The 57,671-nt window shown below is 51.4% G+C and carries 50 protein-coding genes and 1 pseudogene (2 of these 51 cut by a window edge); 24 read left to right on the forward strand and 27 right to left on the reverse strand.

The features are described 5' to 3' along the window. The 3 genes from DP091_RS07975 to DP091_RS07985 form a co-directional block, all read right to left on the reverse strand. Positions 1 to 739: the 5' portion of an endo-1,4-beta-xylanase gene (locus tag DP091_RS07975; protein ID WP_113057828.1), read on the reverse strand. Its footprint begins 278 nt before the window's first position; the window shows 739 of its 1,017 coding nt (coding positions 1–739); it begins with the start codon at positions 737 to 739; its stop codon lies beyond the left edge, outside the window. Positions 740 to 901: 162 nt separating this feature from the next. After that, on the reverse strand, positions 902 to 1,837 hold the full coding sequence (locus DP091_RS07980) for a carbohydrate ABC transporter permease (protein WP_113057829.1): 936 nt from the start codon (positions 1,835 to 1,837) through the stop codon (positions 902 to 904). Between the two features lie 52 nt (positions 1,838 to 1,889). After that, positions 1,890 to 2,930 carry an ABC transporter permease gene (locus tag DP091_RS07985; RefSeq protein ID WP_113057830.1) on the reverse strand — a complete coding sequence of 347 codons (1,041 nt, stop codon included), beginning with the start codon at positions 2,928 to 2,930 and terminating at the stop codon, positions 1,890 to 1,892. Between the two features lie 300 nt (positions 2,931 to 3,230). Here DP091_RS07985 and DP091_RS07990 point away from each other — a divergent pair. Continuing rightward, positions 3,231 to 4,342: pseudogene (locus DP091_RS07990) on the forward strand (RNA-guided endonuclease TnpB family protein). A 129-nt stretch (positions 4,343 to 4,471) separates the two neighbouring features. Here the strand turns inward: DP091_RS07990 and DP091_RS07995 are convergent. The 4 genes from DP091_RS07995 to uxaC form a co-directional block, all read right to left on the reverse strand. Then, a complete protein-coding gene (locus DP091_RS07995; RefSeq protein WP_071218717.1) occupies positions 4,472 to 6,157 on the reverse strand; it encodes an ABC transporter substrate-binding protein in 1,686 nt (561 codons plus the stop codon). Positions 6,158 to 6,390: 233 nt separating this feature from the next. After that, entirely contained in the window at positions 6,391 to 8,133 is a 1,743-nt protein-coding gene (locus DP091_RS08000) for a sensor histidine kinase (RefSeq protein WP_113057831.1), read from the reverse strand. After that, positions 8,130 to 9,740, reverse strand: a complete 1,611-nt coding sequence (locus DP091_RS08005; RefSeq protein ID WP_113057832.1) for a response regulator transcription factor — start codon at positions 9,738 to 9,740, stop codon at positions 8,130 to 8,132. The genes DP091_RS08000 and DP091_RS08005 overlap by 4 nt, the downstream gene beginning before the upstream one ends. Before the next feature lie 110 nt (positions 9,741 to 9,850). Continuing rightward, positions 9,851 to 11,254: a glucuronate isomerase gene (gene uxaC / locus DP091_RS08010; protein WP_113057833.1), complete on the reverse strand. Its 1,404-nt coding sequence runs from the start codon at positions 11,252 to 11,254 to the stop codon at positions 9,851 to 9,853. A gap of 87 nt (positions 11,255 to 11,341) precedes the next feature. Between uxaC and DP091_RS08015 the strand changes: the two genes are divergently transcribed. The 3 genes from DP091_RS08015 (at position 11,342) to DP091_RS08025 (ending at position 14,175) form a co-directional block, all read left to right on the forward strand. Beyond that, complete coding sequence (locus DP091_RS08015; protein WP_113057834.1) at positions 11,342 to 12,019, forward strand: GntR family transcriptional regulator; 678 nt, start codon at positions 11,342 to 11,344, stop codon at positions 12,017 to 12,019. Positions 12,020 to 12,139: 120 nt separating this feature from the next. Next, on the forward strand, positions 12,140 to 13,237 hold the full coding sequence (gene uxuA, locus DP091_RS08020; RefSeq protein ID WP_113057835.1) for a mannonate dehydratase: 1,098 nt from the start codon (positions 12,140 to 12,142) through the stop codon (positions 13,235 to 13,237). Next, entirely contained in the window at positions 13,234 to 14,175 is a 942-nt protein-coding gene (locus DP091_RS08025; protein ID WP_113057836.1) for an SDR family oxidoreductase, read from the forward strand. Before uxuA ends, DP091_RS08025 begins: the two co-directional genes overlap by 4 nt. 71 nt (positions 14,176 to 14,246) lie before the next feature. Here DP091_RS08025 and DP091_RS08030 read toward each other — a convergent pair whose 3' ends face one another. The 6 genes from DP091_RS08030 to DP091_RS08055 form a co-directional block, all read right to left on the reverse strand. Beyond that, positions 14,247 to 15,119 carry an RNA polymerase sigma-70 factor gene (locus DP091_RS08030; RefSeq protein WP_181469750.1) on the reverse strand — a complete coding sequence of 291 codons (873 nt, stop codon included), beginning with the start codon at positions 15,117 to 15,119 and terminating at the stop codon, positions 14,247 to 14,249. Then, positions 15,097 to 16,395, reverse strand: coding sequence for a phytoene desaturase family protein (locus DP091_RS08035; RefSeq protein WP_113057838.1), 1,299 nt, complete (start codon positions 16,393 to 16,395; stop codon positions 15,097 to 15,099). Before DP091_RS08035 ends, DP091_RS08030 begins: the two co-directional genes overlap by 23 nt. A gap of 192 nt (positions 16,396 to 16,587) precedes the next feature. Next, complete coding sequence (locus DP091_RS08040; protein WP_113057839.1) at positions 16,588 to 17,904, reverse strand: 6-phospho-beta-glucosidase; 1,317 nt, start codon at positions 17,902 to 17,904, stop codon at positions 16,588 to 16,590. A 65-nt stretch (positions 17,905 to 17,969) separates the two neighbouring features. Continuing rightward, positions 17,970 to 18,953, reverse strand: coding sequence for an N-acetylglucosamine kinase (locus tag DP091_RS08045; protein WP_113057840.1), 984 nt, complete (start codon positions 18,951 to 18,953; stop codon positions 17,970 to 17,972). Between the two features lie 109 nt (positions 18,954 to 19,062). Beyond that, a complete protein-coding gene (locus DP091_RS08050; RefSeq protein ID WP_113057841.1) occupies positions 19,063 to 19,959 on the reverse strand; it encodes an AraC family transcriptional regulator in 897 nt (298 codons plus the stop codon). A 161-nt stretch (positions 19,960 to 20,120) separates the two neighbouring features. Beyond that, positions 20,121 to 21,197 carry a branched-chain amino acid aminotransferase gene (locus DP091_RS08055; RefSeq protein ID WP_113057842.1) on the reverse strand — a complete coding sequence of 359 codons (1,077 nt, stop codon included), beginning with the start codon at positions 21,195 to 21,197 and terminating at the stop codon, positions 20,121 to 20,123. A 121-nt stretch (positions 21,198 to 21,318) separates the two neighbouring features. On the opposite strand from DP091_RS08055, the gene DP091_RS08060 reads away from it, so the two are divergent. Beyond that, positions 21,319 to 22,209 (forward strand): LysR family transcriptional regulator, encoded by an 891-nt coding sequence (locus tag DP091_RS08060; RefSeq protein WP_113057843.1) that lies wholly within the window; start codon positions 21,319 to 21,321, stop codon positions 22,207 to 22,209. Positions 22,210 to 22,277: 68 nt separating this feature from the next. Here the strand turns inward: DP091_RS08060 and DP091_RS08065 are convergent, their stop codons facing one another. From DP091_RS08065 to rlmN, 6 genes are all read right to left on the reverse strand, one after another. Then, the gene (locus DP091_RS08065) at positions 22,278 to 23,096 is read right to left on the reverse strand and encodes a GNAT family N-acetyltransferase (RefSeq protein ID WP_113057844.1); all 819 of its coding nucleotides are present in this window, start codon (positions 23,094 to 23,096) and stop codon (positions 22,278 to 22,280) included. Between the two features lie 395 nt (positions 23,097 to 23,491). Then, complete coding sequence (locus DP091_RS08070; protein ID WP_071218703.1) at positions 23,492 to 24,028, reverse strand: GNAT family N-acetyltransferase; 537 nt, start codon at positions 24,026 to 24,028, stop codon at positions 23,492 to 23,494. A 322-nt stretch (positions 24,029 to 24,350) separates the two neighbouring features. After that, entirely contained in the window at positions 24,351 to 25,277 is a 927-nt protein-coding gene (gene mphI / locus DP091_RS08075; RefSeq protein WP_113057845.1) for a macrolide 2'-phosphotransferase MphI, read from the reverse strand. Between the two features lie 503 nt (positions 25,278 to 25,780). Then, positions 25,781 to 26,071, reverse strand: a complete 291-nt coding sequence (locus tag DP091_RS08080) for a DUF6509 family protein (protein ID WP_113057846.1) — start codon at positions 26,069 to 26,071, stop codon at positions 25,781 to 25,783. 54 nt (positions 26,072 to 26,125) lie between these two features. Next, positions 26,126 to 26,596 carry a DUF3052 domain-containing protein gene (locus DP091_RS08085; RefSeq protein ID WP_113057847.1) on the reverse strand — a complete coding sequence of 157 codons (471 nt, stop codon included), beginning with the start codon at positions 26,594 to 26,596 and terminating at the stop codon, positions 26,126 to 26,128. A gap of 145 nt (positions 26,597 to 26,741) precedes the next feature. Next, positions 26,742 to 27,803, reverse strand: a complete 1,062-nt coding sequence (rlmN, locus tag DP091_RS08090) for a dual-specificity RNA methyltransferase RlmN (RefSeq protein WP_113057848.1) — start codon at positions 27,801 to 27,803, stop codon at positions 26,742 to 26,744. A 308-nt stretch (positions 27,804 to 28,111) separates the two neighbouring features. Here rlmN and DP091_RS08095 point away from each other — a divergent pair, with 308 nt between their 5' ends. Both DP091_RS08095 and DP091_RS08100 read left to right on the forward strand, forming a co-directional pair. Next, positions 28,112 to 29,593: an FAD-dependent oxidoreductase gene (locus DP091_RS08095; RefSeq protein WP_113057849.1), complete on the forward strand. Its 1,482-nt coding sequence runs from the start codon at positions 28,112 to 28,114 to the stop codon at positions 29,591 to 29,593. A gap of 57 nt (positions 29,594 to 29,650) precedes the next feature. Beyond that, complete coding sequence (locus DP091_RS08100) at positions 29,651 to 30,247, forward strand: TetR/AcrR family transcriptional regulator (protein WP_113057850.1); 597 nt, start codon at positions 29,651 to 29,653, stop codon at positions 30,245 to 30,247. Positions 30,248 to 30,374: 127 nt separating this feature from the next. Here the strand turns inward: DP091_RS08100 and DP091_RS08105 are convergent, their stop codons facing one another. Then, positions 30,375 to 31,340: a metallophosphoesterase family protein gene (locus DP091_RS08105; RefSeq protein WP_113057997.1), complete on the reverse strand. Its 966-nt coding sequence runs from the start codon at positions 31,338 to 31,340 to the stop codon at positions 30,375 to 30,377. Between the two features lie 191 nt (positions 31,341 to 31,531). Here DP091_RS08105 and DP091_RS08110 point away from each other — a divergent pair, with 191 nt between their 5' ends. From DP091_RS08110 to DP091_RS08120, 3 genes are all read left to right on the forward strand, one after another. Further along, on the forward strand, positions 31,532 to 32,305 hold the full coding sequence (locus DP091_RS08110) for a DeoR/GlpR family DNA-binding transcription regulator (RefSeq protein ID WP_113057851.1): 774 nt from the start codon (positions 31,532 to 31,534) through the stop codon (positions 32,303 to 32,305). Then, positions 32,305 to 33,156, forward strand: coding sequence for a DMT family transporter (locus DP091_RS08115; RefSeq protein ID WP_113057852.1), 852 nt, complete (start codon positions 32,305 to 32,307; stop codon positions 33,154 to 33,156). Before DP091_RS08110 ends, DP091_RS08115 begins: the two co-directional genes overlap by 1 nt. Positions 33,157 to 33,258: 102 nt before the next feature. Continuing rightward, positions 33,259 to 34,062: an alkaline phosphatase family protein gene (locus DP091_RS08120; RefSeq protein WP_113057853.1), complete on the forward strand. Its 804-nt coding sequence runs from the start codon at positions 33,259 to 33,261 to the stop codon at positions 34,060 to 34,062. A gap of 73 nt (positions 34,063 to 34,135) precedes the next feature. Here the strand turns inward: DP091_RS08120 and DP091_RS08125 are convergent, their stop codons facing one another. Together DP091_RS08125 and DP091_RS08130 are read right to left on the reverse strand one after the other, a co-directional pair. After that, positions 34,136 to 34,666 (reverse strand): cysteine hydrolase family protein, encoded by a 531-nt coding sequence (locus DP091_RS08125; RefSeq protein WP_113057854.1) that lies wholly within the window; start codon positions 34,664 to 34,666, stop codon positions 34,136 to 34,138. A 100-nt stretch (positions 34,667 to 34,766) separates the two neighbouring features. Next, positions 34,767 to 35,246 carry a MarR family winged helix-turn-helix transcriptional regulator gene (locus DP091_RS08130; RefSeq protein WP_113057855.1) on the reverse strand — a complete coding sequence of 160 codons (480 nt, stop codon included), beginning with the start codon at positions 35,244 to 35,246 and terminating at the stop codon, positions 34,767 to 34,769. 369 nt (positions 35,247 to 35,615) lie between these two features. Here DP091_RS08130 and DP091_RS08135 point away from each other — a divergent pair, with 369 nt between their 5' ends. The 5 genes from DP091_RS08135 (at position 35,616) to DP091_RS08155 (ending at position 43,163) form a co-directional block, all read left to right on the forward strand. Then, on the forward strand, positions 35,616 to 36,710 hold the full coding sequence (locus DP091_RS08135; RefSeq protein WP_113057856.1) for a GntR family transcriptional regulator: 1,095 nt from the start codon (positions 35,616 to 35,618) through the stop codon (positions 36,708 to 36,710). Between the two features lie 35 nt (positions 36,711 to 36,745). Beyond that, positions 36,746 to 38,938, forward strand: coding sequence for a GH92 family glycosyl hydrolase (locus DP091_RS08140; RefSeq protein ID WP_113057857.1), 2,193 nt, complete (start codon positions 36,746 to 36,748; stop codon positions 38,936 to 38,938). Positions 38,939 to 39,163: 225 nt separating this feature from the next. Beyond that, complete coding sequence (locus DP091_RS08145; protein WP_113057998.1) at positions 39,164 to 40,831, forward strand: spore germination protein; 1,668 nt, start codon at positions 39,164 to 39,166, stop codon at positions 40,829 to 40,831. A 29-nt stretch (positions 40,832 to 40,860) separates the two neighbouring features. Then, complete coding sequence (locus DP091_RS08150; RefSeq protein ID WP_113057858.1) at positions 40,861 to 41,967, forward strand: spore germination protein; 1,107 nt, start codon at positions 40,861 to 40,863, stop codon at positions 41,965 to 41,967. Then, complete coding sequence (locus DP091_RS08155) at positions 41,964 to 43,163, forward strand: Ger(x)C family spore germination protein (RefSeq protein ID WP_113057859.1); 1,200 nt, start codon at positions 41,964 to 41,966, stop codon at positions 43,161 to 43,163. Before DP091_RS08150 ends, DP091_RS08155 begins: the two co-directional genes overlap by 4 nt. A 48-nt stretch (positions 43,164 to 43,211) precedes the next feature. Here the strand turns inward: DP091_RS08155 and DP091_RS08160 are convergent, their stop codons facing one another. Further along, positions 43,212 to 44,627 (reverse strand): hypothetical protein, encoded by a 1,416-nt coding sequence (locus DP091_RS08160; RefSeq protein ID WP_113057860.1) that lies wholly within the window; start codon positions 44,625 to 44,627, stop codon positions 43,212 to 43,214. Between the two features lie 196 nt (positions 44,628 to 44,823). Here DP091_RS08160 and DP091_RS08165 point away from each other — a divergent pair, with 196 nt between their 5' ends. The 5 genes from DP091_RS08165 (at position 44,824) to DP091_RS08185 (ending at position 50,494) form a co-directional block, all read left to right on the forward strand. After that, positions 44,824 to 45,525 carry a response regulator transcription factor gene (locus DP091_RS08165; protein ID WP_113057861.1) on the forward strand — a complete coding sequence of 234 codons (702 nt, stop codon included), beginning with the start codon at positions 44,824 to 44,826 and terminating at the stop codon, positions 45,523 to 45,525. Next, a complete protein-coding gene (locus tag DP091_RS08170) occupies positions 45,525 to 46,535 on the forward strand; it encodes a sensor histidine kinase (RefSeq protein ID WP_113057862.1) in 1,011 nt (336 codons plus the stop codon). Before DP091_RS08165 ends, DP091_RS08170 begins: the two co-directional genes overlap by 1 nt. Positions 46,536 to 46,726: 191 nt before the next feature. Beyond that, the gene (locus DP091_RS08175; protein ID WP_113057863.1) at positions 46,727 to 47,497 is read left to right on the forward strand and encodes an ABC transporter ATP-binding protein; all 771 of its coding nucleotides are present in this window, start codon (positions 46,727 to 46,729) and stop codon (positions 47,495 to 47,497) included. Then, entirely contained in the window at positions 47,472 to 49,403 is a 1,932-nt protein-coding gene (locus tag DP091_RS08180; RefSeq protein WP_113057864.1) for an FtsX-like permease family protein, read from the forward strand. The genes DP091_RS08175 and DP091_RS08180 overlap by 26 nt, the downstream gene beginning before the upstream one ends. 2 nt (positions 49,404 to 49,405) lie before the next feature. Then, positions 49,406 to 50,494 carry a DUF418 domain-containing protein gene (locus DP091_RS08185; protein WP_113057865.1) on the forward strand — a complete coding sequence of 363 codons (1,089 nt, stop codon included), beginning with the start codon at positions 49,406 to 49,408 and terminating at the stop codon, positions 50,492 to 50,494. On the opposite strand, the gene DP091_RS08190 is transcribed toward DP091_RS08185, so the two are convergent. Both DP091_RS08190 and DP091_RS08195 read right to left on the reverse strand, forming a co-directional pair. Continuing rightward, positions 50,489 to 51,175 (reverse strand): hypothetical protein, encoded by a 687-nt coding sequence (locus DP091_RS08190; RefSeq protein WP_113057866.1) that lies wholly within the window; start codon positions 51,173 to 51,175, stop codon positions 50,489 to 50,491. The two genes, DP091_RS08185 and DP091_RS08190, sit on opposite strands and share 6 nt — an antisense overlap. Before the next feature lie 108 nt (positions 51,176 to 51,283). Next, positions 51,284 to 52,636 carry an aminotransferase-like domain-containing protein gene (locus tag DP091_RS08195; protein WP_113057867.1) on the reverse strand — a complete coding sequence of 451 codons (1,353 nt, stop codon included), beginning with the start codon at positions 52,634 to 52,636 and terminating at the stop codon, positions 51,284 to 51,286. Positions 52,637 to 52,766: 130 nt separating this feature from the next. Here DP091_RS08195 and DP091_RS08200 point away from each other — a divergent pair, with 130 nt between their 5' ends. Both DP091_RS08200 and DP091_RS08205 read left to right on the forward strand, forming a co-directional pair. Further along, complete coding sequence (locus tag DP091_RS08200) at positions 52,767 to 54,008, forward strand: MFS transporter (protein WP_113057868.1); 1,242 nt, start codon at positions 52,767 to 52,769, stop codon at positions 54,006 to 54,008. 27 nt (positions 54,009 to 54,035) lie between these two features. Beyond that, positions 54,036 to 54,641: a DJ-1/PfpI family protein gene (locus DP091_RS08205; protein WP_113057869.1), complete on the forward strand. Its 606-nt coding sequence runs from the start codon at positions 54,036 to 54,038 to the stop codon at positions 54,639 to 54,641. A 76-nt stretch (positions 54,642 to 54,717) separates the two neighbouring features. Here DP091_RS08205 and DP091_RS08210 read toward each other — a convergent pair whose 3' ends face one another. Both DP091_RS08210 and DP091_RS31755 read right to left on the reverse strand, forming a co-directional pair. Next, a complete protein-coding gene (locus tag DP091_RS08210) occupies positions 54,718 to 55,524 on the reverse strand; it encodes a phosphotransferase family protein (RefSeq protein WP_113057870.1) in 807 nt (268 codons plus the stop codon). Positions 55,525 to 55,573: 49 nt separating this feature from the next. Then, positions 55,574 to 55,708, reverse strand: a complete 135-nt coding sequence (locus DP091_RS31755) for a hypothetical protein (protein WP_258394435.1) — start codon at positions 55,706 to 55,708, stop codon at positions 55,574 to 55,576. 223 nt (positions 55,709 to 55,931) lie between these two features. On the opposite strand from DP091_RS31755, the gene DP091_RS08220 reads away from it, so the two are divergent. Together DP091_RS08220 and DP091_RS08225 are read left to right on the forward strand one after the other, a co-directional pair. Next, positions 55,932 to 56,753 (forward strand): MerR family transcriptional regulator, encoded by an 822-nt coding sequence (locus DP091_RS08220; protein WP_258394436.1) that lies wholly within the window; start codon positions 55,932 to 55,934, stop codon positions 56,751 to 56,753. 202 nt (positions 56,754 to 56,955) lie between these two features. Beyond that, positions 56,956 to 57,671, forward strand: partial view of an SDR family oxidoreductase gene (locus tag DP091_RS08225; RefSeq protein WP_113057872.1) — the 5' portion only. Its footprint extends 49 nt past the window's final position; 716 of the gene's 765 nt are visible here — the first part of the coding sequence; the start codon lies at positions 56,956 to 56,958; its stop codon lies beyond the right edge, outside the window.

Genomic DNA, 57,671 nt, shown 5'->3' on the forward strand with positions numbered 1-57,671 from the left:
CATCGAGCTCGGTGAGCTGAAGCTGCAGGCCGAGCGATGCATACTTCTCGATCGCGGAACGGATATCATCAAGTGCCGGATCGTACAGATTCCAGTGCGCCTGCAATCCTATGCCATGGATCGGCGTTCCTTGATCCAGCAGCGACTTGACCAGCTTATGGATTTTGTCCCGCTTATTCGGATGGGACTCATTGTAATCGTTATAGAACAACAACGCCGACGGGTCGGCTTCATGAGCGTACTCGAATGCCTTAGAGATAAACTCGGGGCCCGCAATGTCCAGCCACTTGGATGGACGAAGCAGCTCGGCGCCTTCATCGGCGATTACCTCGTTCACGACGTCCCAGGCGTAAATATCGCCCTTGTACCGCTTTACGACCGTATCGGTATGCGACTTTAGCCGTTCATACAGCGTGGCTTTATCCACCAGGTTCCCGTTCTTGTCTTCGAACAGCCAATCGGTTGTTTGGTTATGCCATACCAGCGTATGGCCGCGCATCTTCATTCCATGCTTGCGGGCGAAAGCGGCAAGCCGGTCCGCATCCTCGAACGTATACGTATCCTCCGCCGGATGCACGCTGACAAACTTCATTTCATTTTCCGCCGTAATGCTGTTGAAATGATAGGATAGCAATTCCTCCTGCGTTTCGATCGTCCGCGGGTTCACGGCCGCTCCGATAAGAAAGTCATCCGCGAACATTTCCTTCAGCCTGGGCTCACTTCGTTGCGTGTTGGACATACGCAATTCCTCCTTGAAATAAAGATCATAGCAAGATTGATGGTTCATGATCATGAAACCAATGACATCGGTTCGTCGACAGCCATCGAAGCATGCTCCGGACCACGCCGTGCGTACAGGGAGCAGTGCACACGATGTATTTTATTTAGCGGCTCCCGCAGCTTACCCTTTTACCCCGCCAAGGGTCATCCCTTGCACGAAGTATTTTTGCAGGAACGGATACACCAGAATGATCGGCACGCTGGCCACAATGGTCATCGTTGCCCGAATGGAGGTCGGGGTGACCTGATTCGCCCCGCTTTCCGAGCTTGCAAACTGGCTTGCATAGTCGTTGCCCGAATTCAGCGAGGAGTTCGAATTCTGGAGTATTTTCATCAACTCATACTGCAGGGTGCTAAGCTCACTGTATGAAGAGTTATATAAGAATACGTCAAACCAGGAGTTCCACTGGGATACCGCCGTAAACAGCGATACCGTAGCAAGTACGGGCACGCATAGCGGAAGCACGATTTTCATGAAAGTCGTGAATTCACCGGCGCCGTCGATCCGGGCCGATTCCAGAATCCCCTCCGGCAGCCCTTCAATGAAGGAACGGATGACAATGACGTTAAACACGCCGATCAAACCCGGAATGATGTATACCGAGAAGGTGCCCAGCATGCCCAATTCGCGAATCAGCAGGAAGTTCGGAATCAAACCGCCGCTGAAATACATCGTCAAGATGAAGGCAATCGATACGAATTTGCGCAGCACATATTCCGGACGGCTGATGGTATAGGCCACCATAGCACAGCAGAATACGGAAGTGATCGTACCGATCAACGTACGCAAAACCGAGATGAAGGTAGCGTGGAATATCGTGGCTTCGTTAAATACATATTTATAATTCTCCCACGTGAAATCCCGCGGCCATAAATAAATGCCGCCTTTTACCGAATCCGTCGCATGGTTGAAGGAAACCGCGAGCGTATTGATGAACGGGTACAACGTGACAATCATGAGACAGATCATGAACACAATGTTAAAGGTATCGAATAACCGGTCCGCTGGAGACTTGAACCGGGCGTGGGCCCGTGGTGAATCTGAAATCTTCGCCATATGAATCCTCCTGTACGTTTTCTGATAGAGAACGGTCCTCGCAAGCTTTCGCTTAGAACAATCGATCTTCGCCCAATCTCTTCGCGATATGGTTGGCCGTGAACAAGAGTATGAAGCTGACGACCGTCTTGAACATGCCGGCTGCAATCGAGAGCGAGAAGTTGCCCATCTGAATACCGTATTTCAGCACGAAAATATCCAGGTTCTCGGAATAATCCACGTTCATGCCGTTGCCAAGCAAATATTGCGGTTCAAAGCCGGATTCGAGCAGGTTGCCGATATTCATGATCAGCAGGATGATGAATACTGGCTTTAGACCCGGCAAGGTGATGTTCCAGATCCGTTGAAAGCGTCCGGCGCCATCGATTTCCGCCGCCTCGTACTGCGAGGGATCGATCATCGTCATGGCTGCCAAATATATGATGGTGTTCCAGCCGACATTCTTCCATACTTCCGAAACACCGAGTATTCCCCAGAAATATTCCCCTTCCCCAAGCCATAAGATCGGTTCCTTAATAATCCCGAACCACATGAGGAGTTCATTGACAATCCCGCCGTCTGCGGACAGAGCCGTCGAAATAATGCTGGCTGCCACAACCCAAGAGATGAAATGGGGCAAATAACTGATCGTCTGCACGACCCGTTTGAACATCAAATTACGCAGCTCATTGAGCAGGATCGCTAACACAATCGCCGTAACAAAACCTAAGACAAGATTGATAAAACTCATAGCGAGCGTGTTGCGCATGACCCGGAGGAAGTGTTCGTCCTGAAACAGAAAGGTAAAATGCTGCAAGCCTACCCATTCCTGATCGAATATCTTCTTGGCCGGTTTAAAATCCTGAAACGCGATGGTCCAGCCCCATAGCGGCAGGTACTTAAAGACAAACAACCATACCAAAAAAGGGATCGACATGAAGACCAGCGCCTTCTGCTGCAGCAGCTTCTGGAAGAAGCTTTTTTCGCCTGATGGCGGTTTATTGTTCAAACTAGTATTGTTTTTCCGTTGTTTATTGAAGAAACCTTTCGATGCCGCCGGCGTTTCACGTAGCGCCGTCGTCTCTGCAGGTCCAATCGGGTTCGCCTTATCCACGGTTTCTTCTCCTTCCTATCCAGCCCATACAATGGTTATAGAGAGGAGGGACGAATACAAATTTATCGAGTGGTCCGCCCCTGTTCTCCTCTTCTTCATTCTTTGCGTAAGGACACTCGTGACTTCAGTCATGAGAGGAATTACGTTTCCTTGTCCTCCTTAGAATCATCGCGGATACCTTTTTCTCTAAAATACAAACGCTCACTTAAAACAGGAACAAATGTTTGGTATAATGGTAAATATAAACGCTACGTTCCTGTTCCTACTTCGATCCTCACGGAAAGGATGGGTGAGACTTTGTTGAAGCTAACGGTTACCGCCAAAATCAAAATTTTACCTTCGCCAGAGCAGAAAGAGTTGTTGTTCCAGACGCTCCATGCCTATCGGCTGGCAAGCCAATTTGTATCGAAGCTCGTCTTTGATGAGAAGGTGCTCCACCAACAGAAGCTGCATCTCTTGACGTATCGTAAGCTTCGTGCCGATTTTGGGCTTCGCTCTCAAATGGCGCAATCGGTGATGAAGACGGTCATTCCCCGCTATAAGTCCATTCAAGGAAACGGGCATCCCTGGACTCTTGTACAATTCAAGAGGCCCGAACTCGATTTGGTCCGGAACCGCGATTACTCCATGCGAAACCAAATGTTTTCGGTCAATACCTTATCCGGGAGGATCAAGGTCCCCTTCGAAAGCAAAGGCATGGAACATTATTTGGATGGAACATGGACATTTGGCACAGCCAAACTGGTCCATAAGCGCGGGAGGTCTTCTTGCATATCCCCGTGACCCAAGCTATGAACGAACCGGCTGCGCATAACATCGAAAGAATCGTCGGCGTGGATATGGGGATCAACTTTATCGCCGTCAGCTATGATTCGCAAGGAACAACCGCATTCTTCCACGGCAGAAGGGTCAAGAACCAGCGTTCAAACTACAAGCGACTTCGCAAACGGCTGCAACAGGTTGGAACAGTTTCCGCCCGCAGAGCGATCCAGCGAATTGGACAACGAGAAAACCGTTATATGACCGATGTCAACCATCGGATATCGAAGGCACTCGTTGACCGGTACGGAGCGAATACCTTATTCGTTGTGGAAGATTTAACGGGCATTCGCCAAGTGACAGAGCGTGTTCGTATCCGGGATCGATACGAAACCGTGTCATGGTCGTTTTACCAACTTCGTCAGATGATCGAGTACAAAGCCATTCGTTCAGGCGCCAAGGTGATCGCAGTGAACCCAGAATACACGTCTCAGAAGTGCCCGAAGTGCCTGCATACGAACAAAGCGAACCGCGACAGGAAAAAACACCATTTCTGTTGCAGCGAGTGCGGCTACAGCTCTAACGATGATCGAATTGGAGCCATGAATCTTCAGCGCATTGGAATGAAGTACATCGCTGAAGTGGCTGTGTAGGTATACCTGTACGGCCGGGCAGCAGTCAACCTGCCTATCGTAACGCCATATTAAGGAAGGAGGCCTAATCGCCGCTCTCACTTCCGGGCAGTTACAAGCTCGCGACTTCAGTCATGAGTTGTTGACCTATTATTGTCCTTGGGCATTTGCGATTTTCTTGGCTACTTCCTCAGTAATCAGATCCTCATATCCCTTCACGTCCAGCTTGCTGAACTCGCCCACGTATTCGTTCCATATGCCGTCAAATTCCGCAGGGTTGGCAAGAACCAGCTTCGGGAAGTATTTACGCTGCAAATCGCTTTTCTTCTGCGTGAAGATTTGGGCCGGTGACCCCTGATCGATCGGAATGCTCCAAGCCGGATACCATGGACGGTCGTCCGGTGCCGCAAACAGCTGTGAGAAGGAATCGATGTCGTATGCTTCAAGCAATTTCTTGTCCGGTTCGGAATAAGACATTTTCGCAACCTCAGGCTGGCGTCCCGCGCCCACGGAATTACCGTCAGAAAGCGTAGAACCGTTGCCGTAACGAGGCCAGTTGTATTCAAAGTACTTGAAGCCGAACGACTCGCGGAAGGCTTCCGTATTGGTCTGTGCAATCTGCTCTTCCGTACGGTAGAAGCGGCCGTTCTCGTCAACGGAATACGTCTCGTCCTTGATGCCCCAGTTCGACAGAATTTGGTTCTCGTCCGTCAGCAGGTTGTTGAAATACTTCACGATGCGTTCCGGATCCTTCGCGCTGACGGAGATCCCTACGCCGCGGTTGTTCACAAAGGATGGCGGATCCAGGTATTGATCCTTGGTATTCTCGTCGTATACGATCGGCAGCGCCATATATTCGAGATCGTCGTTACCCGATTTATTGGCTGTTTCGCGCAAGTTGTTCATCGCTTGGCCTACCTGCCATCTATAGTCGAAGAAGCCGAGCACCTTACCGGAAGTCAGTTTGGCAAGGTATTGATCATAGTTGTCCACGAAAGAGGATTTATCGAATAAGCCTTCCGCATTCAGCTTGTTCAGCTCCTGCAGGTAACGCTTCGTAATGTCATCGTCAGCGTAATCATTCGCTACGTGGGTTTCCATGTCGATGATGATGCCGCCATCGTTCGGATAACCGGCCAAGTGCATCGGGGCATTGGTCAGGGCAAAAAATTTATCCTGCGTAGTTAGCGCCAGATATCCGGTTAAGCCTTCCTCCGGGTGCTTCTTCACGTAATCGCGAATCAGGTTCAGGTACTCGTCGAAGGTCTTGATTTTCGGGTAACCCGCTTCCTTCAGGACGCGGCGTTGAATCCAGAATGCTCCTTGCTCGATATTGGGAGCCGACGTGTACTCTCCCACAACCGCACTTAACGGGAGGAAGTAAATGTTGCCGTCATCGGCCTTCATCAGATTGTAATACGGCTCGTACACACGCTTGATGTTAGGGCCGTACTTATCGATCAGGTCATTGAGCGGAATGAAGGCGCCCGCCCCGACCAGCTTATCGATCGAGCTCCCCGGCACAATCACATCGGGATAATCGTTACTGGCAATGAATGTTCCCACCTTGGTGTTCTCGTCTCCTACCAAATGCTCCATTTTAAAATTCACGCCGGTTTGGTCTTCGAAGATTTTACCGATGGTGGTTTCGTTCGTATTCTTGTCTTTACCTGCTGCGGAGTTGAAATAGGTGAAGGTGACCTTCTCTTCTTTCTTCTCGCCTTCGCCGCCGGCAGCCGGTGCGTTATCCGCTGCCTCTTTACCGCCGCCGCAAGCCGCCAGAAGCGATACCATCATAACCACGGTCAGACAGCTTACCCAAAATTTCTTATTCATGCTCTTGACCTACCCCTTTCGGTCTCGTTAATTTGTAAGCACTTTCATTATAAGAGAGCTCAGGAGCAATTTTCACCCGTCAATCTTTAGGTGATACTTTGAAAACTATAGAACCGTATCCATGTTCGTGAAAAATGGCACCTCTGCGGCCTTCGCCGCACCTCTTCTCCTGATTAACGAACAAATCCTGCTGTAGTCACTCCGAAACGGAGTGCCAAGCAGGATTTGCCCTGTTAAGATTCGATGGGGATGGATAGTCTTACCCGGGTGCCTTGTCCAGGCGAGCTGTCGATTCCAAACTGGAACCGGCTTCCGTAGTACAGCTTCAGCCGGTAGATCACGTTCTGAATGCCGATCCGCTCGCCCATCTCGTCCTCGGTCTCCAGGTAGCGGTGGATGCGTTCTACCTGATCCACGGACATGCCCGCCCCGTTATCCTGAATGCTGCAGATCAGGGCTTGTCCCTCGCGTGCAACACGAACCTCAATGCGCCCCCCGTGCTTAAGAGGCTCGATGCCATGAATGCTGGCATTCTCCACAAAAGTAACGATGGCCATCTTCGGTATTTGCATATGTCCCTCTTCAGCGTGGGCGTGAACCGAGTAATCAATTTTGTCGCCAAACCGATACTTCTGGATTTCAAGGAAACAGTGAATAAACTCCACCTCTTCCTTGAGCGTCACCATGTCTTTTTTCCAAACCAGGGAATTGCGGAAGATCTTGGCCATATTATGAATGATTTTTGCCGTCTCATCCTCATCCTTCATCAGGCTGCGCATGCGAATGGTCTCCAGGGCGTTAAAGAGAAAGTGCGGATTAATCTGGCTCTGCAGAGCGTTCAATTGCGCATGCCGCCGCTGAAGCTCCAAATTCTTCTTCTGGATATCGGCCATGTACACGTCATGGATCAAGCTCTTAAGCTGCAGGGTCATCCGGTTGAATTCACCCGTCAGCTGACCGATCTCGTCATGTGCCTCGGCCTCTTGGATCGTGTCGTAATTCTGGTTCTTGACCTTCTTCATATGCTTGAGTATCCGTACCAGACGTACGTTCAGGGAACGGCTGATCCAGACAATCACCAAGGTCGGAAGCAGAAAGTTCAGGCAGGTCAGCACAATGACAAACCGCAAGGATTGATGGACATCGCGCAGCACCACGTCCTCCGGCGTCACCGCCATGATCGTCCAGGTGTTCAGATTGTTGGTCGTGAACGTATCGGTGTGAAACTCCAGGAACCTGTCGCCATGCACGATGCTGCTGTACGGCACGGAATCCTGCATAATATCAACCTTCGGATCCGTGGTGTATTCGATATTTCCGGCACCGCTCAGCAGGTACACTTTGCCCTGCACATTCAGATTGCTCATGATCTGCCGAATCGAGGGCATGCGCATATCAATTTTGAGATACTTGGTATGATCATCCTGGGAACTGAAATAATTCATGCTTCGGATGATGCTGAAGCTGTCCAATTGGCCATTCTTGCCCGTACGCATCACAATCGGCTGGGTTACGTTTTTGCCCGCAATTGCCTTGTACCAGGCCTCTTCCTTCACCTGGTCGCTGATATAATTAATGCCGCCGGAATACAGCAGGGTCGGATTGTCCACATACACCGTAATCTCGCTGACCGAATTGTACACGGCACTGCCCGAATTCAATATGCGGCGGAGATAGGTATCATAAGCCTCGATATAATCGGCCGGATGATCGTACTCCGTCTCCATAATCTCGTTCAATTGAATGTCCGTGTAGAAGACGGAGGAGATCTCCAGCGCATCCTCGACTTCACGCCGGAACTCATTCTTCATCTGCTCAAGCGCCACCGTTATATCCTGGATCCGCTGCTCCCTCACGCTGCCGGATGTCACGTTGTAGAAGATGAGATTGGTGACCAGGATTGGCAAAAATACGGCCAGAAAATACATCAGCAGCATCTTGTCCCGCAGACGGACATTATTCAAGCTTGGCTTCATCGATTCGCCCCTTGGGACACATCCTCCTTCATCAAGCGGCTCCGGTACTCGCTTGGCGTCATTCGCTCCAGCTTCTCGAATTGCGTGACGAAATAGTCCGGGTTGCCGAAGCCGACCCGTTCCGCCACCTCATAGATGCGCAGATCCGTCTGGCGCAGCAATCGCTTCGCTTCGTTCACGCGCAGCTGCAGCAGGAAGTCATTAAAGTACACACCATACGCTTTTTTGAAGAGCTGTCCCAAATAAACCGGGTTCATATAGAACTTCCCTGCGATGCCCTTCAGGCTGATATTCTCATGATAATGGGCCTCGATATAGGCCCGGATCTTCTGGATTCCGCCCTTGTGCTGCTCCTTGCGAAGCTGCGCGATATAGTTCGCGCTCTCAATCGCGAATTCCGTGAACAACCGCTTCAGCCCCTGAAGCGACAAGTTGCGGTCATGCCATTCGGTCATCGGCTCCAAGCTGGATAGCCGGCTCTGATCCCCGTCCATGCTGCCGAGCACCCGGACCACGTCCAGCACGCATTGGTTGATTGCCGTCTTCACCGCTTCGGGAGCATACAACTTCTCCCGAAAGGATTCGAACAGCAGACGAATCGTCACTTCCAACTTCTCGAAATGCAGCTCCTCGATCTGCTCCAGAAACTGCTCGTAAAGCCCCTCTTCCAGCCCGATGTAGTGAAGGCCGTGCTGGGAGGCCTCCTCATGGATTACAATGCCGCTCTCATCGTAGATATATTTGTAAAGGAGTGATTCTTTGGCCGTTTCGTATGCCTCCTGAATGCGGGACAGCTGCAACACCGGTTGACCAAAATAAACAAAGATTCGTTCTCGGCTCGAATCGGCAAGCGATTGCTGAATGCGCCTGGCAAATCCCCGCTGACACCCCTGAAAAGAGTGCAGGATGCTGCCCGGAACGATAATGCCGATTCGATTGCGATGCTCATGCAGGTAGAAGGGCTGTTCTCCATTCGAGATCGCAAGGAGAGCCGCCTCCACCCTGTCCTTGAATTCTGTTCTGCCATCGTCATTGCCGTTCGCCGCCGAAGCCTGCTGGTAGTCATTCCGTTCGACGAAGACGTAGAACAGACGACTTCCCGGCTGAAGCTCGAGGCGTTGCTCCCATTCGTGCAGCAGCTCCTCATCGGCTTCCCCTATAATGAGCGATTCCATCAAGGCCCCGGACAAGAGCCTCTCTTCTCTCAAGCGAGCCTCGCGGTCTGACTTTAGCCGCTCGCTGAGCCGAACCAGCGCATGGCTGAATTCCGTCTCGTCAATCGGTTTCAGAATGAAATCATGCACGCCATAGCGGACGGCCTGTTGGGCATAATTAAAATCATCGTATCCGCTTACAATAATGAAATACGGCTTGACGATGTCCTTCGTGACGACATGCCTGATCAGCTCGAGTCCATCCAGCACCGGCATGCGGATATCGGTGATGACCACATCCGGTTGAAGCCGTTCAATCAGTTCCAGCGCATCTTCCCCGTTGTCCGCCTCATCTACAATTTGAAAACCGCAGGCCTCCCAATCAATCAGCTTCAGGAGCCCTTTGCGCGTAAACACTTCGTCATCCACCAATATCGCCCGGTTCCATTGCATGGTATGTCCCCCTCCCTGTTCAAACACATCTGCTGTCACATAGCTTCTATCTGACCATCAGCAAACGCTTTCATATAGTAAATCTATTGTTCATGTTCGGCCTGCAATTGTCAATGGATTTGAAAATAGCGCTCGGCATTGCGGTAGCAAATATCCTGGATAATGGCACCGATATATTCATAATCGGCGGGCAATTCCCCTTCCTTGATCCAGTCCCCGAACAGGCGGCACAGCACTCTGCGGAAATATTCATGCCTCGGAAACGACATAAAACTCCTGGAATCGGTCAGCATACCGACAAAGGTGCTAATCAGCCCCATGGAAGACAACGCGGTGAGCTGCTTCAGCATCCCTTCCTTCTGATCGTGAAACCACCAAGCGGAACCAAGCTGAAGCTTACCCTCAACACCGGCTGACTGGAAGTTCCCGATCGTCGTAGCCATCATTTCGTAATGAGAAGAATATAGGCTGTACACAATGGTTTTCGGCAGCTGATCGTTCCTGTCGAGCCTGCTTAGAAATCCGTTCAGGCTTTCCGCCAGATGGAAATCGAGAATTGAATCATACCCGCTGTCCTTGCCGATCTTCGCGAACATGCGCGCATTATTGTTCCGGATCGCCCCAATGTGCAGCTGCATGGTCCAGCCCTTGGCGTGATACATTTCTCCGAGCTTGAGCAGGGTATAGGTGCGGTATTTCCGATCCTCAAGCGGTGTGAGGCTGCCCCCGCCGATCGCTTTGCCGTAAATGTCCGCAACCTCTTGTACATCGGCTTGTTCGCAAGGAAACGCGCCAAAGCCGTGATCCGACAGGCGACAGCCATGATCATGGAAATATTGAATCCGCTCCTGCAGGGCTTCCAGCAATCCCTGATAGGTATCCACCGCTATACCGGCCGTTGTTCCCAGGTTCTGTGCGTAGGTGGTGAAATCCGGGTTCGTGACATCCAGCACCCGATCCGGCCGGAATGCAGGGGCAACGATGGTCGACAATTCCCCATGATCCCGAATGGCCCGATGATACTCCAGCGAATCAACAGGATCATCTGTCGTGCAGGCCACTTTAACCTTAAACTTCTCCAGAATTCCGCCTGCCCGCAAGGCAGGAGCCTTCAGCTGCTCATTGCAAGCTTCCCAGATCTCCTTAGCATTATCGGCGGTCAACCGCTCTTGAATCCCGAAATAACGGGTCAACTCCAGATGGGTCCAGTGATAGAGCGGATTGCCAACCAAGCGCGGAACGCATTCCGCCCAGGCCATGAACTTGGCTTCGGCGCTGGCACTGCCTGTAATCAGCTCTTCGTCGACGCCAAGCCAGCGCATCGCCCTCCATTTATAATGGTCAGCCTCCAGCCATAGCTCCGTCAGGTTATCGAACTGCCGGTTGGTGGCGATATCCTTCGGGTTTAAATGATTGTGGTAATCGAATATCGGCATCCCTTCCGCATAATCATAAAAGAGTTTCTTCGCGCTGTTGCTGTTTAGGAGCAGGTTTTCCGTGTCCAAACGGCTCATGTGATCGCCCTCCGATTCTTATTTCGATTTTCAGTTCCATACTACCATACAAGTATGGTAGTATGGAATACATTAGGAGGTGATGCAGTGGTAGAATCTTTGCGATTACAGCCGGGATCGGCCGGAAATATCGTGTACTCCCGGCTTAAACAGCAAATTGTCAGTCTGGAGCTGCCGCCGGGAACAGCTCTATCCGAGAAGGAGGTTTCCCTATCCTTCGAGGTCAGCCGGACGCCGGTACGGGAAAGCTTTGTCCGTTTGGCCCAGGAGGACCTTGTTGTGGTGCTTCCCCAGCGCGGCACGCGCGTCTCGCTCATCGATTCGGAGCTGGTCGAGGAAGCGCGCTTCATGCGTGAACAGCTGGAGAAAGCCGTAGTCCGGCTTGCCTGCGAAAGCTTTCCCGAGGATAAATTCGCCGAGCTGGAGCACAATCTGTCCGAGCAGCGCGAGAGCATCGAGAAGCATGACGGCAAGCACATGTTTGAGCTGGATGAGGCCTTTCATCGTATTTTGTTCGAAGGCTGCCGGAAGGTCGGCACATGGAACGTGCTGCAGCAGATGAACGCTCATCTGAACCGGAGCCGGATGTTATGGTTGTCCGCCGATCCGAATTGGACCAACCTGTACGAGCAGCATCGGGAGATCGTCGACGCGATTTCACGTCATGACGCTGATCATGCCGAACGGGAAATGCAGGCCCATCTCAGCCTGATCATCTCCAATCTGGCCGTGCTGAAAGAGAAGCATCCCGATTATTTTAAATAAAGTAATGCCGGCGGATAGACTTATCCGTTCGCAGGCTTCCATCTTGGCGGTGCACTCGTAACTTGCAAAATTCCCAGCAGCTTTGCGTTAACTCCTTAAACTTGTAAAGGCGGTGAAGAAATGCGCATGGTATTCAGGTGGTTTGGCGAGGGCAACGATACGGTCTCGCTGGATCAGATTAGACAAATCCCAGGTGTGGAGGGCATCGTATGGGCACTTCACGATATTCCTGTCGGCGAGGAATGGCCGATGGAGCGAATTGAAGAAATCGCAGACCAGGCAAAAGCGTACGGCCTTCATATTGACGTTGTAGAAAGCGTGAATGTGCATGAGGATATCAAGCTTGGGCTGCCCTCGCGGGATCAGTACATAGCCAACTACATCCGGACGATTGAGAAATTGGGCCAGGTCGGCGTCAAGGTCATCTGCTACAATTTTATGCCGGTGTTTGACTGGGCTAGAACCGATCTCCATAAGCAGGCTGCCGATGGATCGACGGCTCTCTTCTTTGAGAAGGCCAAGATCCACGGCATTGATCCGATGGAGCTGGTCCAGACGATCAACCGAAACAGCAAGCTTACGATGCCAGGCTGGGAACCGGAGCGTTTGGCGCATCTGACCTCCCTGTTCGAAGCATACCGCGGCGTTACCGAGGATGATCTGTGGCGCAACCTCGAATATTTCTTAAGCGCCGTCATCCCGGCTGCCGAGAAGAACGGCATCCGAATGGCCATTCACCCGGACGATCCGCCTTGGCCGATTTTCGGTCTGCCGCGGGTCATTACCAGCCAGGAGAACCTGCGAAGATTCCTCAAGCTATATGATAGCCCGGCAAACAGCTTGACCCTGTGCAGCGGTTCGCTTGGCGCCAATCCGGACAATGACATCGTCTCCATGATCCATGAGTTCCATGACCGGATTCCATTTGCGCACATCCGGAATGTACGCGTCTACGAGAACGGCGATTTCATCGAAACGTCCCACCGTACCGAGGACGGTACCGTTGATATTTCCGGCATTGTGCAAGCCTATCATGACAACGGTTTCACCGGATACGTAAGGCCCGATCACGGGCGGCATATCTGGGGCGAGCAGTGCCGTCCGGGTTACGGTCTGTATGACCGCGCCCTCGGCATTATGTATCTCTGGGGGCTGTGGGACGCTTACAGCCGGGAGCGTGCGGGACGCGCAGCCGAGCTGAAGGAGGCCGTTCAATGAGTGAGGTGAATATCCATGCAGCGGGTACATCCGAATCCGAATCCGGACCAAGCCAAGCTTCTCATGAATCCACGCCGCAAGTGACGTCATCCCTTCCCATTCATCCGTCATTAAACGGGAAGACGGTTGTCATCACGGGCGGCTCCGGGGTGCTGTGCCGGGCAATGGCTTTGGAGCTGGGCCGGCAAGGCGCCAAAGTCGCCGTCTTGAATCGTACGGCCGAGAAAGGGCAGCAGGTGGCGGATGAAATTACGGCCGCCGGCGGTACAGCGATTGCCGTTTCCTGCGATGTAACGGACGTGGAAAGCGTCCGGCAAGCGGAGAAGGCTGTGCGCGAGTCTTTCGGATCCTGCGATATCCTCATTAACGGAGCCGGCGGTAACCGGAAAGACGCGAATACAACCAACGAAATTTTCCGTCCGGAGGATGTAGGGCAGCCGGATCTGACAACCTTTTTCGGGTTAAGCGTACCTGGCTTCCGCAGCGTATTCGATTTGAACTTCATTGGCACGCTTATACCGACGCAAGTCTTTGCGGAAGGGATGCTAGGACGTCCCGGGGCCGTCGTGCTGAATATCTCGTCCATGAGCGCACCCAGCCCGATGACCAAGGTCCCGGCTTACAGTGCAGCCAAAGCGGCCATCAACAACTTCACGCAGTGGCTGTCCGTGCATCTCGCGGAATCCGGCATCCGCGTGAACGCGATCGCGCCAGGCTTCTTCCTGACCGAGCAGAACCGCAATCTGCTGACCCATAGCGACGGTTCGTTAACCGAGCGCTCTCATAAAATCATCTCCCATACCCCCATGAGACGGTTCGGCGTGCCGGAGGATCTGCTCGGCACTCTGCTCTGGCTTGTGGATGATCAGACCTCCGGGTTCGTCACCGGAACGGTGATTCCCGTAGACGGCGGATTCATGGCTTATTCCGGCGTATAATATCCCAGCTTGATACAGCAGCAGGGCCGACTTAAGATCCTATGATCTTAAACCGGCCCTGTTTTTTGGCATCACGGCAACTGTATATGTCTGAGTTTATCCGGATTTGCCACGGTATAAATCGTTTCGATCCGATGGTTCTTAAAAGCAAAAGAATAAATGAATTGGACACCGTTATCCAACCGGATCCGCATTCCCGGCAGACCATTGACGGTAAGATAAGAGTACGCATATTGTCCTTCATACATTTTAAGCAGGTTCAGATGCAATTGGATCACTTTATGAACTCCAACCACAGGAATTTGCGCCGCTCTGACTTTACCGCCGCCGTCCGAGTAGAGAACGACATTTTCGCTTAGCAACTCCAGCAGCTTATTCGTGTTCCCCTGTAAGAGGGAGTCCACAAAATCCTTGATCTGCGCCTCCGCCACTGAGATCGAGGGTCTCTGATCAGGATCAAAATGAATGCTGCTCTTAGCGCGGCGAAAGATTTGACGGCAATTGGCACTGCTTTTCCCCAGAATTTCAGCAATTTCGTCATAGGAATAATGAAAAATCTCGCGGAGGAGAAAAACAGCTCTTTCCACCGCGTTCAGCTGCTGAAGTAGCAGCAGGTATGCTGTAGAAATGGACTCTTGCTGCTCTACGATAAGCGAAGGGTCCGTCTCTGACGCCATATTCTCGATCAAGGGTTCCGGCAGCCAGGGACCGACGTACAGCTCGCGCTTTTTGGCAGAAGAGCGCAGCAAATCCAAGCAGCGATTCGTTACGATTTTGTACAGAAACGCTCTCTCATTGCGAATGTCCTGCGGATGGGGCAATTGGTTATAGCTGATGAAGGCCTCCTGTACGATATCTTCCGCATCCATTACACTTCCCAGCATCCGGTAAGCTAACGAGAAAAGAGCGGATCGATAGCTTTTATACAATAACTCTGTGCTCATTCGGGGTTCTTTCCTCACTTTCAAGCGAGAGTATATGCTGTACAGCCCGCTTGGCGCTTGCAGTTGCAGCATCAACCAAGAGTTCGCCATGCGCTGCCCATTCTCCCGCTACATACAACCCGCCGATTTCAGGGACGGCTGGACCCGGGTTCTCCTGACGTTTCACATGCATAAAATCGTGGCAGACCGTGATGTTAGGAAGGTATTGTTTCTCCACGAGCTCGTTGCGCCAACCCGGCTGCACCAAATCTAAGGTTTCTTCTAATTCCTGCAGATCCTTTCTTGCATCCTTCTCCTTGCCCTGATACTTAAGCAAGGTTATGACTTGTGCGCCATCATCACTCAGGTAAGCCGCACGGGATTGATTCGAGAGAAAGACGGTTTGATCGAGGCCGTATACAAACTGCTGCTTCGGTTCCGGAAGACGACGCAGGGCTACATCCAAGCAAGCCGCTGTCACTTCGATCGCCTGCTCCTTCCAAGTATGAAGGGCGGTTTCTTCTGCATGGGGCACCAGTTCGTAAGCCACAGCTGGCGGTGTGGTAAGAATAATATGGTTTGCTTCTATTTTCATGCCATCGCCGCAAAAGACGTGCCGTACCTTTCCCTCGTGATGCTCAACCGAAATGACTTTATTCTTCGTTACGATTTGAACTCCCTGCTCCAGAGCCTTTTGTTTTAATTCATAGGCCATGGCCCCCCAGCCCCGATCCAGATATAACACCCCCTTCAGCGCATGCTTAAGCTGCTGCAGTACGGGACCGGCAGCCTGCAGGTCAGGGGCTACCACATAACTCGCTGTACGTAATAGCGAATAGAATAAATTTCGTACCATCGGATCCTGTACGTTACCTTCAATCCATTCGCGCAGACTCATGTTGTCGTACAGCTGTGTATCCAGTTTACCTAATTTCGCAAGCCAAGCGCCTAGCTCCATCTTGCCCTTCCAGGATAATAGAGGGGTGGTGAATAGGGATTTCACGCCCATGGGTAACGGGCTTAGTTTCCCTTTCCATATCCCATACCCGTCAATCGAAGGTTGGCCTCCCGGCAATTGGAGCCCTAATTCTCGAAAGGTTGAAAGGGCATCTCCATGATATAAGGCATGCCCGCCCAGATTGAAATAGGCTCCCTTCTTCTTATGGGTCATGGCCCGACCACCTAAACGCTCCTGCTTTTCAACGAGTATCGTTTGCTTCCCGGCTCTTGCCGCATAGATTGCAGCTGTTAAACCGGCTACGCCTCCACCTACAATGGCTACGTCATATTTTAGCATCCGTCATCATCCCTTCGGTTTTATACGGGTATGACGTGCGAGGGCATCGAGATGTGACAGGAATGAAGGTCCGAACCGAAATTTCATCTCATTCATGATTCCGGTAGTACAATCGACAAAACCCCTCTTCAATTTCGAAGAGGGGTTTTGCATGGCTCTATATCATTTCCGCACGTTTGATTTCATTCCGGTTTACTGCACGGTCTCCGGCTTGAAAAAAGCCGGCAAGTACTTTTTGTTCGCCTCCAGCATTTCACCCAGCAGTTGCTTCGCTACGGTCACGGACGGCACCAGCGGATGGTGAACCAGCGCCTGCAGCGCAATGCCGCGATCACCGGTAATGGCCGCTTCGATCGTCAATTGTTCGTATACTTTCACCGCATGCATCAGCCCTTTCACATGGGAAGGCACGTTCTGCGGTGCAAGCGGGATGGGACCCTGGCCTGTTACCACGCAATTGATCTCGATGCTGGCATCGGCAGGCAGGAAATCATAGATATTGCCGTTTGCGACATTCAATGTCTGGATATCATGGCGGTCATTGTAGATGGACGTCATCAGATTGACTGCCGCTTCAGAGTAATAAGCGCCGCCCCGCTGCTCCAGCTGCTTCGGTTTCACGGCCAAATTCTCATCCTTGTAGAGCTCAAACAGCTCCTGCTCAACGCGGCTGACTACGTCCGCTCGAGTTCCGTCCTTCTCCAGCGATGCCTTCATGTCCGCAAACATCGTATCGGTCATGTAGAAATATTTAAGATAATACGTCGGGATCGCTCCAAGCGAGCGGATAAAATCCGCATCCCAGCCGAAGGTCGGTACGTTCTTCGCCGTATACGATTTGCCGCCGTCCAGCAGCTCCGGCATCTTCTCTTCCCCGTTAACGATAGCGGACGTCACCCAGTGCAGGTGGTTGATCCCGACAAACTCGGCCAGAACGTCCTTCTCCGACACGCCGTACTCTGCCGCCAGGAATTTCTGAAAGTTAATCGGCGAGTTGCACAGACCGACGGATTTCACCTTGCTGTGCTTAGCAACCGCCTCCGTGACGATGCCCGCCGGATTCGTGAAATTCAGCATCCATGCATTCGGTGCCAGCTCCTCGATATCACGGCAAATGTCCAGAATCACCGGAACCGTGCGCAGCGCCTTCAGCATGCCGCCCGGGCCCGTCGTCTCCTGTCCGATGACGCCGTGTTTAATCGGAATATGCTCATCCTGTTTACGTGCCGCGAGCAAGCCGACACGCATCTGGGTCGTCACAAAATCAGCGCCCGCAATCGCTTGTCTGCGATCCAGCGTCAGGTGAACCTCGATCGGCAGGCCCGACTCTTTCACCATGCGTTTAGCCAGATTGCCTACAATCTCCAGCTTAGGCTTGCCTTCTTCAATATCAACGAACCATAGTTCGCGAATCGGCATATGCTCATAATTGCGAATGAAACCTTCAACAATTTCCGGGGTATAGGAGGAACCTCCTCCGATGACCGCTATCTTTAATCCTGCTGCCACGTTAATCGCCTCCAAGGTATGATATCAATCCGTATTTATCAGGTTCTTATCCAACGATAAACTGATCAGGCAGTGGTTGCCTGTTCAAATGTAAATGCTTTCAGTTTGGCCTCCGCCTGTGCATCAATGGCATGACCGTCAGCGTCCATCGCGCAAAGAAGCGCGCCGGAAACCGGATCGGATGTCAGTCTTACACAGGTTGCATGCGGTGCCCGGACCGCCACGATCCGTTCGATCGCATCCGTCAGAATCGAGCTGTTCGGCCTGTTCAGCACGCTGCCGATATAGACAATGTCAAAGGCTTCCTCCGTCATGTCGAGCCGCCGGATCAGCGTACATACCGCATTGGCCAGCTCTTCGCCTTCATTCTCAAGAATTCGGGTGGCTACCTCGTCACCTGCTTCCGCCGCCTGGAACAGGGTCTTCACGAGGCTTGGCGGAACCTTCGTCTTGCCGTAGAGGACATCCTCATACATCGGTTCTACAGACGTGTATCCCATTTGCTCCAGTACGAGCGACGTCAATAAGGTTGCCGGTCCCCGCTCATCCCAGGCCCGAATGACTGCCCGGAAAGCCAGCGTGGCAAATCCGGAACCGCCCGCGTAGCCGTCTCCATACAAGAAGCCAAAGCCTCCATACTGCAGCTCTTCTCCCGCACGATTTCGGGCCGCGCTGTTGAAGCCCGTACCGCAGATCAATGCAGCGCCATACGGACGGCTCGTTCCAGCCCTCATCCCAATAATGGTATCGCATGCGATATCATGCTTAGGATAACCGAGAGCCCCGATCATCGGACGCAGGATCTCATAATCGGCTTCCCGATCTGCTCCGGCCAAGCCGAAATAAGCATAACTGATATCTTCTTTGGCAGCGCCAGCCTCTTGAAGAGCCGCATTGCAAGCCTCCTCAATATTACGGGCCGCATGTTCACGGTGAATCTGATGATTGCCGTTCCCAGACGCTCCCTTGCCAAGAATGTTCCCTTGTTCATCGCAGATCACGGCGTGTGTCTTACTACCGCCGGCATCTACACCCAGATACAAACTCATGCATTTCACTCCTACCCGCCAAACAGCGGCGTCATGTGGTGGTATGTATTTAAGATACCGCTTCCACTGGCATCCATCTACTGTTATACGATCAAGGAGTGATACTATCTTACTGTTTCTTGGTTTTTGAAGTGGAGGGGATTACAGGAGTGCCGGCATAGGCACGCTCCCGGATTTCGCTTGGCGATGCGCCGACATGCTGCTTGAACAGACGATTGAAATTAGACAGATTCCGAAACCCGCAGGATTCCGCAATCTCGATAATTTTCTGGTCCGTCGTCTCTAGCAAGTGCACGGCATGCGTCAAGCGCAGCTGAATCAGATAATGGTGCGGTGAAGTGCCGACCGCCTGCTGGAACAGAGCGCTGAACCGGGAAGGGCTCAGATGCGTTAAGTCCGACAGCTCCTGCAGCGTCCAGCTGTAGTCCAGCTGAAGCTCCATCGTGCGCAGGACTTCTTTTAGCGCATGCATTCCCCTGCCCTTGATCGGCCTGTTCGCTTGAGCCGGGATCGACAGATGGCGGTTCGCCAAACTCAGGAAACGAATAAGATCCGAACGGATCAGGCTCATATATGCGGTACCACGGATTTGATACTCTTCCAACATGCGCCTCAGCAGGTGAGCCAATTCATCGTGTACGGGGGACTGCCTCTCCATGTTTCCGAGCGAACGGAAGGGAGCCATCAGATCCGGATCGAACTTGAGGTCAATGGATAATAATGAAGGTTCGAACATAATGACATCCATCACCAGGTTCTCAGTCTCATACGCCCGGTGAAGATCATTGCTATTGATGAAAATAATATCTCCCTGCTGAAACTGAAGCTTCATCCCGTTGATCAGAATAAATCCGGTCCCGCTCTGAATATAATTGAGCTCCAAAGCATGATGCCAATGCAGGCGCTGGGCTCCGGCAAATATGCCGTGCGTGGTCGACGCCGTAAAAGGAAAAGCAGCGTTCGTAAAATCTATAGCATCAGGAACGACACTCTGCGGACGATTCATTAAAAAAGCACCTCCATGCCTTCCGACATCAACGTATCAACAATTTACCCTTATCGTAACATGTGCGCTTAATATACTAAAAACGTTTAACGTGTATACTTTCTATCTCTTAAAAAAAGACCCTGCCTCAGTATGCCTGAGACAGGGTCCTTGAAGGTTCATTAAGATAATGCAAGCTCCACCGTCCAGCCGAACGGATCCTCAACCGTTCCGAGCTGGATGCCCGTGATAGCGTCATATACGCGTTTGGAGAGTTCGCCCGTCGCTCCCTCACCAATCTTCAATTGCTCATCCTGCCATTCCAGGGAGCCAATCGGCGAAATGACCGCTGCCGTGCCGGTGCCAAAAGCTTCGGTCAGCAATCCGCTGCGATGGGCCTCCACGATTTCATCAATGGAGATGGCCCGCTCTTCCACCGGGATGTTCCAATGTTGAAGCAGCTGGATGACGGAGTTCCGGGTAACTCCATCCAGGATGCTGCCATTCAGTGCCGGGGTAACGACCGTATCACCCAGCTTGAAGAACACGTTCATGCTGCCGACTTCCTCGATATATTTGCGATGTACGCCATCGAGCCACAGCACCTGAGAGTATCCCTTCAGCGTTGCTTCATCCTGTGCCTTCAAACCTGCCGCGTAGTTGCCAGCTGTCTTGGCATTGCCCACGCCGCCGGCTACGGCACGCACGTATTTAGGCTCCACGTAAATGCTGACCGGATTGATGCCTTCCGCATAATACGAACCGACCACCGATAGGATAATCATGAACTTGTATTGCAGCGATGGCGCTACGCCAAGCACAGGCTCGGTGGCGATCACAAATGGACGAATATAGAGCGATGTGCCCGGCTCGGAAGGAATCCAGTCGCGATCCACGAGCACGAGCTGCTTGAGCGCTTCCATAACGAGCTCCTCGTCCAATGCCGGAATGCTCAGTCGCTGGTTGGACAGGTTCAGCCGCTGAATATTTTTGTTCGGGCGGAACATGAGAATCCGCTCATCTTCCGTCAAGTAAGCCTTCAAGCCTTCAAATACGGTCTGCCCGTAGTGAAATACCTTGGCGGCAGGGTCCAGTTCGATCGGCTGATACGGAACGACGCGCGGATCGTGCCAGCCTTGACTTGCGTCATAATCGAGAATAAACATGTGGTCCGTAAATACCGTGCCGAAAGCCTGTTTATGGTGGCTCGGCTTTGTCTTCAGGGTCGTCGTTAATTCCACGGGTATCGTGTAAGTCATGTGCAACATCTCCTTATTTTGCAAACGTTATTAGTTGAATCATATCAATGGATACCCTATATTAAAAATATCTGATTTATAGGGATACCATACCTTAAAGGTATGGAGAGGGGGGATGAACATGGATATTCGACAGCTGCGATATTTCCTGACGATTGCACAGGAAGGGCAGATCACGCGTGCAGCGAAACAGCTCAATATGGAGCAGCCTCCATTAAGCCGTCAGCTGAAACTGATGGAGGAAGAGCTCGGAGTTCTGCTGTTTGAACGCAGCGGCAAGCAGCTTCAGCTCACCCACGCAGGCGAGCTGCTTCAGAACAGAGCCGCGTCCCTGCTGAACCAGTTCAATGAAACGCTAACCGAGGTAAAGGAGATCCACGCGGGAATCCGCGGCATGCTCTCCATCGGTGCCGTCGTCTCCTGTATTTCGCTCCTGCCGCAGCGCATCCATATCTTTCGGCAGCAATATCCCGAGGTCACCTTCAAGATCCGGGAAGGCGATCACTCCCTGCTGGCAGATCAGCTCGACAAGCGCAATATCGAGCTCGCGGTGACCCGGCTCCCTTTCGAATCCAGCTTCGGGCCTGAGCGTTATGCCGTTCAGCCTTTGCCCTCCGACCCGTTCGTCGCGGTCCTTCCAAGCAGTTGGGAAAGTGTATCCTCCCATTCGGAAATCTCGATGCGCGAGCTCGCGGAATATCCGTTCTTGTCCTTAAAAACCGATCAGACGATCGGGATGCACGAGCGGGTAATACAAGAATTTAAACGCGGCGAACTTGAACCGCGTGTCATATGCGAATGCTCCAGCGTTGCCATTATCGTTGCATTGGTAGCGGAAGGCATCGGCGCCACCATTTTACCCGAGTCGGTGATGTCCTCATTTACGATTCCCAACATTCGGACACTGTCCATTACGAGCGCTGATTTCCAGTCGGATGTGGGTATTGTCTGGCTCCGGGATCATGTACTATCCAATCGGGCTATGCATTTTTTAGCTACCTTTATAGAATAACATTTGTTGATGCCCTTCGTCTTCCCCGGCTTTGTCCAAGCCGTGCCGCTTTAGCGGATTCCTTATTGTTATTCATTGTTAACAAACTTGAAGTCGCTAATCGTCCCGCACCGGCTAAACCCGATATGTTGATACAATCGATTGGAGACCGGGTTGGCCTGATCGGCATACAGCATGGGCACCAAGCCGTCCTGCAGCAAGCGAAGTCCGAGGTCTGCAACCAGGGCGCCGGCATAGCCATTTTTTCGTTCAGCCCTCGGCGTGTATACAGCGTTGATGCGACCGTGCCGTGGTGACCGGTGTGCAACATTGGCCATCGAGACCGCTTTGCCGTCTGCTATCCATAAATATAACCCACCCTGCTGAATGAGGCGCTGCGCCGTCTCGACCTGGCTTACCGCATTCGGGCGGACCCCATAAGCATCCTCCGAGAATCCGACCAGAAACCGGGCCACCTGCTGCATATCTTCAGCAGCGGCCTGCCTGATGGTGCCCTCGACGAAGTGAGAGTGCTTCACGACGGGGGCATGATAAGCCTCCATCGTCATATGATGACGGTAGGTCTCATGACGTTCCTCCGCGTAACAGCTTGCAAACTGCTCTGCCACATCCGGCTCCCCGGTCACGCCAGGCAGGGTCACCTCCTTAAGCTCGCTAACCAGCTCTTGGAGCAGGTGCTGCCGCCTATCTTCGGAAACCTTCCGGGAAATCCATAACCATGCGTTCCCACGAGGAGACTGCGCAAAGATCATGCGTCCGTCCGGCGATTTCAACCCCATGTTCTGCGGCGTCTCGGCAAGGAGATGAATCAGATTGTATGACACCTCATCCTGAATAAAATCTTCCTGGTACAGCACCTCGTCCTGAGACATTAACTTCGCAAGCATTCGTACACTCCTCTCTTTTCCATGGTCCAAAGGCGCATAAAAAAGCCCCGTCCCCTGTAGGGACGGAGCTTTGTCTCCGCGTTACCACCCTGATTCGCGCCGGCAAGAAGCCGTGCACGCACTCTCGTCATCATCCATCAATGATGCCCCATGATAACGGCAGGGAATACCCGGATACGCCTCAAGTTATAAACGATCGACGGATCTGCTCCGAGGTGATGGCCATGCATCGCCGCTGACTGCTTCGCACCACCCAGCAGTTCTCTGGCTCAGCTTCCTTTGCGACTCTGGCGTCCTCATCCTAGCATGTTTGAAAAATTTAACTCAGTTTACTCCCGGCGGCATCCAGCTGTCAAGCCCGATTTCACCCCTGAAGAAATGCTGGAGACTCCATCTCATTTGTTATTAAAACGGAAGACCAGCATATCCCCCTTCTCCGGATGGACGCCATCATGCTCCGTATATCGTCCGCCCGTGTACGTGTTCAACGTTTTTCGCCAAAAAATCTGGGTACTCATGTTGCGCTCGGTCGGATTCGTTTGCAGCTCCCATGCACCTTGGAAATGATCGAACACAAGCTCAGCCGCTCGTTGGGCTACACCTTGTCTTCGAAAAGTCCGAAGCACAAAAAAATCATTCAAGTAGTACTGGATATTCGGCGATGGAATGTATGGCGTGGTCGCCACCAGAGCCAGCCCTGCCGCAATACCATCTACGGAGATCAGATAAGGAAAAAGAACCGATGGCTGCTCCCACCACACATCGAGCTGCTTGCTCTGCTCGCTTAAGGTCGGCACATCCTCTTTTTCAAATACACCGAACCGGTTAGGACGGACCCCCCATATCTCAGCAATGTCATGCAAGTACAGCGGATATATGTTATGCAGAATAAATGACTGTTCCTTCGGGCATAAACGTACCTCAATATTCACGGTCAATCCCCTCCCTAATGAATGATGTATGTAAGTTTAGTATGTCTAGGATAACATATTTACTCTTCCAAGAGGTTTACAGGTATGTAAATTACGTTACGAACGTAATAAAAATCCGTTAACCCTACTCCTTATTTCACCATGATTTCATTATATGTCCTACGGCTCATCCAAAATAATGTTGAATTCTGTTAATTTATATCATGCAAAGAGCCAACCGAATGTATGCATCGGTTGGCTCTTCGTTTTCTCAGCGCTGTATTCAGTGCGTTTGCAGTCGTATCAAATGGGGATAAAACCCTGCCGCATCCTCCTGCGAGGCTTACTCCGTCAAACCTAGGGCATTCCGCGCCATCGTCATATACTCTTCCTGACCTGTCAGGAGAGCGAACTGGGCGATCAGCACGGGATACGCGGCATGCTGTTCGACAATATGATCGAACATGCGCGGCCATACCTTCCCCCCGGCTTGTTCATACCGGTCCAACAGGACACGGAGATTATGCTCGCCATAAATAGCGTAGTATAACACGAAGTCTTTGGCGGGACTTGCTACCTCGGACTCCGTCCAATCCAAAAGTCCGGTCACCTGCACGCGCTCATCAATCAGGATATGCGGGGGATGAAGATCGCCATGGATGAGGGCGGAATGCGTCGGCCAATAGGAATCCTCCTCCAGCCATTTTTGCCATCTCACCCACAGCGCATCGGAAACGCCCAGGCGACTCTTGATGTCTTCCATATTTTGCGCCGTCTCCTCACGAACCTCTTGGGGACTCTTCACCCGCAGACCTGCTGCTCGGGCTGCATCATGATCAACGCCATGCAAGGCAACCAGCGCTTCAGCCAGTGAGCGGATAAACACGTCTCCCGGATTCTCATGATCCATATTCCATGCATATCCTTCCATACTGACGGAAGCGGCAGGCTGCCCGCTAAGCAGCGGATAGGCGATAAGCTCCGGCGTGTAAATCCGCCAATCCGGTACATCAACAGGAAGATGGGATTGAATCAGCTTCAGGACTCGAGCTTCGTTATCTGCTCTATCCAGCACATCCGATCGTCTCGGTTTACGCAGAATCCACCGTGCTCCAGTCCCTGCTTCCTCTGCGAATCCAACAAGGAAATCCATGCCGGATTCATTCATCTCTATTCCCTCCGGAATCAAATTCACCCCGTGTTTTCCGGCAATCTCCAGCATCTCTAGTATCACTTGTGTGTAATCATCATTTGGTTTTGCTATTGTCATAAGGAATCAATCCCCTTCCATTTTTCATTGCATCAAAGCCGTCCACAACAAAAAAGCACAGGCATCGAGCTGCCTGTGCTGGGTAACCGGAACGGGTCTTAGCTGTCCACCGTTCCTGGAATGCCTAATCAAAATACACATTCAAATAAAACAGGAAGGTGAGAACACCGTTATCCCGCAAATGAAAAAACGTGTATTTTTATAGACATATCATAAAAATGGGTTACGTAAAAAAGACGGACCCATCCCGATTACCCTGCATCTGTGCAGGTCTCTTTAGCGCTATATCATTAGCCGCGAAAAGATCTCAATCGGGAATAATCCAACATACGTAACCCTCCGTTCGTTTATAAGTTGTGTCTAACTTTACCAAAACCATCCGTAGTTTGCAAGGCCATTTGGGCGATATTTCCCATTTCCTTGGAATAAGATGCCATCGGTTAGATTTGCACAGAAATGACCAAGTCACTCCGGACGTGCCTGTTCTCATCTTCCGGCTCTATTCACGCTTCCTGCAAATGCTCTTTGCAAAACGCCAAGAGTTCTTCCTCTTCCTCGGGCTCCATATCGAAGTCCAGGTACTGGTCCGTTGTCCGCTCATAGAAGTCGTATTTTACAATGCGCGAAGACTCCTCGTCATCCAGATAAATCACTCTCAGATAGACGCCATGCTCCGAATAGAGCTCGTCGTCCTCCGGCACGTCCAGATCGCATACAAACTCAAAGCGTTTGCCTGCCAGGATTCCAAAAGGATCCTTCACCAGTTCAACGCTATATTCTTTGATTGTTAACATATTCCCATCCTTTCTATCACTCTGATATCTGCCGTATGGCTATCGAGCTTGTAATTATTTATCGTCCTCTTGACCGGTCCGTTCCTTCCCCTTCGCGGTTGCTGCGAACGATCTCGTCATGGACTTGATCAACTCCACTTTACGGTAACGCAAGGCAGACCAATCCTCATCGATAGCGATTTGCCGGACGGGCTCATAGCCTTCATCAGCAAGAATGCCCGTAACGCTCTCCCGGCTGCAATCGGAGTTCTTGTAGGTTTTGGACGATTTCTTGGGGTAACACAACCACAGCAGGCCGTTGTCAGTCACAGAGCTGGCTGCGATCTTGGCTAAGCGCTGCAATTCCTCATTGCTTGTCCCGAAGGCTTGCACAAAATCGTAAGGCACTTGCCTAGGCTCCGTATGCACATCGCCTTGCAGGGAATTGATGACCTCTTGATAGACCTGTGGCGCGTTTAACATCAGAACCGGTTGGCCGAGGTCCTTGAATTGCAGCTTTTTGATGGTTGGATGTGTCTCCAGCATGTTAAAGTATCCTTCCTCTCGAATTAATTTTATATAACGCTTCGGATTTTATTAAGAAGAGCATACCCATATGTAATGGGTACGCTCTTGCAACTGGTCAATCCACACGGCGGATAAATCCCCATGGAATTGCGCGTTATTCTTGTTATTGCGCTTTCTTGATCTGCTTGCTTCGCAGCTGCCCGCAGGCCGCATCGATATCGGTTCCATGCTCCAGACGAACGCTGCAGCTGATGCCTTGTTTTTTCAGAGCATCGTAAAAAGAGGTGATCGATTCTTTCGTGCTGCGCTGATATTGGCTGTGCTCATCCACCGGGTTGTACGGAATGAGATTCACATTTGCCAGATTGCGTCGCTCGCCAATAAGCTCTGCCAGCTCAAGCGCATGCTCCCGTTGATCGTTCACATCCTTCAGCAGAATGTACTCCAGCGTAATACGGCGATTCGTTTTTTCCAGATAATAATCAATCGCCGCCATCAGCTTCTCGATCGGAATCGCTTTGTTAATCTTCATAATGCGGGTTCGAATCTCATCATTCGGCGCATGCAAGGAAATGGCGAGATTCACGCCCAGATCGCTGTCCGCGAACTCGACGATTTTATTAGCCAACCCGCTGGTCGATACCGTAATATGACGGGGACCGATGGCAAGCCCCTTATGATCCTTGATCACGCGAATGAAATCCGACATGTTCTCATAATTATCAAACGGCTCCCCAATCCCCATCACCACGAGATGGCTGACCCGCTCGCTGTTACTTTGTTGATCCAAGTGAAGCTGAACCTGCATGACCTGCTCCACAATTTCCGCTGCGGACAAATCCCGGCTCTTCTTCAGCAAACCGCTCGCGCAGAAGCTGCAGCCGATGTTGCAGCCGACCTGGGTAGTCACACAGACCGACAAACCGAATTTATGCCGCATCAATACGGTCTCAATCAGATTGCCGTCCACCAGCTTGAACAGGAACTTAACCGTTCCGTCCAGAGACTCCTGCTTGGTGTGCTCCTCCAAGGTCAGAATGGTATAATGCTCCGCGAGCAGCTGCAAGCATTCCGGATGCACATCCGTCATATCGGAAAAAGCGGTGACCCGCTTCCGATACAGCCACTCCCATACCTGTGTTGCCCGAAATTTTTTATGTCCACGCTCGCCTAGCCAAGCCGTCAACTGATCTAATGTTAATCCATAAATGGATGGTTTGTTCATTGATTGGTCCTCTTTCTATTCATAGTCCACTCCTTATTGTCCCAAAATTCCGAAGCGAACACAAGGGGAGTTATAGGCAATTCGCGCTTCTTATACGTAAATCAGGATTGACATATCCAATAAATACCTTTATCTTATGATTGACTGACTTAATCAATCATAAATATAGAGTAGAAAGGAGACATCGCTCCATTCGTTAAGGACGTTCACCGCTATTTGTCCTGCTCCTTTATCCAAATTTGAAATTCAGAAGATGCTTTTGGTTTATTATTGACTGACTAAATCAATCTATATATGGAGGTTTTCGTATGAAAACAAAAGGTAAAGCGCTCATTCTAGGTGGAGGCATGGCCGGACTATTCGCCGCAACCGTGTTATCCAAGCATTACGAAGAGGTGATCATCACGGATCGGGATGAGTTTCCGGCAGGGCCGGAAACTCGGGCGGGCACGCCGCAGGCCTATCATCCGCACCGTTTCCTTGAGCGCGGCAAGATGATCGTTGAACGATGGTTCCCCGGCATAACCGAGGAGCTGGTTCAGCACGGGGCCCACCCCCGGGCGCAAAAGTCCGTTCAAATGACCAACCGCTTCGGCACGCTGGAAATGCCCGATGAGCCCAACGCGGGATGCAGCCGATCCCTGCTGGAGTGGACCCTGCGCAGCAGAGTAGCCAAACTGCCCAACGTCACCCTCCTACCGAAAATGACGGCCCAGCAATTGCTGGTTGACGCCGACCAGAATACCGTTACCGGCGTGGTATTCCGGGACAGAAGCGTCGAGGAGACGGCGCGCCTTCATATAAATGCGGATATCGTCGTGGATGCAAGCGGGCGCGGGTCCAAGCTATCGGATTGGCTCCATAACCTCGGTTATGCGACACCCGAGGCCGAAAGGCTGCACATATCCCTTGGTTACAGCACGCGGCATTATAAGGTGCCAAAGGACATCCATGCAGCGTGGAGTACCATTGTGAACGAAGGAGATCCCTCCCGTGGTATCGGCACGGCCGTATTCAATCCGATCGAGAACCAGATTGCGGAGGTTGTTATGTACCGCGCGGGAGGAGACTCCTATCCGACAACCGATCATCAGCTGTACGACCAGGAAGCACAAAATCTGTTCGGTGCTACCATTGGAGGTTTGCTTCAGCACCTTGAACCGATCTCCAATCCGCGTGGCTACCGGATCGAGGAATGCCTCAGACAGCATTTTGAGCAGATGGAGGATTGGCCTTCCGGTCTGTTGGTGCTCGGTGATGCTTTCTGCAGCTTCGATCCGATATTCGGCCAGGGCATGACAGTGGCAGCGATCCAGGCAGATACGCTGGACCAATGCTTGCAATCGATGCAGAATGGAGTTCTGCTTGAGGAGGGATTCGAACGCTTCGCCCTTCGACAGATTCAATCCGCCATTGAACCTGCATGGTGGCTTAGCGCAGCCGCGGATCTCAGATGGCCGGGCGTAACTTACGAAGGCCACCTGTCCGCCCAAGGATTCTCTTTTGCCCAAAGGCTGTTCGATATATGCCAGGAGCTGGCTTATGCTCATAACGATATGGCCGTATTCGAACAATATATGATGGTAACGGGTCTCTTCGCCTCACCTCAGGATTTGTTTAATGCCGAATATATCAACGCACTCGTGAATGCAGACCCATCGGGTAAAGGTAAAGCTTGGCTCCATCAAATATTACAGGAGACAAACTTGCCGCTGGAAGAACTACTCGCGCGGATCATCCCGGTCTTTAATAACGAATCCCTGCCCTTATCCATGGGATTGCCCGAATAAATCAAATGCGTTATTGTTGATATCAGCAAGAGAATACCATGATGAGGGATGGACGCAATGGCCCCGTTAAACGAAGAACAACTGCATCAAATACGCGACGAACGAAAAGAACAAATCATGCGAGCTGGCATCAAAGTATTTTCCAGAAGAGGTATTTTCGGAACCAAGATGAGCATGATCGCCAGTGAAGCCGGGGTCAGCCACGGTCTTCTCTATCATTATTTTAAATCCAAAGACGAGTTGTTCATCACGCTCGTTCAATGGTCGATGGAGGAGGCACGGCTAGCGCTCTCCGAAATCTATAACGTGCCCGGTACCCCTCTTGAGAAAATCACATTGCTAACCTCCATGATTCTCCAAGAGGATGATAATACGCACTTTATGTTGATTCAGCAAGCACGTACCTCGGATGGCGTGCCCGAAGAGGCCAAGCGGATTATCGAGAGCTATTCCATCCATGCCTTTGTTGACCAGCTGATGCCGCTGTTCGAAGCAGGGCAGGATGCCGGGGAGATTGCGGCTGGCGATCCGAGAGAGCTCGTGGCCTGTTATTTATCCGTGCTATCGGGATTAATGACGCTGAAGTCCCAAGAGGATCCGAGCTACACGCCCCCTAAGGCGGAGCTGCTGCTGCGACTGCTTACCAACGGATAAGGGTAATAACGCAAACCAAACACACCTCCCATGAAACCATGAAACCACCTGGATCTTTTCCGTGCATTTCATGAGAGGTGTGTTTTTGACTATTGGTGCGTTCAAAAACGGACTTTTTGAACAACCTCTATTGTCGTATAGACGTCTCGGGTTCATGCTTCTCCTGTTCCCGAATCTGCGAGCCGTCGCTCAGCGTAATCCAAGTGTCGAACTGCCGCTGTCCTTCATGCAGGCGAATAACCCTCGCACCACGGAGCATGCCTTCCCGGCCATAGGTACCATAACCGGTAGCTCTGCCGTAACAAAGGCGGATGCCGTGCAATTCGCCCCAGTAATCATTGATATGATCATGTCCGGCGAACGTGCCCATCACATCGCCCCGCTCCAGCATGGCCGCGAACAGACCGGTATTCACCTCCGGACAGCATACCCTTTCGAACTTGCTGCCATAACACGTCTTCCGCTCCCACACCTCACGATACTCCGGCAGAGGGATATGGAAAAAAGCCAATGACGGCAGCGGATTCCCTTGATGCTTGGCGCTGTAAGCCAAGGACGCCAGCTCATACCAGCGGATTTGATCGCGCCGAATCCAATCGTACCCCGGGACAGCAGGATGTTCGGACTCTCTCCCTGAATCGAAGAAGTACAAGACGGCCGCTGTCTCTTCCCCATTGCTGCTGTACAAAGGAAGCGTATAATTCCCCACACCATGAATTTCCGGCGAGCCGTGCTCTGCACAGTTGTAGGTGTGCTGCAGGGCTGCATCCATAAGCTCTTCACGTGTAACATCTCCCTCCGTGTCGTGATTCCCGAATACGAAGGCCCAGCGAATTCCGCGTGACTCCACCGTCTTGACAACATCCTTCAAGGCCTGCACTGGATCCTGGCACTTTTCCCAGCCGGGATCGGCTTCCCCCGAATAAATGAGATCGCCCGTAAATACCACCAGATCAGGCTGCTCCAGGTCCAGTACTGTTTCCATGCAGCGCTGGCTCATCTGATCCTCCGGCTCCCCATTCTTCCAATGAATATCTGTGAATTGCACAATCTTGAAGGTATGATCGTCTCCGAATCGAAGAGTTGGCTTCAACATAACCGTCTCCTTTACATGGACATGTGGTTTTTTAGTGAATTTATGTGGTTTTATGTGTATATTAGTGGATATGACAATGAAAAGTCAATGATTTTTCGTTGACAGCACAACTTAACCAGCCTAATATAAGATCAAATCCACATCTTCGGTCAACATCAGTCATATTCAATATTGAGGTGAATGAATTTATGTCTGTAACCTATGAGGAACGCAGGGGGAAGATCTTAAATCAATTAGAACTAGAGGGCAAGGTGAGAGTCCACGCCCTTGCGGAGCAGCTGGAGGTATCTGCGGAAACGATCCGCCGGGATTTGGACCGGTTAGAGAGAGAAGGCCAGCTGCGCAAAGTTTACGGTGGCGCCGTCAAATCTCGTTCCGGGCATATTGAGCCGTCCTTCACCAGCCGTTCCCAGACATGCGCAGAGGAAAAGGCTGCAATCGGTAAACTTGCCGCCTCCCTAGTCAAGGAAGGGGAGACCATTCTGCTGGATAACGGAACAACCACGATTGAAGTCATGCGTTATCTTAAGGACCGGTCCGATGTGACGGTCATCACCCATTCGCTGCCTGTCCTGAATCTGGCGATGGAAATTTTTCAGGGAAAGATTATTTATATCGGCGGGGATATGGACCGGACCAAGCAGGCGGCAACAGGTCCTCTCACTGAAATGCTGCTGGAACAGTTCAAGGTCAATAAAGCATTTATCTCGGTCGGCGGTATCTCATTAAACGATGGCATTACCGATTACAATCTGGATGAAGCCTACATATCGCGAAAAATGCTGGAGCGTTCGGAGGAGGGCATCGTTCTTGCCGATCACACCAAGCTCGGGGTAACCACCTTCTCGAAGCTCGCCAAACTGGAGGACATCTCCATGGTTATCACGGATCCGGGCTGTTCGCAGGAATGGGTGGATAATCTGTCCGCCCGCAGCATTGAAGTCCTTATCGGACATTACTGATGGAGCTGCTATCCCTGCTGTTGGTGCTGTCTTCCGGTCTTACCCACGCCCTTTGGAATCTGTTCACGAAGCGAAGCATTCATAAATCGGTGTTTCTGTGGTGCATCCATTCCGTTACCTTAATCCTCCTGATGCCTTCATTTCTCATGGAGATTTCAGGGCTGAAGCTGGAACCGCACATTTACGGACTTATGCTGCTGTCTATGACCATTCAAGGCTTCTATATTACGCTCCTCTCCAAAGCCTATACCTATGGCGATATGTCCCAGGTATACCCATTTATGCGAGGGCTTGGGGCCATGCTGACCTCGCTGTGCAGCCTCGTGTTGTTCCATGAGCATCTAAGTGCAGCGGGTTACATGGGCCTTAGCGTCATTATCTTTTCGTTGTTTGCTCTATCGGGTTTGAAATTCAGAGACTCTTCCGGCCTGAACCCCAAGGCCTTAATTTATGCTTGCCTGGTTGGGCTATGCATTTCCGGATATACCCTGACCGACAAGGCCGTTCTGGATGCAGGGGTCTCTCCGATCGCGCTGATCCAATTATCCAATATCAGTTATTTTATCGCTCTCATCGTTCCCGTGATACTGTCCAGAGGGCTGAAGCAGGAATGGACGGTGAACTGGCGCACGATTCTGCTGGGCTCCATCCTGGCACCGGGATCGTACCTGCTATTCCTGTTCGCCATGCGGCTTACTCCGCTTGCGCACATCGCGCCGGTCCGTGAAATCAGCACGGTATTCGGCACCCTGCTCGGCATCATCGTTCTGCGTGAGCAGCAAGGCTGGCGGCGAATCATTACGTCCGTGCTCATCACGTTAGGTATCATTAGCATTGCATCATGGGGGTAGCAACCGCCATTACTTCAAGCAATCCTGTACACATTTTGCATAATGTCTTATTCAGCTTCAATGCATAAAGATCAAATTGTTCTTGCCGAGGAGGATTTATCGATGGCTAAACGTGTCATTATTCTTGGAATTGATGGAGCAGGCAGGTTCGTTCAAGAAGCGGATGCACCGCATCTTCACGCCCTGCTGCAAGCAGGAGCCTACTCGTACGATGCGCAAACCGTATTTCCCAGCATCAGTGCTGAATGTTGGGGCTCGTTGTTATATGGCGTAAGCCCGGTCCAACACGGTCTTGATAATGACCGGGCGATCCACGGGCAAATTCCGGAGAGCTTTCCCTATGCTTCTCTATTCAAACTGGCCCGCCAGCAATGGCCGGATGCTCCTCTGTCCGCGTTCAGCTGCTGGGAACCGATCAACACAGGAATTATTGAGAATACAATCAATGTTCATATGGAATCCAAACCGGACCCCGAGCTGACGGAAGCCATCGTCGATTATATTCATCAGCAGCCCGATTGCAAACTGATGTTCATCCAGTTGGATCATCCCGACGGCGCGGGCCACAAGTACGGATTCGGTACCGATAAGCAGCTGGAGCAGATTGCCGTTACGGATAAGTACGTAGGCATGATAATCAAGGCACTGGTTGATCGGCAGCTGCTGGAAGACACGTGGATCATCACGGTTACGGACCATGGCGGCGGAGGCGCTCATCCCAATGACCATGGCAGTGACCACCCGATGGATATGACCATCACCTGGGGGATTACGGGTCCGGGCGTAAAACCCGGCCTTCTCGACACTCCGATCAGCATCATGGACACGACCGCCGTCATCGGTCATGTGCTGGGACTGCACACACCGGATTGCTGGGAAGGTAAGGTGCCTGAAGGAATATTCTAATCCAGAACATCGAATTATGGCGGAAGCCCATCCTAGTTAATGATCATTTATTCAATATATAAAAAGCCGGCGATTACACGCCGGCTTCTTTCGTAATGAGGATCTCTTCTGTTGTCTTCACGTCCGCAAACCATCTCAGGGTAGCGTTCACATGATCTATAATCTGCTGCGCGGTTAACACCGAATTGTTCCAGGTGCTGTGTGCATCGGATACCAGCGTGACCTCATAGCCCAGACTGGCCGCTCTCCTGCACGTGGTGTCTACGCATAACTCACTCTGCATACCTGCAAGAATCACATGTTCTATGCCCTGCCGCTTCAGTTCCTCTTCAAGTGAGGTGTTGTAGAATGAATCCGGTCTGGTCTTCTGAATGATTGTATCGGACATCGCAGGCGCGATCTCGGGGTTAATCTTCCACGCCTCCGACCCTGCCCTCAAACCCTCGTCATTATGTTGTATGTAGAGGATAGGAATGCCGCCGTTTCTGGCTTTTGCGATCAGCTGCTTAAGATTGTGGAGCAATCGATCCCCTTCAAACACCGGATCATTCACTTGAAACATCTCATTCTGTACATCAATGACCAAAAGCGCACTCTTCTTCAACTACAACGCCCTCCTGTACGATTCATTTACTCATTGATTTCATTATAGAACGAGCGTTCTTATGATGTATATAAAAAAGTAACAAGCAGGCAACCTTTAGCTACTCCTCCTCGACGTTAACCCTCCGGTATGCCGGCTTTTTCTTTCCATTATGCTGATGAAGCTTCCTCATCGTCTTGTAAAGCTGCTGCAACTCCTGTTCATCCAGAACATCGAACATAGAGGTTTGGAAATCCGACAGCAGCGGAATAATTTCTTCCAGCAGGGCCTGTCCCTTATCCGTTAGCGAGATATACTTTACCTTCCAATCCTGCTTGCGGACAATCAGATCCAGCTTCTCCAGCCGTTTTACCATATGGGAGACACCGCCGCCGCTAATGGAAAGATATTCGGCTAACTCCTGCTGTGATAAAGGTTGGTGCGCGAAGACCTGGATTAAAACGTCAAATTGGGCAACCGTGATGCAGAACGGCTGTAAAAACTCGTTCGAGAGGTGATTGCCGATCTGTTGAAAACGGGTGATCCGAATCCAAGACAGCATAGCTAATCGGTTCTCCTGATGAAATCCCAATTGTTTCATTGACTCCAATCACCTCCCTACCATAATCACAGTCAATTTACCACACAAGTGATAAACTATCAAATCAACGCCCGCAGGAAAACAACAGCCCGTTCTGTTCTGAATATTTGGTATATCAATTGATATCTTCGTCCATTCACTATGTATACCAATTTATTCTCCCCATTTATTGGCGTTGAGCTCGTCTCATCTTGAAATATTTCCATGGACACGATACTATGAACATGGAGCCTTTGAACTATAAACATCCGAGCAATATTCCTTTTGTGTATTCGAACATAACAATTGTAACTTTTTATCAAATGTAACATTAGACTTTGACATAATCGCCACAAGATGATATATCAAATCCAAGGGAGTAGATCCGCTATGGAACAAATTCCACTATATCAACATATCGTAAATGCTTTAACGGCCAAAATTGAATCCGGGGAGCTCAAGGCTGGGGATCAGCTTCCGACCGAAGCCGAAATTTCGAAGGAATACAGCGTCAGCCGGATCACCTCGAAGAGGGCGCTGACCGAGCTGGAGAATGCCAAGCTGATCTACCGGATCCAAGGCAAGGGAAGCTTCGTGAGCACAGACAGGGACCCTCAAAGTCACCTGAGCAAAACGAGTAAGGAGATCCTGCTGATTCTGCCGTTCGCCCATAACCCGGGACTTGGTGATTACGAAAAGGGCATCAACGAATATCTCGCAACGACCGACTATACTTTGAACATTCAGTCCAATACGATTGTCGGACAGCGGAAGCTGCTGGAGGCCGCGCTTCAAAGCGCCAATTCGGGGCTGATTCTCTACCCGATAAGCAGCATCTCGGATCTTGGCATTCTGTATCAGTATCATCTGGCACAGTACCCGCTGGTGACGATGGATAAATGCATTGAAGGGATTCCGTTCCGGTCGGTTGTTTCCGACAACTTCGGCGGCGGATATCAGGCCTCCAAACATCTGATCGAGAATAATCATAAGAAAATCGCCTTTATCTCCTCCCTGAAGGTAGAGGACTCTTCCTCGATCCGGGAGCGGTATTTCGGCTATCTGAAAGCTTTGTATGATTACAAACTGATCGATTACAGCGTCAATGACTTGACCGACCGGTACTTAACCCATGACAACGACAACGGCAGAGAATACTATATTCAGTTTATTCAAGCCGTTGTGACGCAAGGGATTACGGGTATTGTTGCCGAGAATGACCTCATCGCGATCGAGATCATTCAGATTGCCAAAGAGCTGGGACTGTCGGTACCGGATGATTTCTCCATTGTGGGCTTTGACAACATTCATCTCGCGGGCTTCGTTGAACCCAAGCTGACCACCATCTCCCAGGATTTCGGACAGATGGGGTATCAGGCGGCACGAAGTCTTATCACCCTGATCGAGAATCCTCTGGATCACCCGCATGAGGATACCGTGGTTCCTGTTCGTCTCATTGAACGACAGACCGTGAAAAAGCTGTGACACGCTAATTTTTAAAAACCAAAGGAGACTTTTACATGCTGAACTATATCGATACAAGGCAAGGCACCAATAACCAATACACCTATTCCAACGGGAATGCGCTCCCTTATACGGGTGTGCCTTTCGGTATGAATCATTTTGTCGTCCAGACCAAAAGCGAAGGAAGCTGGTTTTTCAACCCCCATGACCGTGTCTTCCAAGGCATTCGCCTGACACACCAGCCAAGTCCATGGATGGGCGATTTCGCCCACTTCCTGATGACTCCGATTGCGGACGACAAAATCAGAGGGTCCGTCTTCACCTGTCAAAGCTCCTACCGGCCTGAAGAGGCGACATTCAAGCCCCACTATCTCAGAGTGAAGCAGCAGCGTTATAACATCACCACGGAGCTGGTTCCCAGCACCTACGGTGCGACAATGCGCATGAGGTACAATTCCGGGCAGCAGGCAGGCTTCGTCCTGAACGTTAATAACATAAGCGAGTTCCGACTGGATGCAGCCCAGCGCAAGCTAACTGGCTATGTCAGCAACTTCGCAGGCTGTCACGACGACGGATTCCGTATGTACGTAGCCATGAGCTTTAGCAAGGACATGGATCTCGCAACAACAGGTTATTACAACGAGGAGGGCCAGTTCTTCCCTGAGGTTGCTTTTGGCGGTGTCGACCAGCATGTCGTCATTCGTTTCAAAGACTGTGAAAGAGACTTGCTGGATGTTAAACTGGCGACGTCGTTTATTAGCCTGGAGCAAGCGGAGCTTAACCTTGCGCGCGAGCTGAACATATCCCTGGATGAGCAGAAGGAACTGGCTGCACAAGCCTGGAATCATTACCTCAACAAAATCCGGGTCACTCACTCGAACGAAGAATATATACGCACCTTCTATACTTGTTTGTACCGCATGTTCCTGTTCCCGCAGAAGTTCTATGAGATGGATGCCAACATGGAGCCGGTACATTACGATACTACGGCCCGGTCCGTCAAGAAGGGCATTCTCTATACCAATAACGGCTTCTGGGATACTTACAAAACTGTATATCCGCTCTATTCCATCATCGCACCGAAAGAATACGAGGAAATGCTGGAGGGCTTCCTGAATTCCTACCGCGAAACCGGCTTCCTGCCAAAATGGCTGTCCCCGGATGAGCGCGGGCTGATGCCGGGCACGCTTATTGACGCCGTCATTGCGGATGCGGCGGCTAAGAGACTGGCTCAGCACCTGCTGCCGGAACTGCTGGAAGCTATGCTGACCGCAGCCACCACGCAGAGCGGACAGAATTGCTATGGACGGCAAGGAACGCTGGACTACATCAAGTACGGTTATGTTCCAAGCAGCTATCACGAGAGCGTGAACCACACGCTGGATTACGCATACAGCGACTACTGCATCAGCCGCGTGGCCGATGTCTTGGGCCGATCGGATGTAGCAGACCAATACAGACAAAGCGCGCTCAACTACAGAAATATTTTCGATACAGAAACCGGGTTTATGCGGGCCAAGGATCGGGACGGCCATTTCCGTCCGGATTTCAACGACACGAGCTGGGGGCTAGATTATGCCGAGGGAAGCGCCTGGCAGACCAGCTTTGCCGTATTCCAGGATTTCCAAGGTTTGATCGAAGCCTATGGTTCAAAAGAACGTTTTCTCAATAAAATCACCGAATTGTGCAACAAAGCACCGGACTTTGACGTACGAGGCTATGGCTTTGAAATTCATGAGATGAGTGAGATGGCTGCCATCGACTACGGCCAGCTGGCGATTTCCAATCAGCCAAGCTTCCATATTCCTTATCTGTTCAACTATGTCGGGCAGCCTGCATCAACCCAGGTTGTCCTCAAACAGCTGATGTCGAACCTGTTCAACAGCGGCTTTGACGGTTTCCCTGGGGACGAGGATAACGGCAGCATGTCCGGATGGTATGTGTTCAGCTCCATGGGCTTCTATCCGGTATGTCCGGGCAGTAATGAATATGTCCTCGGTATCCCGTTATTCGACAGCGTGAGCATTGAGCTGCCGAACGGAGAACAGATGTCGATTCAAACCGATAACAATAATCCGCAGTCCAACTTCGTTGCGAACGTCCAATTAGAGGGACAGGATTACACCAAGCTGTATATTACGCATGAGGATATTTTGGCAGGCAAGTCCCTCGATTTCCGTCTCGGGCTGGCTCCAAGCTACCGTGCTTATAGCGCCGAAGAACTGCCGTTCTCGATATCGAAGAAGTAACGATTAAAGCTTTATCCATTATGTAAGGGGCGTCTCATCAGGTCAACAGCCTGGGGATGCTCCTTTTTTTGTGATCCCGCTTTACAGCAATTGGCTATATAACTTGAGCAGCGCATCTTCTCCTTCCTAATATTGAAATAACAGGAATTTTCAAGGTCGCCTCGGGTAACAATACACTTGATTCACATTATGATCTATTACGAAGAAATGCGGGGTGATTTGTCGTTGTGGTCAGTCATTGTATCCTATATGCCGAAGTGGACGATTTGGGTTCAAGCTTTACTGCTCGTACTGGTACCGATCCTCATGCTGGCGTTAACTCGTTGGTTTCGGAAATCTATTAATTCGAGTTATTCCCTCAAACCGAATAAACATTCTCCCCCCCAGAGGGAGGATAGCATTTCGCCGCAAGCTCTCTTATCGGGGCGGTACGATGCGAATATTACATCCATCCGTAAAGCAATGGGTAACAATGGGGATGTGGAATTCAGGGAATTTAAGATCCGGGGAACGGGAACGAAGGCAGCCATTGTTTTTGTCAACGGATTGATGGACAACGATCTTATGGATACCCACATTATACGGCCCCTCATGTTGGTGGGGGTTCCGGAAGCGGAGCAGGATCACTTCCATCGTTCAAGCGATGCGGTCAAAGCCTATATCAGCACCCAGATGCTTCCCGTAAGCGAGATTCAACATACTGACAACTTATTGGGACTCGTACAATCTGTCCTTGCGGGCACAACATGTTTATTGATAGATGGAATGCAAGGCGCCTTCCTGGTTGGTTCGGCCAAGGGAAAGAGCCGAAATATAGAAGAACCTTTGTCTGAGGCACTTCTTCGTGGCCCCCGTGTCGGGTTTACCGAGAGATTGGCAGACAATACAGGATTGCTGCGGCTTCATGGAAAAAACGAAAGCCTCCTGCTCACCAAATTTGAAGTTGGAAACCGCGTAAAAAAGGATTTGGTCATCGCATATATGAAGGATATCGCTGATCCTAAGCTAGTCGATGAGGTCGTCACGCGAATTCAAAAAATCGAGATTGATGACCCTCTCGAGTCGGGATACATCGAGCAATTGATAGAGGAAAATGTCATGAGTCCTTTTCAGCAAGTGCAGAACACGGAAAGACCCGACAGGGTGATCGGGGCCTTGCTGGAAGGGCGGGTAGCTATCCTGCTTGACGGCACGCCGTATGCTCTCATCGTCCCTGTCACGTTCAGCATGCTGCTGCAGTCGCCGGAAGATTATTACGAGAGATGGATCTCGGGATCGTTTGTCCGCTTATTGCGTTTTCTCTCCGCCCTGTTGGCACTGCTGGCTCCGGCACTCTACATTTCGTTTATTTCGTTTCATCCCGGGCTGATCCCTACCAAGCTTGCGCTAACGATCATTGAAACCAGGCAAGGCGTGCCCTTCCCGTCGATCATCGAAGCGCTCATCATGGAAATCGCCATTGAAATATTACGGGAGGCCGGAATTCGGCTGCCGAAACCCATCGGACCTGCGATGGGCATCGTCGGCGGTCTGATTATTGGCGATGCTGCCGTACAAGCCGGTATTGTCAGTCCGTTTCTCGTTATTGTCGTGGCTGTGACCGCCATCTCCTCCTTCACGATCCCGGTCTACAGTGCCGGTATTACACTGCGCGTTCTTCGGTTTGCCGCGATGTTCTTTGCGGCAGTGCTTGGACTGTTTGGCGTCGTGATGTTCTTCCTTCTTCTCTGCAGTCATTTGGTCATACTGAAGAGCTTTGGCGTACCTTACGCAAGTCCAATGGTGCCTTACGGCATCAGTGACTTGAAGGACTTCCTCATTCGGTTCCCGCTGAAAGTGATGAAGAAACGACCTCGAATGTTAAAACCGAACGACCCTGACCGCAGAAATTAACCATCCTAAGCACGAAATGAGGCGAGACCATGAGCAGCTCAAATAACACTCATGACCAAATCACCACATCTCAAGCTGCCGTCATGATCATTAACTACATGCTGGGTGCCGGTATCCTGACGCTCCCTAGAACGACGGTGGAGGCCGCCAAAACGCCGGATGTGTGGATCTCGATTCTCATCTCCGGTTTGATGACCCTGTTGGCAGGATTGATTATTGTGGCGTTAAGTCGAAGATTTCAAGGGAAAACATGGTTTCAATTTGTACCCGAGATCACCGGAAAATGGCTGGCTGTTGTGTTAAGTCTGCTGTTTATTGCTTATTTTATTACCATTTCCGCTTTTGAAATCCGAATAATGGCAGAGGTAACGGGGTTATTTCTGCTGGAAGGCACGCCCGTCTGGGCCATCGTGATGACCTTTATGTGGATCGGTCTGTACTTAACCACCGGGGGGATCAACAGTATCGCCAGAATCTGCGAGATCATTCTGCCGATTACGCTGGTTATTTTTCTCATAGCGATCCTACTAAGCAGCAGTATTTTTGATATCAAAAATTTAAGGCCCGTACTCGGCTCAGGGTTTATGCCCGTCATTCGGGGGTTAAAGCCATCTTTGCTGTCTTTTACTGGTTACGAGATCATGTTCATTGCCATGGCCTTTATGAAGTCTCCCAAAAAAGGCACCAAGGCCATGCTCGTTGGCATTACGGTTCCCCTGACCATCTATTTAATCACCGTCATCATGGTTATTGGCGGGCTGTCCATAAACGGAGTTGAGACAAGAACATGGCCCACACTGGACTTAATGCGGAGTTTTGAAATGCAGGGACTGATATTCGAACGTTTTGAGTCCCTGCTGCTTGTCATCTGGATCATGCAAATATTCTCGACCTTTGTGATAACGCATTATGCAGCCTCGCTAGGATGGTCCCATCTGCTTAAGACGAAAATACGGCCATTTCTCTTTATCCTGCTTCCTGTCATCTTCCTCATCGCGATGATTCCGAAGGATGTATCGGAAACATTCAAGCTGGGAGATGTGGTAGGCAATGCCTCTATCTATTTATTTGGCGCTTTACCATTGCTCTTGCTTCTGATCAGCATCGCCCGTAAGAAAGGTGTGAAGTCGAAATGAACAGGTATATAAGATATACGTCACTATTGGCGGCGAGCATCCTGCTGCTTCTGATTACCGGCTGCTGGAGCAGCAAGGAGATCGAGGATGTCAGCGTCTATGTTGGATTGGGACTCGATGCAGCGAATGAATCCGGATTCGAACGGGATATCAATAAACAAGGGGCAACCTATCCGAAGAAGAAGGTACTGACGGCAACGGTTCAGATCGTACCCCCAATTACGGGACAGAAGCAAGGAGGGTCCGGCTCTTCATCGCCAAGCAAGGCCTACCTGAACGAACAGCTGACGGGCGACTCCATCATTCAAATCTTTCGCCAGTTTGCATTACGCAGAGACCGGCCGCTTATCGGCCACCATCTAAAGGTCATCGTGGTTTCTAGCGAATTAGCCAAAAGGTACAGCTTGGAGCAGGTATTTGACTTTATTCTACGCGATAATGATATCCGCCCCAGCTGCCTAGTGGTGGTAAGCCACCGCAGCGCGTTCGAAGCGTTAAGCTCCACTGAACCTGGGGAGATCCCTGCTTTTTACTTGATGGGACTCGTGGATAACCGTTATCGTTCCAACAAAATCATCCCGCCCGTGACACTCACTAAGCTTGACAGCGCCATGCAATCCGGGGACAGCTTCTTGTTACAAAATGTCGTTACCGCCCAAAGCGAGCATAAATTCTCGGGAGCCGCCATTTTCAAAGGCAAGACCAAGAAGTGGATCGGGGAATTAAGCCAATATGACCTGGAAGGCTTGTCTTGGATTACGGCAGACGTGAAGGGAGGCGCGCTGAAGACGTATGCGCCGAAGACCGGCCATACCGTAACCTTTGAGCCCAAGAAATCCCACAGCACCATCATGCCTAAGGTACAGGGAGACGAAATTTCATTTCATATCAAGATCCATGCCGAAGGCAGATTAATCGAGGATTGGAGCTTTCCGGAAATCCCCTCATCGGGTGGATACATCTCAGAATTGGAGCAGCAATTTGAAGAAGAGGCCCATAAACAGATCAGGCAAGTCCTAAACAAAATGCAGCATGTCTATCATGTGGACGTTGGGGGTTTTGGCAATGAACTCCGCATCAAACATCCGAAAGCGTGGAAAAAAGTGCAGGATAATTGGGATGAAACCTTCAGTCATATCCCCATTACGTTTGAAGTAAACATGCAAATCACAGACTTCGGTTCCACAACAGATTAAACGAGCGCTGACAATGACGGTCAGCGCTCTTTAAATTTTTGCTCTTGATTACAGCAGAAACATCGCTACTACAGTAGTAGCAGCCAGACCCATCAGCACCGGCTTCAAATTTCGCCTTGCCAGCTCGAATGGGCTGACTCCGCAGATGGCTGCAGCCGGAATCAGCGCCCACGGAATGAGCGTGCCGCCGCCTACCCAGATGGCGGCAACCTGCCCAAGCGCCGTCAGGGTAGCCGCACCTGAACCGATAGCCGTAGCAAACAGCTGCGCGATCGATCCGGCTAACGAGATACCGGAGAAACCCGAACCGTCCAGACCCGTAATGGCACCGGTGATCGTCAACGTCACCGAGCCTACCGCGCCGTTCAGCGGCACCGCATTCGCTAGGGCAACTCCCAGGTCGTTCACGATGCCATGGGATGCTTCCGGAAGTACTTTACCGAACAAATCGGTAAATGCCGCATCCCCCAAATAGAAGAACGCCGCGATAGGAATGACGGGACCGAATACCTTGAATCCAAACATGAATCCCTCGATCAAATAAGAGGTGACCTTCTCCAATCCCCGGTTACGATGAGCTACCAGGGCAATGACACTGAGGATCAGGACGGCTGTGCCGCCGACCAAGGCCGTTGCATCTCCGCCCTGCAGCTTTAGGATGAACATGGCGGCAACATCTGCTGCGAACAACAGCAGAATAACGATAGCCAACCATTTTTTCATAGCCGGGGATATCGCCGCAACAGCCTCATCCTCTTCGGTACGCGCGGTGAGCGTGTCACCCGTGCTTTTAATGGTTACCAGTCCATCTCTCCAGCTTCCGTTCCGCTGATCTCTGCGCATCATCCAGAATGCCGCCACGGTTGTCACAAGTCCCATCACGATCACAAGCGGCACACTGGCAGCCATGACACTGGATACAGGCAATCCAGCCGCATCCGCGGTTAATTTGGGCGCCCCCTGGATAATATAATCGCCCGATAACGCAATACCGTGCCCGAACAGATTCATTGCCACCGCTGCACCGAGGGCCGGCAAACCCACACGAATAGCCACAGGCAGCAGGACCGCCCCAATTAACGCAACTGCCGGTGACGGCCAGAAGAAAAAGGACGTTACCATCATAATGATTCCGATGCCCCAGTAAGCCATCGCGGGAGTGCGCAGAAAACGGGTTAGCGGGGCCACCATCGTCTCGTTGATCCCCGTCTTGATCAAGACCCGGCTCATCGCCACGATGATGGATATAATCATGATGGTGCCCATCAGCTCTTTGGTCGCATAGATGAATGAATGAAACACGCCGGAGACCGAGCCGCTCAGCGTTTCCGTTGCCAGAAGGCCAAGCGCAAATATTCCGGTAATACAAACAAGCGCCGTATCGCGCCGCCGAATCAACAGTGTCATGATCAGGACGATAAACGCCAGATACACCCAGTGAATCGCGGTTAAATGAATCCCCATATGCAGTCACGCCCTTTCCCAGGCAGCAGGTTTGATGTGACTACATCTTATGCATGGGCCTGGGCAAAGGTTAATTTGGGATCGTACAATGGGTTACCTTCCGTTCAGAAACACGAACCTCTGGATTTCCAACGTCACCTCCAATTCGGTATAGTAAGTACATGAAGTAGTTTAGGAGTTCAAAGGAGCTGGAACCGTGTATACCATCCTGATTGTGGAAGACGATGAACGAATCGCGGATAAATTAAAATCGGCTATTTCCAAATATGATTTCAACGTGCGCATCACCGAGGACTTCAGCCGCGTAATGGACATTTTTGCGGATACGAAGCCGGATCTGGTTCTGCTGGACGTCAATCTGCCGAAATTCGATGGGTTCTATTGGTGCAGGCAAATTCGTACCCAATCACACTGCCCGATCATCTTCATCTCGGCGCGAGACAGCGGCATGGATCAGATTATGGCCTTGGAAAACGGGGCGGACGATTATATTACGAAGCCGTTTGACATGGAGCTTGTTCTGGCAAAAATCCGCAGCCACCTGCGCCGCGCGGTCGGTGCCTATGCCTCCGGTCAGGAGGATGAGCATACCATCGAAAGCGCCGGTCTCGTCATCTATCCGGAGCGATTCGTTGTGACCTACGGAGACGAGTCAGCCGAGCTTACCCAAAAGGAAACAGCCCTGCTGGCGATGCTGATGGAAAAAGACGGCCGTGTGGTCAGCCGCGAGCGGCTGCTGGACCTGATGTGGGAAGATCAGCACTTCATTGATGACAATACGTTAAATGTTTATATTACAAGGGTTCGTCGCAAGCTTCGTGAGCTGGGCGCCGGAGATCTTATCGAAACCGTCCGGGGAGCAGGCTACCGGTTCATGACAGGCAGGGAGTCCCCATAATGAAACTTTTCTTGCGGGAGCATCTCCCGCTCATGCTGTTTTTTACCGTTCAAATGCTGCTTGTCCCCCTGCTGTACTGGCTTACCGGTGAAGGCAGACCCTTTACTGTCGTACTATACGGTGTGCTGTTAAGCAGTGTCGTGCTGCTTCTCTATCTTGCATACCGGTATCTTTCCCATCGCACGATGTATCGAGAGCTTTCTTCCGAGGAGCTTTCGGGGGAAGAATTCTTAAGTCCTCCCCTGGGCGAAGCGCCGCTACCGGAAGCGATACACGAGCGGATCGGCCATTACGAACGCTTATACCGCGAACAGCTGCATCGACATCAAAGCCAAACCGACCAGCATCTCGCTTTCGTTAATCGCTGGGTACATCAGATGAAGACCCCGCTATCGGTCATTCAGCTAACGCTCGATGAAGTCGAGGAAGCACCCGCCGGACATATTCGGGAAGAGCTTGAGCGGATTCGCAAAGGCCTCGAAATGGTGCTATATACCGCACGCCTGGACCGGTTCGAACAGGATTTCGCAGTAGAAGCCATCGAACTCCGTGCCGCGGTAAGCGAATCCGTGGTCGAGAACCGCAAGCTGTTCATTCGTAAGGGGATTACGCCGGTGTTCCATATCGATGACCGGATCTCCGTTTATACGGACGCCAAATGGTTTCGATTTATGCTGGGTCAGATTCTGACGAACGCCGTGAACTACTCGGGCAGCCCCGGCAAGCAGATTCAATTAACCGCAGAAGCAGCGGGGAAACACATCAAACTCCATATCCGCGATGAGGGGATCGGCATTGCACCGGAGGACATCAACCGGGTGTTCCATCCCTACTTTACCGGAGAGCGCGGCCGGCAATATTATGAATCCACCGGCATGGGCCTGTATCTTGTCCGTGAAATCGCCCATAAGCTGGATCACTCCGTTGAGTTGGAATCCACGTTGGGCGAGGGAACCACCGTTACCCTGACGCTGCTCAGAGCCGAAAACCAAGACACATCTGGACCTTAGGTGTGTCTTCTTTGTATCGGGGGAATGAACACAAACTTTACCCGATGACTTCAAGATACGAACAGAATATACGAACATAACCTTATGGTAGTTGTAAGCTCCGTTTCACCTAAATCCATAGCAGGGTCAGGTCAGTATACGATAGAGTGAGGATACACTAATAAGGTATACAGAAAGGAGCTTATCGGTTTATGGATATTCTTGAAGTAAAAGCGTTAAACAAAGTATATGCGGGCAAAGTGGCGACACAAGCTCTTACCGATATTCATCTCACCATCAAAGAAGGAGAATTCGTCGGCATCATGGGCCCTTCGGGCAGCGGCAAAACCACTCTGCTGAACATGGTATCCACCATTGATCGTCCAAGCTCAGGCGAGGTCAAGATCGGGGGCAAAAATCCTTACACCATGAAAAAAAGCGAGCTTGCCCACTTCCGCCGCAGACAGCTCGGCTTTGTGTTTCAAGATTTCAACCTGCTCGATACGTTAACCGTTGCCGAGAATATCGTGCTTCCGCTTACGCTGGACCGCCGTCCGCTCAAGGACATGGAGTCGCTGCTGGAGCAAACCGCTTCACGGCTTGGCATCCGCGAAATTCTGAATAAACGCGTGTACGAGATTTCGGGAGGTCAACGACAGCGAACCGCGATTGCCAGGGCTATCATCAGCGCGCCCCTGTTACTGCTTGCGGATGAGCCTACAGGCGCACTCGATTCCAACTCCTCACGAATCGTGATGGAGTCGTTAGCCGAGATTAATGAGCGGGATCGTACCACATTAATGCTGGTTACGCATGATCCTCTCGCCGCAAGCTATTGCAACCGCATCGTGTTTATTAAAGACGGCAAGCTTGCCGCCGAAATTCACCGCGGCGAGAACCGGCAGGCCTTTTTCCAAAAAATCATCGATACGCTATCGTTCTGGGGAGGGAATACAAGTGAGCTTTCCTCAATTCGCGTTTAACAACGTCCGGCGCAACACACGTCAATATTTCGCTTATCTGCTTAGCAGCTCGTTCATGGTGATGATCTTCTTTACGTATGCGGTATTCATCTATCATCCGGCCATCGAGAATTCGCCTATGGGTGCGATGACGCGTACGGGAATGACGATTGCCACGGTCATCGTCTACGTGTTTGCGTTCTTATTCGTGCTGTATTCGATCAGCGTCTTTCTGAAGTCGCGGAACCGGGAGTTCGGTATTCTGACCATCCTCGGAGCTGAAGCCAAACAGATCAATTGGCTGATCTTCCTGGAGAACATTCTCATTGGCGCGATTGCCATCGTAACGGGCATCGCCAGCGGAATGCTGTTATCCAAGGTGTTCCTGCTCATCAGCACCAAAGTCATCGATATGGACGAGCTGCCGTTCTATTGGCCGGTCAAAGCGATGCTGCTGACCGCCGGTGCGTTCGCTGCGCTGTTTCTCTTCATTTCGCTCTTTACCTTGTTATTTATCCGGAAGAATCAAGTTCTGGAGCTTCTCAAAGGCACCAGCAAACCGAAAACCGAGCCAAAAGCCAATCTGTTCCTGGCCCTCTTAGGCGTTGTGCTGCTTACCATCGGCTTTACCGTCCTCCGTGTCAAAGAGTTAGACCCAGCGGGATTGATAATCGCTGCGGTAACCGGAATTATGGGCACGTATTTCTTCTACTCCCAGCTATCCGTGTGGATTGTCCGGATGCTGCAGAGAAATCGCAGGACCACCTGGAAAGGAACAAATCTGCTGTGGATTTCCGAAATGAGTTACAAGATTAAGGATAATGCCCGCATGCTGTTTCTGGTCACGGTTGTGGTGGCGCTGGCTTCCATGAGCACCGGTTTCGTACTGGCTATGCAGCAATCGATCAGATCGGTGTATTTGGATAACCCGTACGCGCTTAGCTACACCTACTATAACAATGCCGACGAGACTAAGGCGCAGGAAGAATTGGCCCTGATTGAAAATCGTCTGCATACAGAAGGGCTGGAGTATAAACGGGCGGAGGTCGAAACCATCTACTATCGCTTGTCCGCGAATGGAGAGGACTCCTTACACATCATGCCGCAATCCCAATATGACCGTTTGGCTGCTGTAATGAATACCAAGCCGGCCGGGACATTCGGCGAGAATGAAGCCTTGTTGGCGGAAACCCCGAATGCAGCGAAGAAAAGTAAGGGGAAGCTAACGGAAGCGGATATCAAATTATCCGGTCAACCCTACTCTTTCAGCTTGGAGAACCGCACAGACAAGATTGCGGCTTTGGTATATAGCGGCAGATTGCTGGTCGTTACGGACAACATGTTTGAAGAGCTAAAGGGAGAGAACAAAGCAGATGGAATCAGTGTGAATCATACGTATCCGTTTATTCTTCCCGATTCCCAAGGCCTCCCCCAGAAGGATGATCCTGAAACCAAGCTCGGCCTGGAGCTGTCGGAATGGAACGGAAGTGCAATCAATGAAGGTTATATAGAATCCAGAGCGGAGAGCTATTACGTCAATAAACAAGGATTTTCGTTATTCAGCTTTATCGGGGTGTTTGTCGCCTTGATCTTCTCGATCTCATCCGCAAGCTTCCTGTATTTCAAGCTGCATACGGAGCTCTCGGCTGACCAGGCGATGTACCGTTCCCTGTCCAAGATCGGACTCAGCGCCCGGGAGATGAACATCTCCGCAACGATTCAGATTGCCGTGCTGTTCTTTATCCCCATTCTGGTTGCAGCCCTTCAGTCCTTAGTCGTGCTCGGCCCGGTTCTTGCATACCTGGATGCTCCATTTGTAAGCGGACCTGCATTATTGGCATCATCGGCATTCTTGGCCGCCCAAATGATTTATTTCCTAATCGCCAGAGCACGTTATATTAAATCCGTTAATGGGATGATGGTGTGAGCATGCATATAGAACAACAAGACACAGTGGCTCAGCATCGGCCTGCCATAGGAAAGGGACGCTTGCACTTTGTAGACCAGTTCAGGGGGTTTGCCCTGCTTGGCCTCCCGTTTGTTAACGTATTGGCGCTTTGGCTCATCGCCACGCCGGAAACCGCAGCGGATTTTTGGCTGCAGCGAGGGCTTAACTTTTTCGTGGAAGCCCGATTCTATACCATCTTCACGTTCCTGTTCGGACTTGGGTTCTACATGTTTCTATCCCGAAGCGCTTTATCAACAGGAAAACCAAGACTTCGGCTGTACATTCGCCGATTAGTGATTTTGGTGCTGATCGGGTTCATACATCAGCAGTATCAATCGGGAGAGGCCTTGTTCCATTACGCGATTGTCGGTCTGCTTGCGGTTCCTCTCTATTGGGCTCCGCGGAGGATTAATCTTCTCATCGGGTTGGCGGGGTTTACGATTGCGGCAATCATGGGAGTTAAGCTGCTGACTATCCCATTCCTGATCCTGTTAGGGTTGGCCGCAGGCCAATATCGATTACTTGATGCGATCAACAAGGGATTAAGACTACGCTCGATGCGCATGATTTGGATATCGTCTCTGTTAGGAACGATTTTGGCCATCGGCGCCATGTGGTGGGTAGCGCCTTCCGAGCCGATGTCACCGTTTCTATTCAAGGTAGAAGGCGAAACTCCATCACCGACCATGGAAGCGGCCTTCACTCTGGCACATATTGGGATAGCGTCGGGCCCTCTCGTGTCCGTATTTTATCTAAGCTCGCTCCTAATGCTTGGGCGTACTCGCATCGGCGCGAAAATGCTGTATCCGTTGCAGGCATATGGGCGAATGGCGCTTACCAACTACATTGGGCAGACCGTCTTTCTGGTAGGGATACAGCGGTTGATCCTAGATGCCTCACCTACAACGTATGTCGTATCGACGCTCGTTTCCTTTGGGATTGTGGTCTTCCAGATCTTAGCCAGCAACCTGTGGATCCGTTGGTTTCAATACGGACCCCTCGAATGGTTGTGGAGATGCGGCACCTATTGGGCGATCGTACCGATTCGCAAAAAAGCAGGAGACCTATAGGTCTACTGCTTTTTTTGTTTTTCGCCCCATTACCATGTAAACGCCAAATGTCAGTGTCCATATAAACACCGGACCTGAGGTGATCGGATAGATGATAACGCTGAGTTTTGGAAGCAGCAGTGCTGCCGGTATGCCAAGCGCTCCCCACAATCCTGCTGCTATGCCTATCCATGCCATGGCAGGCTTCACAGTTTCTTCAGAAAGCAGCGCAATGCTAAGCAGGCTTATTCCGATCCAGGCCAGCATCATGGCAAAATCCCCGGCCATAATACCGAACGCAAATAACCCGACGCCCAATGCAGCCGTTCCCGGGTCTTGAACCGAGCCCCATTCCTCGGCCAGCAAGGGGAGAACGGTTAACTCCATCGCAAGTACGATTACCCATATCGTCATCGCGGCAATGAACAATCGGGCAGCCATCATCGAAGCCGGGCGTCTACCGGCCATGGTTTCCCCGAGTGACAGTCCTCCAAGCCATAATAATATCGCCGTCAGCATCAGGCTGTGATCCCATTGCCAATAGGTCAGCATATCCGGAATCATCGAAATAACATGATGACCTGTCCAGGGATCCGTAGCCGGCGGGTGCATAAGTGTAGCTGTAACAAACAGCGCTCCGCCCAATAAAATACTGATGCCTGCATAACGGCTAACTCGCGTATTCGCCTTCCATTTACTCATGAGGGATCCCCACCTTCTGCTTCGTCGTCTATTTATCCTTATACTTCCCGTTCCGTATTGAAACTAGAAGTTTGAGATTTCCCGGCGATTTTGGTGAAGTGTGCCCCGCTATCGCATCCTCCGCTCCAGGTGCCTGATCTCCTGCTCGATGACCGTCAATCCTGCATCAATTCGGGGTATCTCCACCCCGATCATACATAAGCGGATCCTGTCATTTCGCTGATTGTCCGGCAGCAGATGCAAATCCACATTCGTAACCGAAACCTCTCTCTGCTTCAGGCGATCCTGCAGTACTGATGCCTTTACGTACTTCGGCAGACGAAGGGTGATGAACACGCCGGAGGAAGGACAAGTATAGGGAATGCCGCTGCCGAAGACACGGGCACAGGCCTCGGTGGCATATCGCATCTTCTCCCGATAATGGGCCCGGATTTTGGCAACATGGCGCCTGTACATTCCACTCTTTATGTAAATTTCAAGCGCGCCTTGGGAGAGGATCGGAGATGAAATATCCGCAGCGTTCTTATACGTAATGAACAAATTCAGCAAGAGCTCGGGCAGAATAACGGCGCCCATTCGAATGCCGGGCAGAATCGTTTTCGAGAAGCTTTTGACATAGATGACATGACTTGACGGATCCAGTGCGTACAAAGGGTCGGCCTTCGCATCCTCCTCCAGATCCGCCAGATAATCGTCTTCCACAATATAGACATCGTACTGACGGGCAAGCTCCGCAATACGTGTCTTCTGCTCCGGCGAATACGAGGTGCCTAGCGGGTTGAGAAACCTCGGCACCGTATAGAAGAATTTGATCTGCCCACTGCGAAAATGAGACTCTAACACCTCCAAATCGATACCCTGCTCATCGCGCTGGATTCCGATCACCGGACAGCCTGCCACGCGCGCCGCCGCCAAGAAACCGAAATACGTCGGCTGTTCTACCAGCACCGCCTGCCCCTTGTATGGAAAAGGCATGCGCGTCAGGATCGAGAAGGCCTGCTGCGCCCCAGTGACTACAGCGATTTGATCGGGTTTCGCAAAGATCTGCTGCGCGTGGAAATACCTGCTCAGCTCGTTCCTTAACGAGAATATCCCCTGTGGGTCGGTGTAACCGAAGAGCTCCTCCTTGTATACGGAAATGGCTTTACGAAGGCAATGCTCCATCTCCTGAAACGGCAAAAAATCGCCTCGGGGTGTCGTTGAGGCGAAATCAATCGGCTCGCTTTCCATTCGCGCCGAAGTCCGGTTGTTCCCTTCAACAAGGTAGTACCCGCTCTTGGCTACCGGGTAAATGACATCCTCGCGTTCCAAGGTCTGATATGCACGAACGACCGTGTTGGGACTGCAGGAGAACATTTTGGCCACGGCCCGGACCGAAGGCAGCTTATGGCCCGATCGGATATGCCCCCCTTCCACTTCCCGGATCATATACGCAACAATTTGCTCGTGCTTCGTATCCATCCCGCTCATCCCCCTGTATTGATACAGTTAATATAAATTGTCCTTTAATTCTCCCACCCCGTGATTAAAATTAGCTTATTCCATGACATAGCGGAAGTAAAGACATACGAAGGAGCTGAAGACTGTAGGGATGAAAAAAGATCGGGGTTATGCGTGGATCATTCTGTGTTATCTATGGGCACTTGGTTTTGCAGCGGCAATCAGCCGGTTTGTCATGTCTTATTATCAGCACGAAATGGCACGGGATTTGGACGTGGACCTGACCTTTATCAGCTTCACTTGGTCTTTCAACATTGCCATCGCCGCTATCTGTTCTCCTCTCGGCGGGTGGTTAACCGACAAATACGGCCCTAAAAAAATGATGCTCCTGAACGCCCTGTTTGGCGTGCTGTCCATGCTGACCGTCCTTACGCTGCATCATCCGGCGGGATTTTTCATGGGACTCGGGCTGCTCTCCGGCCTATCCGGAATGGCCGCCAGTACAGGTTATGTCGTGGTTACAAGCTGGTTCAGCCGGCATAAAGCGAAGGCACTGATGATCATGACCAGCGCGAGCTCCCTCGGACTGGCCATTCTGACGCCTCTATTTGTCAGCAACCGGGGGTGGCTTGACTGGACAACGGCATTCACCATCACCTTATGGATTACGCTCATATCCATACCGCTCACTCTCCTTATCCTGAAAGAACGCCAATTAGGTCAGCACAGAGAGGAACCCGCTGTTTCGGAATCACCTCCATCAACGGTAAAGCTGCCCTTCCTCTCGATCGCCAGGGAGATGGTAACCAACCGCACGGTGCTCCTGGTGATCTTCGCCTTGTTCACTTGCGGCTTCAGCATGGGAACGGTAGAAATGCACCTGATGGCCATCCACCGACATGATCATGTCTCCTCGGTGATGTTTACGTCCTCACTGAGCGTTCTCGGCCTGCTTGAGTTGGCAGGCGGGCTGCTGTTTGCCTTGCTCCTGGACCGGATGTCGAGAAGTTTGGGCCTGTCCTTCCTGTACTTATTCCGAATTCTGGCTTTTACGATGCTGTTTCTCCATTTCAGTATCTCTCCGATCGTCTTCTCGGTCATCTTCGGAGCCAGCTATTTAGGGGCCATCCCCGGTGGCATGTTGGTAGCTAGCGAAGCTATGGGCAATCGCTCCGTTGGATTGCAGACAGGAACGCTGCTTATTCTCCATCAGGCGGGAGCCGTTCTCGGTTCCTTCGCCGGCGGATTCCTGTTTGACCTCACGAACAGCTACCAATGGCTGATCGGCCTCAACCTGATGTTCAGCGCTTTGTCGGCTATAGGCTACTATCAAATTCATCGTGCATCGACTCGAAGACGCTCCGTCCCGGGTCAGTCGGCGGCCGAGGTATAATAAAATTTCTATGGGGATGTGTTATTGATGAAAATGGCTTTTATTTTGTTCCATGGGATGACATCCCTGGACCTTATCGGCTTCACCGAAGTGCTGACCAGGCTCTCCCGCATTCGCCAAGACCTGGAAATTTCCTGGGATTACTGTGCGATGAGCCCGCAAATTACGGATGATCGCGGACTGGAGTATGTCATACCCAAGGTAAGACCGAATTTATCGGAATATGACCTGGTCTTTGTCCCTGGCGGCTTCACCACGAGGGAGCTCAGGTTTGACCCCGATGTACTGGCCTGGCTGCGGACAGGCCGGGAAGCAAAACATCTCGTATCCGTATGCACCGGATCACTGCTGCTTGGCGCAGCCGGGTTGCTGGAGGGCAAGCGGGCTACCTCCAATAGTTCGGCTTACGAACTTTTGGCACCCTACTGCAAGGAAGTCGTTCATGCACGCATTGTACAGGATGGTTGCCTCTTTACGGGCAGCGGGGTTTCTTCGTCCATCGATCTGGGCCTGTACGTACTGGAGAGGTTATCCGATGCAGCTACCGCGGAACAAGTGAAGTCGGATATGAGCTATCCGTATTACCAGACGGGAACCTCATCCTCGGTCTATCATGCCAAGATGGGGGTATAGGCTCCGGACAAGGCTGGGAACTGGTCCGCTTTCCCTGTTTCGGGGAGCCTGATGGGTTCTTAGAAGTCCTGATCTCTCAAGCATATGCACGCAGCCGATCATCAATTAGACCCAGCAGCCATTCTCTTTCTCCAGGGACATCCTCTCTCAGCCTGGCTGCCGCCACAGGCAGCATCCAGCGGTCGATATCCTCCAGCTTCGCATGAGATAAGCGGCAATATTCATTCAGATATACTTTATTCCACAGGACACGGGCCATCCGGAGTGGTATAACCATAAGGCTCGACTGTTCATGCGGAGTAAAAGGCGATTGAAACATCAACGACGTTCTGGCGACGTCGCATAAAGGGTCGCCAATCGTGGCGTTATTCCAATCGATCGCCCGGCATCCGCTCTCCGTCACGATCACATTGTCCGGGTGGAAGTCGCCATGACAGATGGAGTCCCCCTTTGGAAAAGAGTCCAGTATCTTGCATATAGCCTGCGCCTTTCCTTGCAGGATGCAGCTTGCATCAAGAATTGCATGCTCCAGCCTTTCTTTTTGCGACGGCAGCAAGGTTGTTGTGCAGCCATGCATCGCATGCTGGAGCCGTGCCATCTCACGGGCGCACTTCATTAGCTGAAGCGGTGACGATTGAACCTGATGCAGCATCGACGGTCCTGTAATCCGTTCATACACCAGCCCTGTTCGTCCCTCGATATCCACCATGTCAAAGACGGCAGGGGTAGGCACGCCCGCTTCCGCAACGATGCGGCCCATCTCCGCCTCATATGTCACCCATTCCGTCCGGTACCCTTCATAATACAGCTTTAATGCCTGAGATTCTCCCCATTCATACACCTCGGCGCTCCTGCCTTTTCCGATCTGCGTACCCTTCTTCAAAGCAATCCTCCGCTTTCTCTACTTCAGCTGAATTTTGATTTCGAACGCATCACCAACCGCAGAACCCAGCCTGGCTTCTGAATCCGGCAGTTATGAAATGCGATATCTTCCATTCCCCGTTCACCTTGATCGTCAGGAAACGCAGCTGGGTCGGGGTCGGTCCCGCATGCGCACCGTTCATCATCCTTATCTCCTTTCTTGTTCTTAAGCGGGATCACGAATCTTTTTAACACATTGTACGATAATCCGGTCGAAATGAATTCCCGCCCTAGGATGAAAACGGACTCCGTCTTGGGACCGAGTGCTTCCTTCAGATCCGGCAAGTTGCGTTCTTTACGTAAGCAGGAGCGCGAGATATGATATCGTTATCCACGAGAGACCGAATCGTAAAGGAGGTGGCAAACTGCATGATGAAGATCAGCGCTTTTGCCAAGGTCAGCGGCATTTCCATCAAAACATTGCGATATTATGATGAGCTGGGCCTATTGAAGCCGGCCCATGTTGATGAGCAAAGCGGATACCGTTATTATTCCGAGGAGCAGCTTCTGACCGTCAAGCGGATTGCCGCCTACAAAGAACAGGGGTTTACCTTGGAACAGCTCAAACCTTTTTTTGAAGAGGATATAGGAACCGATGTCTTTAAGAACAAACTTGCCGATAAAATGACGGAGCTTCAGCATGCGATGCAGACCCTCCAGCTGCAGCTGAATGAGGTCAACAGCAGGTTGTCTCGCCTGGAGCCTACCGAAGCCGGTGATCCGGCAGGCCCCATCCAGATCCGGGATGTCCCATCCCAACGGGTCGTTTCCATTCGCGACCAAGTCCCCCGCAGCCAGCTATGTCTCCTGCTTGATGAAATTACGAAATATGCTGCCTCGTATGGAGAAGAGGAAGCCAGGCAGCTAACCATTCTTTGGCATGACCACGGCAGCGGGAATGCCGACATCGCCGACATCGAAGTCGCAGTCCCCATAACTAGGGACATACCTGCTAATGGACGCGTTCGCGTGGACTTTCTGCCGCAGCTAAAATCTGCCGCATCTCTCGTACATCGTTGTGATCCGTACGTCTATACCTGCCCCGTCGTACCCGAGCTCAAGGCATGGATTTCGTCCCAAGGCCTCGTTCAGTCGGAATCGGAGCCGATCCGCGAGATCTATCTCACCTCGGATAAAGATATCTACGGCAAGAAGCGCCCTGCTGAATTAATTATCCCCTTGCAAAGCTAAAGCGGAGTAACTTTTCCTTGCCGTGATAGGCTGTCGAAACGAACCTCGGCCCCGTCTCCAACTCGTACTTGCAGAAGCAGTAACCCCGTATGTCCTGTTTGTTCATGAAAAACGCTAGAATAATTCTAAACCGCCCTCTTGACTCTCCCCTTAACAGGAGAGTGTACAGTAAAGTTAAATCGAACAAGAGGAGTGGGATTTCATGAAACGATTGGAAGACAAAATCGCATTGGTTACAGGCGGAAGCCGGGGCATCGGCAAAGGAATCGCGCTTCGGTTAGCGGAAGAAGGGGCACTGGTCGCTGTTCATTACGGAACCCGCCGGGATGCAGCGGAGGAGGTTGTCCAGACCATACAAGATCAGGGTGGGCGAGCTGTCGCTTTAGGTGCCAAACTGGAATCGGTAGACGGCGCAAAAGGGCTTATTCATTCGCTGGAGGAGGAGCTGCTTCGAATTACGGGGGACAACCGTTTCGATATTCTGGTGAATAACGCAGGCATCGGAACCTCCAATACCTTTGAAGAGACGACCGAGGAAAGCTTCGATGAGCTGCTTGCCGTCAATGTAAAAGCACCGTTCTTCCTGGTGCAACAGGCCCTGCCGCTCCTGCGTGACGGCGGTCGCATCGTCAACATTTCCTCCGGCGTTACGCGGATCGCCTACCCGCATATTATGGCGTACAACATCACCAAGGGGGCCATCAATACGTTTACCTTGCATCTTGCCAAGCTGCTGGGCCCGCACGGAATTACGGTGAACGCGGTGCTACCAGGGATCGTGGACACCGATGTGAACGCATCTTGGCTGCATACGTCGGAAGGACAGCAGCATGCTGCGGAGATGTCCGCGCTTGGCCGAATCGGACAGCCGTCCGATATTGCGGATGTCGTAGCGTTTCTGGCATCAAGCGACGGGCG

This window comes from Paenibacillus sp. MDMC362 (genome assembly GCF_003269305.1).
Classification (GTDB): Bacteria; Bacillota; Bacilli; order Paenibacillales; family Paenibacillaceae; genus Paenibacillus_AQ.

Excerpts from the sequence above, each read along its gene's own strand:
- DP091_RS08030 (WP_181469750.1), bottom strand. The coding sequence starts at position 15,119 with ATGAGCACAGAGTTATTGTATAAAAGCTATCGATCCGCTCTTTTCTCG.
- DP091_RS08035 (WP_113057838.1), bottom strand. The coding sequence starts at position 16,395 with ATGCTAAAATATGACGTAGCCATTGTAGGTGGAGGCGTAGCCGGTTTA.
- DP091_RS08135 (WP_113057856.1), top strand. The coding sequence starts at position 35,616 with ATGGAACAAATTCCACTATATCAACATATCGTAAATGCTTTAACGGCC.
- DP091_RS08160 (WP_113057860.1), bottom strand. The coding sequence starts at position 44,627 with ATGGGGATTCATTTAACCGCGATTCACTGGGTGTATCTGGCGTTTATC.
- DP091_RS08195 (WP_113057867.1), bottom strand. The coding sequence starts at position 52,636 with ATGGATACGAAGCACGAGCAAATTGTTGCGTATATGATCCGGGAAGTG.
- DP091_RS08025 (WP_113057836.1), top strand. The coding sequence starts at position 13,234 with ATGAGTGAGGTGAATATCCATGCAGCGGGTACATCCGAATCCGAATCC.
- DP091_RS08185 (WP_113057865.1), top strand. The coding sequence starts at position 49,406 with ATGCATATAGAACAACAAGACACAGTGGCTCAGCATCGGCCTGCCATA.
- DP091_RS08205 (WP_113057869.1), top strand. The coding sequence starts at position 54,036 with ATGAAAATGGCTTTTATTTTGTTCCATGGGATGACATCCCTGGACCTT.
- DP091_RS08055 (WP_113057842.1), bottom strand. The coding sequence starts at position 21,197 with ATGACTTACACGATACCCGTGGAATTAACGACGACCCTGAAGACAAAG.
- DP091_RS08060 (WP_113057843.1), top strand. The coding sequence starts at position 21,319 with ATGGATATTCGACAGCTGCGATATTTCCTGACGATTGCACAGGAAGGG.
- DP091_RS08120 (WP_113057853.1), top strand. The coding sequence starts at position 33,259 with ATGGCTAAACGTGTCATTATTCTTGGAATTGATGGAGCAGGCAGGTTC.
- mphI (WP_113057845.1), bottom strand. The coding sequence starts at position 25,277 with ATGACAATAGCAAAACCAAATGATGATTACACACAAGTGATACTAGAG.
- DP091_RS08085 (WP_113057847.1), bottom strand. The coding sequence starts at position 26,596 with ATGCTGGAGACACATCCAACCATCAAAAAGCTGCAATTCAAGGACCTC.
- DP091_RS08175 (WP_113057863.1), top strand. The coding sequence starts at position 46,727 with ATGGATATTCTTGAAGTAAAAGCGTTAAACAAAGTATATGCGGGCAAA.
- uxaC (WP_113057833.1), bottom strand. The coding sequence starts at position 11,254 with ATGAGCCGTTTGGACACGGAAAACCTGCTCCTAAACAGCAACAGCGCG.
- uxuA (WP_113057835.1), top strand. The coding sequence starts at position 12,140 with ATGCGCATGGTATTCAGGTGGTTTGGCGAGGGCAACGATACGGTCTCG.
- DP091_RS08200 (WP_113057868.1), top strand. The coding sequence starts at position 52,767 with ATGAAAAAAGATCGGGGTTATGCGTGGATCATTCTGTGTTATCTATGG.
- rlmN (WP_113057848.1), bottom strand. The coding sequence starts at position 27,803 with ATGAACAAACCATCCATTTATGGATTAACATTAGATCAGTTGACGGCT.
- DP091_RS08170 (WP_113057862.1), top strand. The coding sequence starts at position 45,525 with ATGAAACTTTTCTTGCGGGAGCATCTCCCGCTCATGCTGTTTTTTACC.
- DP091_RS08155 (WP_113057859.1), top strand. The coding sequence starts at position 41,964 with ATGAACAGGTATATAAGATATACGTCACTATTGGCGGCGAGCATCCTG.
- DP091_RS08130 (WP_113057855.1), bottom strand. The coding sequence starts at position 35,246 with ATGAAACAATTGGGATTTCATCAGGAGAACCGATTAGCTATGCTGTCT.
- DP091_RS07980 (WP_113057829.1), bottom strand. The coding sequence starts at position 1,837 with ATGGCGAAGATTTCAGATTCACCACGGGCCCACGCCCGGTTCAAGTCT.
- DP091_RS08190 (WP_113057866.1), bottom strand. The coding sequence starts at position 51,175 with ATGAGTAAATGGAAGGCGAATACGCGAGTTAGCCGTTATGCAGGCATC.
- DP091_RS08000 (WP_113057831.1), bottom strand. The coding sequence starts at position 8,133 with ATGAAGCCAAGCTTGAATAATGTCCGTCTGCGGGACAAGATGCTGCTG.
- DP091_RS07995 (WP_071218717.1), bottom strand. The coding sequence starts at position 6,157 with ATGAATAAGAAATTTTGGGTAAGCTGTCTGACCGTGGTTATGATGGTA.
- DP091_RS08140 (WP_113057857.1), top strand. The coding sequence starts at position 36,746 with ATGCTGAACTATATCGATACAAGGCAAGGCACCAATAACCAATACACC.
- DP091_RS08005 (WP_113057832.1), bottom strand. The coding sequence starts at position 9,740 with ATGCAATGGAACCGGGCGATATTGGTGGATGACGAAGTGTTTACGCGC.
- DP091_RS31755 (WP_258394435.1), bottom strand. The coding sequence starts at position 55,708 with ATGATGAACGGTGCGCATGCGGGACCGACCCCGACCCAGCTGCGTTTC.
- DP091_RS08150 (WP_113057858.1), top strand. The coding sequence starts at position 40,861 with ATGAGCAGCTCAAATAACACTCATGACCAAATCACCACATCTCAAGCT.
- DP091_RS08065 (WP_113057844.1), bottom strand. The coding sequence starts at position 23,096 with ATGCTTGCGAAGTTAATGTCTCAGGACGAGGTGCTGTACCAGGAAGAT.
- DP091_RS08110 (WP_113057851.1), top strand. The coding sequence starts at position 31,532 with ATGTCTGTAACCTATGAGGAACGCAGGGGGAAGATCTTAAATCAATTA.
- DP091_RS08100 (WP_113057850.1), top strand. The coding sequence starts at position 29,651 with ATGGCCCCGTTAAACGAAGAACAACTGCATCAAATACGCGACGAACGA.
- DP091_RS08115 (WP_113057852.1), top strand. The coding sequence starts at position 32,305 with ATGGAGCTGCTATCCCTGCTGTTGGTGCTGTCTTCCGGTCTTACCCAC.
- DP091_RS08045 (WP_113057840.1), bottom strand. The coding sequence starts at position 18,953 with ATGAGTTTGTATCTGGGTGTAGATGCCGGCGGTAGTAAGACACACGCC.
- DP091_RS08095 (WP_113057849.1), top strand. The coding sequence starts at position 28,112 with ATGAAAACAAAAGGTAAAGCGCTCATTCTAGGTGGAGGCATGGCCGGA.
- DP091_RS08050 (WP_113057841.1), bottom strand. The coding sequence starts at position 19,959 with ATGAATCGTCCGCAGAGTGTCGTTCCTGATGCTATAGATTTTACGAAC.
- DP091_RS08080 (WP_113057846.1), bottom strand. The coding sequence starts at position 26,071 with ATGTTAACAATCAAAGAATATAGCGTTGAACTGGTGAAGGATCCTTTT.
- DP091_RS08220 (WP_258394436.1), top strand. The coding sequence starts at position 55,932 with ATGATGAAGATCAGCGCTTTTGCCAAGGTCAGCGGCATTTCCATCAAA.